This window comes from Litchfieldia salsa (genome assembly GCF_900104555.1).
In the GTDB taxonomy this organism is placed as follows: domain Bacteria; phylum Bacillota; class Bacilli; order Bacillales; family Bacillaceae_L; genus Litchfieldia; species Litchfieldia salsa.
In genome coordinates, this window is record NZ_FNJU01000020.1 from 1 (window position 1) to 56088 (window position 56088).

The window sequence follows — 56088 nt, forward strand, 5'->3', positions numbered from 1 at the left end:
ATCACCCTCTCAGGTCGGCTACGCATCGTTGCCTTGGTGAGCCATTACCTCACCAACTAGCTAATGCGCCGCGGGCTCATCTGTAAGTGATAGCCGAAACCATCTTTTAATAGAGAACCATGCGGTTCTCTATATTATCCGGTATTAGCTCCGGTTTCCCGAAGTTATCCCAGTCTTACAGGCAGATTGCCCACGTGTTACTCACCCGTCCGCCGCTAATATGAGGGAGCAAGCTCCCTCAAATCCGCTCGACTTGCATGTATTAGGCACGCCGCCAGCGTTCATCCTGAGCCAGGATCAAACTCTCCAAAAAGAGTATTGATTGCTCAATAGTTTGTTACTAATTTTAAAACGTTGACGTTTGTTTATTGTGTTCAGTTTTCAAAGAGCTTGTCTTTCTTTTTGTGCCGCTTTATCTAAGCAGCTTTATTATATTATCATTTGTCGTTTTCGAAGTCAACACTTTTTTAAATTAGCATTTGTAAAAGTTATTTGCCTCAGAAGCGACGTTTATTAATATATCACCATAGCATTTTAATTGCAACACTTTTTTTCTATCTTACAAAGATTATATAACTAAGTAGAACACAAAGTAGATCTCAAAGGATAAAAAAACAAGGACGCCCTAAAGACGCCCTTAATAAACCTTATCTATTTCTCATTTGTGGAAAAAGTAATACATCTCTGATTGATGGAGAATTTGTTAGTAGCATAACAAGTCGGTCAATACCAATACCCAATCCACCAGTCGGAGGCATACCATATTCTAATGCTTCAATGAAATCATCATCCATCATGTGAGCTTCATCATTACCTTGCTCTCTTTCTTGAATTTGAGCTTCAAAGCGCTGACGTTGATCAATAGGATCATTCAATTCTGTAAATGCATTTGCATGCTCACGAGCTACTATGAATAATTCGAACCGATCTGTAAATCTCTCATCTTCGGGATTTTTCTTAGCCAAAGGTGAGATTTCTACAGGGTGTCCAAATATGAAAGTCGGTTGAATTAATTTCTCTTCAACTTTTTGCTCAAAGAATTCATTCACAATATGACCGTACTGCATATTGTTGTTAATTTCAACACCGTGGTCTTTCGCGAGTTGCCTTGCTTCCTCAACACTCATTTCTTTCCAAAAGTCTACACCTGTATGCTCTTTAATTGCATCAACCATATGAAGTCTTGTCCATTCTGGTTTTAAATCGATTTCATAATCACCGTATTGTACAGTAGTAGTTCCAAGGACATCTTGGGCAATATGTGCAACTAAATTCTCAGTCAAACTCATAATATCTTTGTAATCAGCATATGCTTCGTACAATTCGATCATAGTGAATTCCGGGTTATGCCTTGTTGACACCCCTTCATTTCTAAATACTCGTCCGATCTCGTACACCTTTTCTAAACCACCAACAATAAGACGCTTTAAGTGTAGTTCAATAGCAATTCTCATATAAAGAGGGATATCTAATGCATTATGATGTGTGACAAATGGTCTCGCTGAAGCTCCACCAGGAATAGAGTGCATCATTGGTGTTTCTACTTCTAAGTAACCATGGTCATCTAAATATCTGCGCATAGAACGAATGATTTTACTTCGCAATATGAACGTATCCTTACTCTCAGGATTCATGATTAAATCAAGATATCTTTGACGGTAACGTTGTTCAACATCCTTTAAACCGTGAAATTTCTCAGGAAGAGGTCTAAGTGATTTAGATAATAGTTCGAACGATTCTACTTTTATCGAAAGTTCTCCAACCTTTGTCTTAAATACGTTTCCTGTCACTCCAACAATATCACCTAGATCAGCTGTGTTAAAGACATCGTATTGTTCTTCTCCTACAGCATCTTGACGAATATAAAGTTGAATTTGTCCTGTAAGGTCTTGGATGTGGGTAAAGCCTGCTTTACCTTTTCCTCGCTTTGTTTTAATACGGCCCGCAATCGTAACTGTAATTTCTTTCTGATCAAGATCTTCCTTTTCAATCCCATCATACAGATCAATCAACTCTTTTGACGTGTGAGTTCGGTCAAATCGCTTTCCAAATGGATCTAATCCTTTATCACGCAAGCTATTTAACTTTTCTCTTCTAACTATAAACTGATCGTTCAATTCTTCCTGACTCATAAGATCACTCCACTATTTATTTATTAATATAGTATATCCAAGCATTAACCCGAAACAAACAAATATATGTATTGTATGTATGTTTTATAAAATACTCCCTTAATTATATAAGCAGAAAAACTGCCAGTAAGCAACTGGCAGTAGCAATAAACAATAATTTCAGGTAATTTGTAACCGTTCAGATTTGCATATTGCTAAACTACCTGTGTATTGCTTTGTTGCTTATGTTCAACCTCATCTACAAAATTATATAATAAAGTAACTAAGTCTTCCCGAGTTACACATTCATTAACAGAATTTCGAACGATAGCATTGCCTCTTATCCCTTTTAGATACCAAGCAGCATGCTTTCTCATTTCTCTAACCGCTACATTTTCATTCTTTAGATCGATTAAGCGATCTAAATGTAAAATACATACATCCATTTTTTCTCGAACCCCTGGTTCGGGAATCATTTCTCCAGTTTCAAGGTACTTAACAGTTTGGTAAATCATCCATGGGTTACCTAATGCTGCTCTACCTATCATTACACCATCTACCCCAGTTTCCTCGAGCATGCGTTTCGCATCCTGTGGAGTCTGAACATCGCCATTACCAATAACCGGAATTGAGACGGATTGCTTCACTTCTTTAATGATGTCCCAATTAGCATGACCTTCATACATTTGTACACGAGTACGACCATGAAGCGCTACAGCTTTCCCCCCTGCACGTTCAACTGCTTGGGCATTCTGAATCGCAAAAATATGTTCTTCATCCCACCCCATACGCATCTTAACTGTCACAGGTTTATCCACCGCATCCACTACCGCCGAAACCATTTCATAGATTTTGTTCGGATCTAATAGCCATTTTGCACCTGCATCACATTTCGTAATTTTAGGAACTGGACATCCCATATTTATATCAATGATATCAGCTGTGGTGTTTTTATCTACGAATTTAGCCGCTTCTACAAGCGTTTCTTTTTCACCACCGAAAATTTGTAGGCTTAGTGGTTTCTCTTGTTCATCTATATATAACATTCCCATTGTCTTAGCATTGTTATAGAGGATTGCTTTATCGCTTACCATTTCTGCACAAACCAATCCAGCACCAAACTCTTTCACAGTCAGGCGAAATGCAGCATTACAGACTCCTGCCATTGGAGCTAAAACCACCTGGTTTTTCATTTGAATATCTCCAATTTTCAACATAGTAACCCTCCTTAAGGATTAATCCGTGTTCTTAGGTGCTAATTCACTAACTGTTACACTTAGTAATTCTGCAACCCCATTAATAAACTCTTCACTTGGTACACGGTTACCACGCTCTATCTCACCTAACACAGACACGGAAACACCAAGATTCTTCGCAAAGTTCTCTTGTGTGTAGCCCTTCAATTTTCGAAAAGCTCGTATGCGCCTTCCCCACTTTTCCGCTTCCATAGTTGTACCTCTTCTCTGTCTTGTAATCCCTGTATGAATAAAGATATTGGCATCTTTGTATACGGATGTTCTATTCGATCATCAATCTCCGTCAACGGAACTAGAACAAAAGCTCGTTCATTCATCCGCGGATGAGGAATTATTAACTTCTCTGTTTCAATATTTTCGTTATTATATAGTAAAATGTCAAGGTCTATCGTTCGAGGACCCCACTTAATATCCCTTTTTCTTCCAAGTTCCTTCTCAATTTGTTGAGTAACTTCCAGTAAATCAATAGGTTCCAGTAAGGTATTTGCTTTAATTACCATATTTAAAAATAAATCTTGCTCAAGATAACCTACAGGTGCTGTTTGATAAATCGAGGAAGTTTCAATTACTGATATTCGTTCATCCCGGTCCAAGAGTTTGACTGCTTCATGCAAATGGAATAAACGATCCCCCATATTGGAACCTAAACCAATATATGCTATATTCAACTCATCTACTCCTTTGTACCTCTACGGCAACTGATTGATAATGACCTTGTATAGGAGGATTTGGTTTAATTACTTTTACAGTGATCACGTTAATTGAATGAAATTCATTAAGGATCGCTTTCGTAATCTTTTCTGCGACGGCTTCTATCAGTTTATATGGTTCTCCCTCAACAATTTCCTTACAAATATGATAAAGCTCCGCATAATTAATCGTATATTGTAGGTCGTCCGTTTCTCCCGCTTGCTTTAAGTCTGCTTCTACAACTAAATCAATAATAAACCGTTGACCTAAACGTGTTTCTTCAGGGAGTACACCATGATAGCCGTAAAAATCCATTTGATTTACATAAATTTTATCGATGGTTCTCTCCTCCTTTACCAGTTAGTTCATCCATCATACTTACTAATCGTTTAGTTAAGACTACATTATGAACCCGAACAAATGAACAGCCTTTTTCTATAGCTAGACAAGTGGTTGCACCTGTCCCTTCGTCTCTTTGTTCAGGAGGAAGATCCAATATTTGCCCGATAAATGACTTTCTTGAGGCTCCTAGTAAAACAGGGTATCCCAAACGATGAAATTGTTCAAGGTTTTGAATTACCTTTATATTATGGTCATAGTCTTTCGCAAAGCCTACACCAGGATCAATAATAATCTTCTCATCCTTCACTCCAGCATCTTTGACTATATCGATACTTTCTTGCAAATCAACGAGCATATCTTCAATAAGATTTTTATATTCTTTATTAGGACGGTTATGCATTAGAATGATTGGCACCTCAAACTTAGCTGCAATATAAGCCATTTCAGGGTCCGCTTTTGCTCCCCACACATCATTGATTATATGAGCTCCTGCTTCGAGTGCTCCTTTTGCTACCTCTGCTTTATATGTATCAATAGAGATAGGAACGTCGACCACTGATGATATCGCCTTAATGACTGGGATGACTCGCTCTAACTCTTCTTCAACAGAAATCTTCTGGTAACCAGGCCTTGTTGACTCTCCACCAATGTCAATGATATCCGCGCCTTGTTTTACCATTTCCCTTGCATGCTCAACTGCATATTCTAACTGATTATACTTACCTCCATCAGAAAATGAATCTGGTGTAATGTTTAAAATACCCATGATATATGTCTTATCGGCAAGTGGAAATTGATATGAACCAGATGAAATCTTTGAAGATTTTATTGGAAACCTATTCTTCAATTGTATCTTTCCTCTCTATTAAATCACTTTTACTCCACAGTTGGTATCGATGCTTCTTATATATTCTTTGAAGTTTTGATGTAAGAGCATCAGTATGTCCAGCAAAGTTCTTATTGTTTACTGCTGATATATGAACAATTTCTTGAATTGAATTTGTAATAAAGATTTCATCACTGTCCATCAGTTCACTAGGAGAATAGTAACCCTCATTTAACTTATAACCTAAAATATAAATTAACTCCTTTAGATACGATCTAGTTATTCCATTTAATATCCCTGTTTCTAATGAGGGAGTATAAAATGATTGATTCTTTACCCAAAAAAGATTTGAAGTAATCCCTTCTGAAAGGTAACCTTCCTTGGTTAGTAATAACCCTTCTTTCCTTGGATCATTTCCAAGTTCACGTTTGGCATAGATATTATTTAAGTAGTGATGAGATTTCAATCGAAATGGACCCTCTGGAGTATTACGGAGTGTATTTAGAATAACTGCTTCTTTCTCCACTATTAATTTAGGCAGTGGCTTGGCAAAAATTATAACGGTCGGATCCCCATATTCACCAATCTGTAACCCAATCTCGCCTTTGCCTGCAGACACATTAAACCTAATATAAGCATCACTTAAGCCGTTCGCTTCAAGGGTACGATGTACCATTTGCAAGAGATCCTCTTTTGAATACTCAAATCGTATATTAAGCTCCTGCAAAGCTATCCTTAAACGCATAAGATGGTCATCGAATAAAAAGGGATGACCATCATATACTCTAAAAGTTTCAAAAACACCAAGACCATAGATATATCCATGATCAAATGGTGTGATTCTTGCTTCCTCTTCTTTTATAATTTCGCCATTTAAATAGATGAACATGAAGTATGCTCAGTCCTTTTATACTTATTTATAAAATTCTGCAGCATTTCTTTCCCGAAAGAAGTCATTATGGATTCCGGATGGAACTGAACACCTTCAATTGGGAGGGTTTTATGACGAATTGCCATAATTTCCTGTTCATCTGTCCAAGCTGTTATTTCTAGACAATCAGGTAGAGTCTCCTTCTTAACAATAAGAGAATGATATCTTGTTGCTGTTAAAGGGTTCTCTAGCCCTTCAAAGATTGTTTCGTTATTATGATGTATTTGCGATGTCTTTCCATGCATTAAGCGCTCAGCACGAACAACATCACCTCCAAAAACTTGACCAATTGATTGATGCCCTAAACAAACTCCAAAGATTGGAATCTTACCGGCGAAATACTCAATTGCTTCAAGGCTAATACCCGCTTCATTTGGACTGCACGGTCCAGGAGAAATCATTAAAAACTCAGGATTAAGCTCTTCTATCTCTTTTATTGATATTTCATCATTTCGTTTAACCACTAATTCTTGACCTAACTCACCTAAATACTGAACTAAATTAAATGTAAAAGAATCATAGTTATCAATCATTAATATCATTCTATCTCACCTCATACTAAAATTTTTCTCTTGCTACTCAGCTTCACTTAATTCCTTTGCTTTCCACAACGCCTTTGCCTTTTTCAAGGATTCCTTGTATTCGTGCTTCGGATTAGAATCAATTACGATACCTGCACCTGCTTGTACATGTGCTATCCCATCCTTAGCAACAAGCGTACGAATTGCAATATTCATTTCCATTTCTCCTGAAAAACTAATCCATCCAATAGAACCAGTATATACCCCTCTCCGCACAGGCTCAAGCTCTTCTATAATTTCCATCGTTCTAACTTTTGGAGCACCGGTTATGGTCCCGCCTGGAAAGGCTGCTCGAAGAACATCGTAAGCATCCTTATCTGAAGCAAGTTCACCTCGTACATTAGAAACGATATGCATGACATGTGAATATTTCTCAATCACCATAAACTCATTAACTTCAACTGTACCAAACCTACAGACTCTTCCAAGATCATTTCTTTCTAAGTCTACAAGCATGACATGTTCTGCTCGTTCTTTTTCATTTTCTATTAGTTCATTTGCTAATTGACTATCTTCTTCTTCATTCATCCCTCTAGAGCGAGTACCTGCAATTGGTCTTGTGCTTACCTCAAGTCCCTTTTTCTTAACTAGTAGCTCAGGCGATCCACTAACTAACTGGAATTCTGGGAAATGGACATATGACATGTAAGGAGAAGGATTTATTTTTCGCAAATTCTCATAAATCTTCATTGGGTGTGACTCAAGTGTCTGTGACTGACGAACAGACAAGTTAACTTGAAAGATATCACCATTAGCAATATAGTCCTTAATCTTACACACAGCATCGTGGAAATCTTGTTCCTGAAAGGAAATAAGATTATTTGTATCTCCTTGATAATGAAAAGACAGTTCCTTGAAATCATTTAGGGGACTTGTCCATTGATGCTCCAACTGCTCTAATCTTAATTCCCCTTCGTCAATTGAATCTTCATAATGTGTAATTAGCCATAAAACCTCTTCTTCATGGTCAAATAAAACCAAGTCATTAAATACCATGAAGTAAAGGTCAGGGGTATCTAAATCATCTGCAGATTGTTCAGGTAAGCCTTCTATATACCTGGCATAATCATAACTAATAAATCCAATAGCTCCTCCTTGGAAGTCAGGGTATGAAGGATTCTGATTCGTTTCATAGTTCATCATCCATTTTTTCATACTGTCCAATGGGTCACCCTTGACAATTTCCTGTCGGTTCTCATCTACCATCGTAATAACTAATTCGTGATTTTTCCCTTTGAGTATTGCAAAGGGTTTTAAACCCATAATACTATATTTTCCACCGCGGCCACTTTCAAGTAACACATGGAAATCCTCATTATTGGATAATTGTTTATATTGATTAAACCAATTTATATGCTGATAACATATTTTCTTCGCTAGTGTTGTTCTCCGTTGCACAACCTCACACTCCTCATTACTCTCATACAGCTATTGTACATGATTCTTTCCATGTCATCACCATTTTGGGACAGAAGTATGCTTACAAAAAAAAGACTGTCCGAATCATGTATCCTAAGTGCTAAATACTCATTAGAAATCTAACAATAGTATTAAAATCAGCACCTAAACACTTCTTCAGACAGTCTCTTGGATTATATTTTTTTATTCTTGTTCAAATTGGTACAGCGGAGTGCTTAAGTAACGCTCTCCGTTACTTGGTAGAACTGCTAACACTTTCTTTCCTTTTCCAAGCTCTTTTGCTACTTTTAGTGCAGCAAAAATGGCAGCTCCTGACGAAATCCCACCAAGAATTCCTTCCTCACGTGCGGCACGGCGAGCATAATCAAATGCTTCATCATTCTTAACCGTCACCACTTCATCATATACCTTTGTATCAAGGATATCTGGAACAAAACCAGCTCCAATCCCTTGAATCTTATGAGGACCTGGCTTACCACCAGATAAAATTGGAGAATCAGCTGGCTCTACAGCAACAATCTTTACATTTGGGAAATGCTCTTTTAACACTTGCCCAACACCTGTAATAGTTCCACCAGTTCCAATTCCTGAAATGAATGCATCCACCCCATCGCTCATCTGGCTAACAATTTCTTTACCAGTTGTATTACGATGAATCTCTGGATTTGCTTCATTTTTAAATTGTTGAGGCATAAAATAACCATGCTCTTTTGAAAGTTCTTCTGCCTTACGAATAGCTCCACCCATTCCCTCTGGGCCTGGTGTAAGAACAAGTTCAGCACCATATGCACGTAATAAATTACGTCTTTCCAAACTCATTGTTTCAGGCATAACAAGAATCGCTTTGATTCCCTTAGCTGCTGCGACCATCGCTAATCCAATACCCGTGTTACCACTTGTAGGCTCAACAATTGTATCACCTACTTTTAATTCACCGCTTTTTTCAGCCGCTTCGATCATAGCAAGAGCAATACGATCTTTTACACTACTACCTGGATTCATAAATTCCAATTTCAAGTAAACATCTGCACTATTTTCATCAACAAGTCTATTTAATTTAACTATCGGGGTTTCTCCTACTAGCTCATGAATTGAATTTGCTACACGTACCATTTCAGAACCACCTCTTAATCCCTAGTATTTTTATTGGTTTTGTATACAATTTACCAATTGTTATCGAAATTGTCAATCATTTCGATTCACTTTTTTAAATTAATTTATTCGTTTTCATAAAACCAAGAAACCTCTGCTTCTTCCCAAAATGATTTGATAGAAAGAGCTCCCTGTACTTGGTCAATCGCAATCTGTCTTCTTATTTGATTTTTCACTTCATCAAAGCTATACGTTACACCTGGTATTACTTCATGTAAGTGGATTACAGCATAACCTTCTTCTAATTCAATAGGCTCACTCCATTGATTTAAATCCATTTGCTTAGCCTTCTCAATATACCCCTCTGGTACAAACCCACTTTCCTCTGAAACAAATCCAAGTTCGCCACCCTGACTTGCAGAAAATTCATCGATCGATTTTTCCATTGCTAGCGCCGAAAAATTTGACCCATTATCAAGTTCTTTAACTACTTGGTTTGCTTCCTCCACATTTTTAACAACAATATGTGAAAGATGATATGTCGTTGGTATATCATAAAGATCTTTGTTTTGATCATAAAATTGCTGTAACTCTTCCTCAGATATAACCGCATCTTTTGTAACTAATTCCTCTAACAATAAACTCATTTCAATTTGCTCTCTCCATTGATCATCATTAATTTTCTCGTGGTCAAGTGGATTATACATTGTTTTAATCATGGTTACTTCACGTTCAATTACATCTTCAGATATATCAATTTTATATTTACTCGCCATTTCCTTTATTACTTTCTCATCAATCATGTCTTCTAATGTCTCTTTCCCATAACGCTTTTCTAACTCAACTAACCATTCTTGTCTTGTTATGACAGTATTACCAATCTTTCCTACAGTTTCTTCAGTTGAGCTATTTATATCAACGCTTGTTGAAACCTTTTTGAAACCACCTTGATTGTTAGAGAAGAAATAAGCAACGGTCAAACAATTTAACAAGACTAAGAAACCTATTATTCCCCAAAGTATTTTAGTATTCATGTAACCCTCTCCCCAATATTTAAAGACTTTTTGTAGCAATTCTCTTTTTTTACTCCGCTACAATAAGGGCCCTATTATTTAGTCTGTTCTTTTAAATCAACAAGCTGTTCCTTCGTAAAATGATAACTTTCATTACAGAAATGACATTGAGCATCAGCTTTACCATCTTCATCGATCATATCTTGAATTTCCTGAACACCTAAGCTTATAATCGCATTTTCAATTCTCTCTCTTGAACACGGACAATTAAAGGACACATCCATCTTATCAATAATTTTGATATTGTCTTTTCCCAAAATTTCATACAGGATCTCTTCTGGTGTAAGACCTTTTTCAATTAAGCTTGATATTGCTGGAATTGTCTTAAGTTTTTCTTCAATTTCAACAATTGTCTCTTCGCTCGTCCCAGGAAGTAACTGAATTAAAAAACCACCCGCGGCAAGTATAGTATCATCAGGGTTTACCAATACTCCAACACCTACTGAAGAAGGTACTTGCTCTGAGGAAACTAGGTAGTATGTAAAGTCATCGCCTAGTTCACCCGATACGATTGGAACCTGTCCAGAGAATTGTTCCCTCATACCTAGATCCTTTACTACAGTTAATGTCCCCTCAGTACCGACAGCTCTTCTAACGTCTAGTTTTCCGTACTCATTTAATTCAAAATTCGTCTGAGGATTTGTAACATAACCTCTTACCTCTCCTTTGGCGTTACTATCGACCAGGATGACACCAATAGGTCCGCCACCTTCAACTTTGATTGTGATTTTATCTTCTCCTTTTAACGTAGCCCCCAACATGACTCCTGCTGTCATTGATCTCCCTAACGCTGCAGATGCAGTTGGCCATGTTCCATGTCTCCTCTGTGCTTCTGCTACTGTTTCTGTTGTACGAAGAGCATACGCTCGGACTTGTCCATCAAAAGCAAGTGCCTTAATCAAATAATCAGTCATAAAAAAACTCCTTTTTCTCGTTGTTGTACATCCTTAGAATGTTTTTTAAATTAGCCTCTTTGCCTTGGTTCCGCATTTCTTTCATAAATAAGCTGTAAGCCTTTAAGTGTTAGAAAAGGATCTATAACATCTATGATAGTAGATTCTTTCGAGATTAGAGATGCTAAGCCCCCAGTTGCAATCACTTTAGGCTCTATCTTAGCTTGTGATTTAAATCGAGTAACAATTCCTTCAACTTGGCCTACATATCCGTATACGATCCCGGCCTGCATCGCACTAACCGTATTCTTCCCAATAACATCATCTGGTCTCGCAATCTCAATACGAGGCAGTTTTGAGGCACGTGAATACAGAGCCTCTGTTGAAATACCAATCCCAGGAGCAATGGCCCCACCCATATAATGACCTTGCTCATTGATATAGCAATATGTAGTTGCTGTTCCAAAATCTACAATAATAAGCGGACTTCCATAAAGGTGAATCCCTGCTACAGCATTAACGATTCGGTCTGCTCCAACTTCTTTTGGATTATCATACTTTATATTTAGTCCTGTTTTAATCCCAGGTCCTACAATCATCGGTTTAATCTTAAAGTACTTCTCACACATTCTTTCTAGAGAGAACATGATTGGTGGAACAACAGAAGATATAATAATTCCTCGAATATCATAGAAAGAAAGGTCAACGTGATCTAATAGAGACTTTACAATCATACCGTATTCATCTTCAGTTTTATTTCGACTTGTTTCTATTCTCCAATGATACTTAAGCTCCTCTTGATCATATACACCAAGAACTGTGTTCGTATTTCCAACATCTAAAACAAAGATCATCGTATTCACCACTTAGATTCTATTTTTTTGAATTAATCATACCATAATTGGTCCAGAAAGGTTAACCACTAGGTCTTTGAAAATAACTTATACTAGTAGATATAAAAAAAGCGGTTTGACCGCTTGGGTCAAACCGCTCATCACTTAAATTATTTATTTTTGTCTTCAGGAGTTTCCTCTTTCTTCGTGTTGATGTTTACTTTTACATCATCAGAAGAATTTGAAGGTTTGACTGCAGTTTCAGTGCTTGAGCTAACAGGACGCTCTGGTAAAGTACCCTTGTCAACAAGGTTCTTAATCTGATCTGCATCCAATGTTTCAACTTCAAGCAATGTTTTAGCGATTAATTCTAATTTCTCTCGATTCTCTGTAAGAATTTGACGTGCTCGTTCATAGCTTTCTTTTATAAAGCGTTGAATTTCCATGTCAATTTCATGAGCAATCGCATCACTGTAGTTTTGTTCGTTATGAAGGTCTCTTCCAAGGAATACTTGACCACCTTGCGCTTGACCAAATTGTAATGGCCCAAGCTTCTCACTCATTCCATATTCTGTTACCATCTTGCGTGCAATACCTGTGGCACGTTGGAAGTCATTATGCGCACCAGTACTTACTTCACCAAAAACAATCTCCTCTGCAACACGACCACCCAGCAACCCAGTAATCTTATCGAGTAATTCTGGTTTTGTCATGAAGTAGCGATCTTCTCTTGGTAACATAACCGCATAACCACCAGCTTGCCCACGTGGGACAATTGTTACCTTGTGAACCATATCTGCTTCATCTAGAACAACACCAATGATTACGTGACCGGCCTCATGATAAGCAACAATATTTCGTTCTTTCTTTGAAATAACCCTTGTCTTTTTTGCAGGACCTGCAATTACGCGGTCTGTAGCTTCATCAATGTCTTCCATTTCGATTTTCTTCTTATTAGATCGAGCTGCAACTAAGGCTGCTTCATTTAATAGATTTTCAAGATCTGCACCTGAGAAGCCTGGTGTTCTCATTGCAATTGCTCTCAAATTAACCGTTTCATCTAAAGGTTTATTATGTGCATGTACCTGTAATACAGCTTCCCTTCCATTTACATCTGGACGATCGACTGTAATTTGACGATCAAATCGACCTGGACGTAATAATGCAGGATCAAGAATGTCTGGGCGGTTTGTTGCGGCAACGATGATAATACCTTCGTTCGCTCCAAATCCATCCATTTCTACAAGTAATTGATTCAGGGTTTGCTCACGTTCATCATGACCTCCACCTAAACCAGCTCCACGTTGGCGCCCTACTGCATCAATTTCATCTATAAAGATAATACATGGTGCATTCTTTTTTGCATTTTCAAAAAGATCACGTACACGTGATGCACCGACACCGACAAACATTTCAACAAAATCAGATCCACTGATTGAGAAGAATGGTACTCCAGCTTCACCAGCAACTGCACGTGCAAGTAATGTTTTACCTGTACCAGGAGGCCCCACTAAAAGAACACCTTTTGGAATACGTGCACCTAACTCTGCAAACTTTCGAGGATCTTTAAGGAATTCAACAACTTCAACAAGCTCTTGCTTTTCCTCATCAGCACCAGCAACATCTTTAAATCTAACCTTTTTCTTTTCTTCACTGTATAACTTTGCCTTACTCTTACCAAAGTTCATGACTCGGCCTCCGCCGCCACCTTGAGCTTGGTTTAAAAGGAAGAAAAAGAGTATAAAGATAATAACGAAAGGAATGATTGAGGTGAAAAATGTAACCCAGCCACTTGTTTCTTTCGCTTGAAGAATGCTAACATCTGCTCCACCTGTCGCAGCGGCTTCATCGATTCGATCCATAACATTGTCACTATTTACGACAAACGTCTGGAAGAATTCCTCTTTTTCAGCACCCTTTAGTTGACCTCTCACGACATAAACACCACGTTCGGGCTGTACCGTGAAATGATCCACCTCTCCATTTTCAAGGCTTGAAATAAACCCATTATACGTCAATTCCTTGGTTGGTGTATTATTTCCTTGGAAAAAGCTCACCACACCAATAATAACTAAAAAGATTAGTAAATAAAATATTGTATTACGGAAAATCCGATTCATCCCTTACCTCCTCCCACGATGAACAAACTATATTAAATAGTATCATAGTAAATTAAGTCAAATCAAACAATATACAAAGGTTTTCTTCGAGTTATCAGAAACTTATCAAGTTTCGACAATTATTGACTGTATACTTCCGGTTTTAGAACTCCTATGTATGGAAGATTTCGATATTTTTCAGCGTAATCAAGACCATAACCAACAACGAATTCATCCGGTACAATGAACCCTACATAATCTGCTTCGATCGGTGCTTTTCTACCAGTTGGCTTATCTAATAATGTGACAATCTTGATTGATTTAGCTTTACGATATTTAAAAAGCTCCACTATGTAACTTAATGTAAGTCCACTATCAATGATATCTTCTATTACTAAGATATCTCTACCCTCAACAGAAGTATCTAGATCCTTTAGGATTTTAACTTCTCCCGAGGATACCATACTATTTCCATAGCTTGACACGTCCATAAAGTCCATTTCTAAATAAGTATCCATTCTTTTTAGCAAATCACCCATAAATGGCATTGCACCTTTTAGGATACCAATTGCTAATGGAAAACGGTCTTGATATTCTTCAGATAATGCTTTACCTAGTTCTACTACCTTTTCTTGGATTTCTTGTTCAGAATAAAGAATTTTTTCAATATCTTGCTTCATAATTATGATTGCCCCCTAGATTTCGTTGCTTTGTACTGTAACAGGATGTACTTGTCTTTTAAAAGGTTACTTGCTTCATATGATGATTTTTTTAATAAAGGAATCCATAATATTGTACCTTGTGAATCAGTGACGATTGGCCATAATTCTCTTTGGCCTCGATCTACTTTTTTATCAATAAAGATATCTTTTACCTTTTTCGTTCCCTTCATGCCTTTTTGTGTCATTTTATCTCCAGTTTTTCTTGACCGAACATACAAAGGAGGCACTACTGAATCTGGGTCAATAACAAAAATATGTTCTCCCTTAAATTCTTCTGGGTAGTATCCCCGAGTTTCGCTAACCAATTCGTACCCATTATTACATTCAATTACCGAATCTTGCTCGATAATGAATGAATATGGCTCGGTCTTTTTTTCAAGAAAACTAAAATGACAATCATCATAAGAACGGATAATTCGTAATCCTAATGGAAAATGTAGGATTCCTGACGGATGTTCGTTAGCCAAGAAAGATAACAAATTATCAATATGTATTGAATTGAGGTCTGGAGAGGTATCCTTATAAAGATATTTTAATATTAGTTGAATCCCTCTTCTTTGTAAAGGTTTAGGCATTTTACTATAATTGCTAACACTGATAGAGACTTCATCTTTGTCTTGCTTTCTTATTACTGTATTCAATTTATCTTGAGTTAATTCCTCTAACAATGCCTCATCTTCGATAAGTTGCTCACTGTATTGTTGAAAACGCAGATGAACCTGTTGATTCTCCTTTTTAAAGAAGGGAAGTACATGATTCCTAAAGCGATTCCTAGTATATTTATCTTCCTCATTACTAGGATCATACCGTGGAACTAAATCATGATTGGTACAATAAGACTCAATATCGGATTTATTCAAACACAAAAACGGACGGATAAGATATCCTGTCGCAAATACTCTCTTAGCCCTCATTCCTGCACGACTATAAGATGAACCTCCTCTAACCATTCTCATTAAAATGGTCTCAATCTGGTCATCTCCATGATGCCCTAGAGCTAAGTAATCCCCTTCATACTTCTCCATCATCTCTTTAAAGAACTCATAACGGCAATCACGTGCAGCAACCTGTGAACTAACTCTCATATCCTCTTGATATTTCTTCACATTTATTTGGGTAGATTCAAAGGAGATATCCCTTTTTCGACAAAATTCTTTCACACTCATAAGGTCTTGTTCAGATTCCTTTCCTCTAAACATATGATCAACATGAACAGCTAGGAGTTTGTTATTCGGATAGTTTGTCCATAAAAAGTGAAGCAACGCTAATGAGTCAGGTCCACCTGACACGCCTATAAGTACAGTTGAATTTTCCCTTAATAAGGAGTTCTTGGTTATAAAATCTTTCACCTGAGATATATTCATATAATCAAATCCTTCATCTAAAGGCCCTTAAGCTAATTGGGTATTATCTTATCGTACCATCCCAATTCAATAATCTGCAAAGCTTTTCATCCTTAATTACAATAACTGACCATATATATATAGAATATACCCTAAAAAGACCATGGTTATGATTAAAAAGGTTTCAACAAGACCTTTGTTTTTTGACGGAGGATGCTGTTTTTTCACCGATACTCGAGCTTGTCTATTTACTGGTTGCTTACTCTTTGCTTTATTATTCTTACTTTTCGAGTGTATATCTGTTCGACTAATGGACTGTACTAACTCTTTCCTCATTTCACTTGCTTGTTGATACTTGCCATCTATCGCTCCAAACAAAACTCTTTCAAACTTCTTTAATTGCTCGTTAGAGATAATCAACTGTTTCAATTGATCTTTTCCTTCTTGATTGCTTATTCGAGAAAACCTTTTTGGATAGACTGAATTGATAATGATCATCGCCACCGCAAATAAATCATAGGAGGGTTCTGCTTTACGTGTTCCAACACCCCAATACCCACGGTCGTAAAACTCAGTAAACTCTTTAATAGATCTTCCCTGAATCGTTGTGCCCCCCACATCAATACAACGTATTCTAGGAGGATGACCCGTTACAATTAGATTATCTGGTTTAAGGTCACCGAATACCCATCCTTTTTGATGAAGGACTTCTAAATCTGTTAATAGCTGCAAACATAAGATACCTGTCCATTCTTTCCCACGCTTTTCAATAAAAGTTAAAAAGGTGTCACCCTTTATATATTCCATCGCATAAAAGGGAACTGTTTGACGCAGATCTTGCCTATACCAATCATCTACATCTAGCAAAGAAGGCCCTAGGGCAGACCCCTGGACCTTTGAAAAATGCTTTAATACATTTACTTCAGAAGTAATTGACATACTATTTTCACTGATTTTTAATGCTATGAGACCCTCATTTGTTTCAGCTAAGTAGACTACGCCATTTGCCCCATATCCTAGTGGCTTTAAGATTTTATATGACTTTTTATGCCACTTTCCTGTAATGATTGTACTCGGTCTAACATTACATACCTGATTCTTCGTAGTATTGTTCATCACGAGAAATCAAACTCCTTAACGAACGTTTTTTCTTGAAGTATGTTAGTGCTTCTCGAATTGCAGGACCTGTTGGTGTGATACCTCCAGTCGTCAATTTCGGGAAAATACTAGACAATGATTCAAGGTTAGGTGTCCAATCTAGCACTTTTTCGACATCTTTCCTTTTCCCAGGAAATATAAAAACTGAGAATTGATTATCACCCATTCGCGCATTGAGACTTAAAGATAAATCTAGTAAAGCTTCTTTAACGGTCGGTAATTTATGTTTCATACTTGCACTTGTATCAACTAACACTAGAACCTCTAATTCGACAGTTTCTCCTAACTCATCAACAACCTCCATTACCTCACCACGTTTTTCAGGTGGTAAATCCTCCATTGATGTCTTGCCGCCTAATATTTGTTGGAGTTCTTTATTTACGACACCTTGTAATGTCTGTGTCATTGCCTTCCTTGTTACCATTTGGACAGTGTGTGATAACTGAGTTGAGTATACAACCTGACTTACTCCACCACTTGCTAATGCAATACCTTCAATCTCTTGCAAACCTTTTTCATCTATTGTATCTTCTTCTAATACTCCGATTACATTTACAGTCACACCTTGTTCTTTTGCCAAGGCTGCCATTGCTAGTGGATCCTCACCTTGGTTTGAACATCCATCAGTTAGTAATAAAATTTGTTTTAATGAACCTTTTTGCACCCTTCTTCCCCTCCTAAGTAACTTGTAGTACCATCATTGACGGGAAAAGGGAAGTTTAAACCTTAAAATCTATCCTTTTTCTAGTAAAATATCATTGAACTTTTCTATGTGAGTGTTGAACCGGAATGGCTGCCCATTTTGGTATATTTCTTTTAATCTTCGTAACCACAACTGTCATATCGTCCTCAATATGCCCTGAACGGGTGCGAATGACCTCCTCCATAATAAGGTCTGCAATTTCCTGAGGGTCTTCGGTTTCAATCTCTTTGATTTTTCTTTTCATCCATATATCATAGTTTTCTACATGCTTTGGACCTTCAAAAATCCCATCACTCATCATAATCAGAATATCCCCAGCCTTCAATTGCTCACTAACCACATCCACTTCAAAGTCTTCAATGATTCCCATTGGAAGGTTACTTGCTTGGACTCTATTAATCCGCTCTCCCCTTTTAATATAACTTGGAGTTGAACCAATTTTTAAGAATTTAGCACTAGCGTCCTGTAAATCAATCACAGCCAAATCTAGTGTGGAAAAAATTTCATCTGTTGTTCGTAAAGAAAGGATGGAATTAACTGATTTAATCGCCACCTTTTCTTCAATGCCTGTTTGGAGAATCTTTTGCAATAACTTCAATGTCTCGTTACTTTCATGATGTGCTCGCTCTCCATTTCCCATTCCATCACTAATGGCAACAGCATATTTCCCAACACCTAATTCAATGGTAGAATAGCTATCACCAGAAACAAGACCTCCCCCTTTTGCTGCATGTGCAATACCGGTATCAATCACAAACGCTTTCGTTGAGCCGAAGGATACATGACAATACCCATTTGGATAGGAAGCACAATCCTCCTGTTTAACAACAACTGTTTCATTTAATATATTCGATAACATTGGAGCTACTAACTTCTCACATTCTCCACTTCCATTGCAATAAGGGATACTCATCTCAATATCTATATTTCCTTGTTCTAAGCTATATATTTCTACATGCCCAATTTCAATCCCAAATGAATGAAGAGCTTCTAAAATCTGTTCTTCCTGCATGTGGTGGTTCTCTCGTTCTCTTTGTATTTCCTTTGCAAAATTATTCATTACCTGTGATACACCTAATAACTGATCAGCAACTAATTTTCTACTTTCTTGTACCTGCCTTTTCAACTTTTGATTTGCTTGAAAATGGGTTAATTCCTGATCAATAGCCTCAATGACTTTCTTTGATTTTACACAATGCTTGTCCCATTCTCTCGTTAGTGTGTAGTTATATTGAATAGAATCTGTATCTAATTCATGCATAATATCTTTCATATAATCATAGGTTGTACTAAAGTTCTTTGCCCAGCATACTTCCTTCTTAAAGCAAGTCTGACATGTCTTCTCTGTCACATTACTTAAAAAATAATCAATTTCTCTATCCTTATCATCAGTTTCAACAGGTGTACCATATTGCGAAAAACTATTGGAAAGAGCCTGAAATACTGTTGAAAACTGCTCTACCCGATTTGCAGTTACATCCCTAATCTTACGTAAATACTGTTGTTGCTCTGATGAGTATTCAGCAGTCCCAGGAATCATTTTTGCTAGTTTAGATGTTAAGAAGCCTGGAGTGATTAAAAATAAAGAAATGGCTAATAATGATTCATACATTGTTGATAAAATTTCAGTATTCCCTTCACCATAAAGACCCAGCAATAGGGAACTAATTAACAAACCGATTGAAACGCCTATTTTCTTACCTTCTTTTAACAATCCGCCTAGTAATCCTGAAAATGCAAGGAGACTCATTTGGTATAAACTCGTAACATTTGCAAGGCTCAAAATAAGCCCTGTTACAACACCAACCGTTGAACCCATGGTTGCACCTGCTACAAAGGCAAACAATAACACTAAATATCTAGACATTATATTTTCTAGCGATAAGTCATAAATAGTCCAACCAATTGTACCTGTTAATACAGACGCAACTAAAATAATCATGCAAATCACTTCTTCTGTTTTTAGCGAGTGTCTAGGTTTCTTTAAAGTTAATAATGGAACACTTTGCAAGAAAATTAATGTTAAAATAAAGCCCAATCCTGATTCTACTCCAGCCATCATGCCGTCATAAACTGTAATTTCTCCTGCTGTTACAAATGTAACCGCTAATTTAGCAATCAATGATGCTATTAACACCATTAATGGTAAAACCTTAATAGCCTCTACCTTTAACTTTTTGATGACTTGCTGTGATAAGACAAATATGACAATTCCTATAAACGTATAAATCGTACTATTTACGGATGTTGTCATGGCTCCAGCCAATAATGATAAAAAGGCAAATCCAACTTTATCCTTTTTCATAAGAAATACAGTTGCAAAAAATGGGAGAGCAAAAGGTGTAATTTCCGCAAGAATAATTGCTCGTCCAAGTAAAAAGCCGACCAGGATTAATAACAACCCTTTATGCATTAATAGATGCTCTATTTTAACCTGTAGTCTCCGAATCATTTGGGACAAGTTACTTTGAGTTTTTCCTATATCTACTTCTGATATTGGATCCATCAGATTCCGTTCCACTCTTTCCATCGTAAACACTCCCCGTTTTAGATAGTTGATTGTAATTATACAAACCTTTAAGTCAGGATTTTGTCAAAACAACAGGACAACTATTAAAAATCATTCGACTGTATTACAAGAAATACTACAAATTCATAGAGACTTAGGTGATTTTCTATGATATATATAGCAAAACTATTCAAAAAAAGTAGAATCATGATAGATGGATGACAAATTATATGTAGAAAGGATTTCCACTCCAGGAGCGATCTTTCAAAAATTTAGATAATAGCTAAAAAAAAAGAGACATTTCCTAACTTACAGGAAATGTCTCTTTGCTTTTGTTTAAGATGACCCGTACGGGATTCGAACCCGTGTTACCGCCGTGAAAGGGCGGTGTCTTAACCGCTTGACCAACGGGCCAATTTATTAGATTTAAATATGCGAAATGGTAGCGGCGGAGGGAGTCGAACCCACGACCTCACGGGTATGAACCGTACGCTCTAGCCAGCTGAGCTACACCGCCAAGGAAATGTCGATCAATATGATTTCTCAAATCACAAAATCTATCATACATTTTGATTGTACATCCGTCAATATAAACTACTAAACACAGAATAATTAAATTATTAGCATCGTAAACAACTAGATTTTCGTTAAAAAAAGAGCATTTAAAAAAGCACCCCATCCTGGATAGGGTGCTTTAAATCTATAAAAAAGAATGAATATTTGCAGCAAGTTTAACCTCTTTTGGCTCCTCGGCCACCTCTTTTTGATTCCGTATGACGCTTGAGGGAAGATAATCGTTCTTCACTATCTTTTAAAAACCGATTCATCTTTTGTTCGAAGTTTTCCTTGGGACGTTGGTCATGATTACTCTTGTTATGACCTCGAGGATTATTTGTCCGTGGTGGACGTGGTGTTTCTTTTGCCTTCTTAATTGATAAGCCAATCTTACCGTCTTTTTCCACGTTCATTACCTTTACTTCAACTTGATCTCCGACTTTTAAATGCTCATTAATATCTTTAACATAATTATCTGCAACCTCACTAATATGAACAAGTCCCGTTGAGCCTCCAGGCAATTCCACAAACGCACCGAAATTAGTAATACCTGTTACTTTCCCTTGTAACTTGCTGCCTACTTCGATTGACATAAAAAAAATGCTCCTCCTTAAGATATAAAAAATCACTTACTTACATTATACAAAAATGGAAAAACGAGTGTCAATTTGACGTGGAGTCGTCCGCAATCTTGAATATGATCTCTCCTTCTTTTGAAAGAAAATAGTCTTTTCTCGCAATTTTTGCAATGTACTCATCATCATCAAGCTTAATGATTTCCTCTTCTAACATTACTTGTTGTTCCTTAAGACTAGCAACCTCTTTCTCTAGTTCAAGTTTCACAAGTCGATTTTCTTCAATTTTACTATTTTGCGATATTAGTGTTGAAACAAACCCATAAGTAATTAACAATCCAAGGACGGTGAAAGCGATGAGTCGACGAAATAATCCACGGCGTTTTCTAGCAATTGCTTCTTCCTGTTTGTTATGTGCATTGATGTAATTTGATTGTAGTTGTGCGAGATTTCCTTTTTGTGATGCACTCATCGAGCTTATGCCCCCTTAAGACTTTCTGATCTTTTTCCATAGTTTATGAATGATATGTTTCATATTCTGTAACTTTTGATTAATTCCTGCAAATTTATAGAAATATTTTTCTAAAACTCTTCTTATTTTAATCGGAATAAGCTTCCAGAGCAATAGACCAATCCATTTAAATGGTGCAAATATAATTTTTAGAATAATGATCATTGCTTTAAGTAAAAAATTTGCTAGGATTACTATGAAATTGAAAATACCTAATAGCAGGACAATAATAGACTGAACCATTCCCCTAATTGGCCTTATGATTACAAGACGAAATGCCTTTTCAAGAAAACGATATGTTCCTACCATAAATTGTATAAACACTTCTAGACCCCTATTATACCACCCTTTAAGAATACTTTGGTATGCTGCATATCCACATACTAGGGCAATAAATACATAAAAACGTAGCTCTCCTTCATTCACTAAAAGCAATGTATAAAAAATGATCAGTCCTTGAAAAAGCCAAAATAATAGATCATTGATGAAAATTACCCAATGTGCACGCTTTGGTCGCTTTAAAAAGCGACCATACGTGTCAAGTGCAGCTCCTAACCAGCTACCCATACCAACCATTGCCAACATCGTATAGAACTGGGTAGTTAAACTCATTTAAACAGCTTGCTAAAGAATCCTTTAGCCTTCTCCGCATGCTGTTCGTCTAGGTAGCTGATATCATATACTTTCCCTTTTATAGAGACGATTCCTTTTTCCACATCTAAGTTTTTCATTTGTAAATTTTGACCTCGGATCGCCAAGAAACCCATCACTGTTTCTAACAAAAATTCTTCATTATCAAAGCTTTCTACTTGCTTAACACCCGTGATATCTAGAACTCTTCTACCCCTCATTACCACATCATGTTCTTGTACAGTCCCTTTGTTAGAAGATCCAGCTTCGTAGTACTGATTCATATTCATCCCCCACATATCTTTTATGAGTGGTCATTAGAGTGCCCCATTCAATAGTCTTTGTAAGACATCTCATCACTCATTTTAGTATATATTTATGTGGATACAGGATTATTTAGAACAAGCCTTTATTCTCCAACCTTCTCTTCTCTAAGAATTGTAAACATGTTTTGAGCATCTTCTTTCTTAGTGGATTCTTGAAGTTCATTAATCTTTGCAACGACAATCTTTTGCCCAAATTTAATTGATAATTCATCTCCAACCTTCACATTTGTACTTGCTTTTGCAGCAATCCCATTAATGGAAATTCTCCCTTGATCTGCAACCTCTTTTGCTAATGTGCGACGTTTAATTAGCCGAGAAATCTTTAAAAATTTGTCTAATCTCATTATGATCACTTCTCTTTCCATAAGTTAAAGGCCCTTTTGTTTAGCCTCATTCCATATCCCATCAAGCTCATCAAGTGTCATATTCTCCATTTCTTTTTCCATGGATTGAACTTTCTGCTCGATATATAAAAATCTTCGATAAAACTTATCATTTGTCATGATGATTGCTTCTTCTGGGTCAATTTCATAGAACCTTGCTACATTTACAAGCGCAAATAAAATATCTCCAAATTCAGAAATCATTCGTTTCTTCTGATCCTCATGTTTTCCCTGAATAGCTTCTTTAAATTCTTCTATCTCTTCTTTTACCTTCGCCCACATTGGATCAATTTCCTGCCAGTCAAAACCAACTTTTCCTGCTATTTTTTGATATTTAAATGCTTTCATTAGTCCTGTAAAGCTTTTTGGTACATGATCAAGGATTGATTCAGCCTTCTGTTCACCCTTCTCACCTTTTTTAATTTCTTCCCAATTCTTCACAACAGCATCTGCATCTTCTGCAATCACATCACTAAAAACATGAGGATGTCTGCGTATCATCTTTTCTGTCACAGTTTTAATGACATCGTTGATGGAGAAATATCCCTCATCCTCTCCGATTTGTGCGTGAAGTACAACCTGTAACAGAACATCTCCTAATTCTTCCACCATATGTGCATCATCTTCATTATCAATTGCTTCTAATAATTCATAAGCTTCTTCCAGAAGGTATTTTTTAAGAGATTCATGGGTTTGTTTTTGATCCCATGGACACCCACCTGGACCTCTTAACGATGCAATAACCTTTTTAAAGGTTCTAAAATCATGGGATAAAACATTCGTATCTTTAACAGGAGGAACATAAATACTTGTTAGATTACTTAGTTCGATCCCTCGATCTAATTCATACAAAGGTACCTTATTGATGACCTCATCCTTACTTCCAACAGCTGTGACGATAAAGACCTCATAATCATCAGGTAATTGTTCCATTAATGTTAGTTTGACATGCGAGGCAACCATCCCATCATACACCTGACATATAATGATATGCTGTGTCAGCTGCAATTCGTCATATTCAAAGGTGAGTCCATCAAGAAATTGAAATCCTTCAATTGGATCAACCTGTAATGAAGTAAATAATGGGTCTATAAAGCTTTGTCCACCCTCTACTTCTACTAAGAAGTGAGAGTCCTTCTCCTTGCTAATTAGGAGTTGCACTGTTTTCTCAGCCACAAACGGGTGTCCTGGAACCGCAAAGATGATGTCCTTTGTTCTGGCTTCTTCAATTAATCTAGCCACAATCTCTTCATATACATCCAGAAATTGATCATTGCCCTCATAGATATGGTCATAGGATTTATACACTAGGCCCTCTTGCTCTAATTCATAAATAACGGGATGTTCTTTCGTTCGTAAAAAAAGATGTTCTGCATTCATAAGTCTCTTATAGATGCCAAATGGCAGTTGGTTTAGGTCACCTGCCCCAAGGCCAACAATTGTTATTCGATGTTTCATATGTACCTCCTACTTTCTAAATGAAATAAGCTTTTCTCCCATCGGAATAATTGAGAGCTCTTCATCAGTAAATACTTTTCCTTTATAAATTGCTATGATATATACGATACCACCAAGGATTACGCCAGAAATTGAACTAAATGTTGCTAGTAAACGTGATTCGTACGGTTCAAAGAACATGAAAGACAATATGAAGTAATAGCCCTTTATCGTTAAAAACATAATAAAAGCTGAGACAATTATTTTAAAAAGGGGCTGATATGTAATGAATTGCACTGAAACTTTCCATCTTAATACCATCCAATGTAGGAGAGCGATAACAAGAAACGCAAGTACAGTTGCTAATGCAGCCCCCATTGATTGATATGTTGGAATAAGAATTGTATTTAACCACCATTTTACACATAACCCACCTAAAACAATCACTGCAGATATTCCAGGATATCCTAAGCCTTGTAATATAGGTGAGATCGTTAAAGCTAGAGATGTGAAGATGATGGAAAAGGATAATAAAAATAATACCCCTGTGCCAGAACGATCCTGAAATAGCATGATATTGGTTGGTTCAATAATACAAGCTAAACCAACAGCTGCCCCTATTCCCACCATTAGGCTTAATCGAATCGAGAGGTTTACTTTTTTATTAATAAAATTTTCATCCCTTCTTTTCTTCGCACTTGAGATTAATGGAACAAGAGCGAGAGACAAAGAAGTCGCTACAACAGTACCGAGTTGAATTAAAGGCTGACCACGATCATATATTCCTTTCATTTGCTTTGCTGCCGTTTCAGCTAAACCACTAGATAACAACAAAGAGTATAATGAAAAAGAGTCAATCAATTGAATTAAAATGAGAATAAGTCCACTTATACATATTGTAAATCCTTGTCCAAGTAATAACCTAACAACTTCAAAACTAGATATTGTCGATGTAATTTGTTCTGTTTCTTTGCGTTTTTTCGTACGTAAAACAAAATATACTAAAATAAAGATTGCGGCAAATCCACCTGTTATCGAACCGAAAATTGCTCCTGCGCCTGCAATATAGACACTGTATCCTTCACTTAATAACAAGTAAGAAAGAAACAGAATGGTACAAACCCTAATCATCTGCTCTGTTACCTGTGAAAGCGCAGTGGGAGTCATCGTGCTTTTCCCTTGGAAATAACCACGTAATACTGAAAGAATTGGAAGAAGCAAAAACGAAAATGAAACGACCTTTATTAAAACGACTAAATCAGGATCTCCCATAAAGAGAGCAATTTTAGTAGCACCTAAATATAGGATTAGAAAAAGAAATAGTCCGATTATTGTCAGTATGTAAAATGAAGTTATTAGTATTTTATTAATTCCAGCATAGTCCTGTTGTTCATCTTTCTCTGCAATGATTTTGGAGATCACCACAGGAAATCCATATGTAGAAAGCACAATAGCAATGCCGTTAATTGGATAAACCTGTTGATAGATATAGAAACCGATATCTCCTGCAATATTCTGATAGGGTATCCGATAAAATGCGCTGAGTATTTTTATAAACAGTCCCGCTATGGTTAAAATAAATGCACCTTCCCATAACTTCTGTCTTATAGTTCGATTATTATTATCTTCCATACCCATCTCCTTCACCCACTAATATCCCAAGTATTATACCATAACCATCCTTTCATTTAGTGTCTTATTCCACACAAAAAGGTAGCATGACTGCTACCTTTTTAAAATTAACCCTTATTATTGTTCCATTTGGCGAGCTAAAAAGCCTGCTGCTGTTTCGACTGCTTTCTGCTCTACTTCTCCAAGTGTTTTATCCTTAGATAAAATCACTACTGCACCGATTGGATCACCATTTGCTACAATTGGTGCAATCGTATAAGAAGAAATCGTTTCTTCATTTCCATCAACGATAGCTACTTCTCTTTCACCAACTTCAAGTAATGAACTACGGTCTTCCATTGATTTCTCAATGACTTCGCTAATATTTTTACTTAAATAGTCTTTTTTAGATCCACCAGCCACTGCTATAAAGTGATCTCGATCACATATTAGGATTGTTTGACCCAGACTATCATATAATGCTTCCGCATATTCTTTTGCAAAATCACTTAATTCACTGATTGGTGAGTATTTCTTCAGAATTACTTCACCATCTCTGTCTACAAATATTTCTAGTGGGTCTCCTTCTCTAATACGCAAGGTTCTACGGATTTCCTTCGGGATGACTACTCGACCTAAATCATCAATTCGACGAACAATTCCAGTTGCTTTCATTCTTAAGTTGCCTCACTTTCATCTGATGATTAAAATTTTACGGTGATTGTATTTATGTCTTGCTTTTGAATAAATCACCATTTGCTGTGATGTGTTTAGTATCCTTCACACGCAAAGTTCTATTCATGATGAAAGCTTTTTTTTCTCTTTTAGTGAAAAAACCCCAATTTAAGAATAGCCAAAAGAAGAAATAATCATACCAAAAAAATTTTTCTTTTTTATATTCGTATAGATTATTTGCTGTTAAAGCCGCAGGCTGAATACACTCCGCGTCCGGCGGGTGACCAGTGAGCCTCCTCGTCGCTAGGCTCCTGCGGGGTCTCACTTTGGCCACTGATCCCGCTGGAGTCTCCGTGTATTCAGCCTGCTTGTGTTACTACGGTTTCAATGTTTTACGTCTAAAATAACAAACTTTGAGAAAACTGCCTTTTTACAAGTTGATTTTCATCAAAAGACATTAGGTCATTTTTACGTTTTCCTTTTTTACTTCAGCAAGCCCTTGTATCATTTTTTGTGAAACTTCGAGCCATTTGTCAGTACTAACACCCTTAAGATGAAGGACAATTTTAAGGCGACTTCCTTCCATTCCTAGACTAATCATGCGACCAAACTCATTACTTAAAAGGAATAACTTCTGCCCATCAATAGTTTGGCTCCCTGCCTCAGAAATAAGAATCGTTATTTCTTGTTTATTCTGCTTAATGGATTCAACCTTCTCTATAGCCGCATATACCTTCATTTCAGCAATCTTAAACAGCAGTTCCACTTCTCTTGGATAGTCTCCAAATCGGTCGATCATCTCTTCTTTTAATTCTTCAATATCTTCAGTAGAGCTAATTGTTCTAAATCGCTTATACATCTCTATTTTCTGATGACCATCTGAAAGGTAAGCATCTGGGATATATGCATCGAGTTCTAAATCAATTTCAACGTTTATTTGTTTCTCAACCGTTCCATTTCCTCGTTTTTCTTCAATCGCCTCTTTTAACATTTGAGAATAGAGGTCAAATCCAACTGAGTCAATAAAACCGTGCTGTTGAGCACCTAGAATATTTCCTGCACCTCTTATTGATAAATCACGCATAGCAATCTTAAAACCAGAACCTAGTTCAGTAAATTCTTTAATAGCCTGAAGTCTTCTTTCTGCAACCTCAGTTAGTACCTTATCCTTCCGATGAGTAAAGTAAGCATAAGCAATTCGATTTGATCGACCAACTCTTCCTCTTAACTGATAAAGTTGCGATAAACCCATCCGGTCTGCATCATGGACAATTAAAGTATTTACATTCGGTATATCTACACCTGTTTCAATAATAGTAGTGGTCACTAACACATCATACTGGCCATCTAGGAAATTTAAAATCACAGATTCTAGTTCATTTTCTGTCATCTTCCCATGTGCATAAGCTACCCTTGCATCTGGAACGAGCATTGAAATTTCTTCAGCTTTTCTTTCAATATCCTCGACACGATTATAAAGGAAATACACTTGGCCATCTCTTGCAAGCTCCCGCTCAATCGCTTCGCGCACTAGTGCACCATTATATTCAACTACATAGGTTTGAACAGGATATCGATTCTCTGGTGGTGTTTCAATAACAGATAAATCACGAACACCTAGCATGGACATATGTAAAGTACGTGGAATAGGTGTTGCTGTTAAAGTTAATACATCAATATTTGCTTTTAACTGTTTTATTTTTTCCTTATGTGTGACACCAAACCGTTGTTCTTCATCAATTATAAGCAAACCTAAATCTCTAAATGTAATATCCTTAGAAAGAATTCGGTGTGTACCTATTACAATATCAACTGAAGAGGTGCCCAATCCTTTGATCACTTCATTTTGTTGCTTTCTCGAACGGAATCGACTTAAAAGCCCGATCTTTATTGGGAAATCCTGAAAACGTTCACGAATGGTTTCATAATGTTGTTGTGCAAGAATCGTTGTTGGAACTAAGAAAGCTACTTGCTTACCATCCATGATTGCTTTAAATGCTGCCCTAATCGCAACTTCTGTTTTCCCATACCCAACGTCCCCACATAATAGACGATCCATTGGACGCTCATTCTCCATATCCTGCTTGATTTCATGGATAGATCTTATCTGATCTTCTGTTTCTTGATATGCAAATGCTGTTTCAAACTCACGTTGCATATCTCCATCAGGAGAATATGAGAATCCTTTGCTCGCCTCTCTCTCGGCATACAGTTTGATTAAATCATCTGCAATATCTTGTACCGAGGATTCAACCTTTTTCTTAACCCTTTTCCAATCACTTCCACCGAGTTTGTAAATTTTCGGTTCTTTTCCTTCAGATCCAACATACTTCTGAACCTGGTCAATCTGCTCTACTGGAACATAGAGTTTATCGGTACCTTGATATCTAATATTTAAATAATCCTTATGAACACCGTTAATCTCTAGTGTTTCAATACCTAAGTATTTTCCGATCCCGTGGTTTACATGGACGACATGATCACCTATTTGGAGCTCAGAGTAACTTTTAATTCTTTCTGCATTAGAAAGTTTTTGCTTTCTTTTACTCTTCTTTAAGCGCTTCTTAAAGAGTTCCTCTTCTGTAATGACCGCTAACTTTTGAAGAGGTAATTCGAAACCATCATTTAAATCACCTAGAACGATATGGACTTTCCCATGAGTTAGTTCAGTATCGGTTCCAACCGTTACACCTTCTATTTCATAATCTTCCAATACCGCTTGTAATTTTTTGACTCGATCCTCATTTGATCCTAAAAGTACAACGGCATGATTCCCTTTTTTCCATCGTTCAATTTCTGTCTTTAAAACATTCATTTGTCCATGAAAATTTTGCATTTGTTTACATGACAAATTTAGGATATTCTGCGGATTCGTGTGTGGGACATGTCGTAAAAACAAAGAAAAATAGATATATGGTTGTTTCGACTTTTGTATAAACGTAGTCATATCATGTGAAAAATTCATTCCTTGAATGACTTCACCCTCTTCAAGAAGGTTTGTATACCACTCAGCTTCCTCTTTATCTAAGTGATCAGACATTTCAAATATCCTACTAATCTCATCAAGGATAACTGCACCATTTTCAGGAATATAGTCTAGCAAACTAGCAGGCTTCTTATAAAAGAGGGAAATATACTTAAACATCTGTTGAAAGTGCTGCCCACTTTTAAGTAATTCCAGTTCGTGGTTTATATTCTCTACCAGTTGTTCTTTAAGGCTTTCATTCTTTAGCTTTTTTAAGCTCTTTGAAAGTCCCGCTTCTAACTGTTCAATTCCCTCTTCAATTTGATGCTTATCTAATAAAATCTCTGTAGCAGGTCCAATCATGATTGAACTTAATTTTTTCTTAGAACGTTGGTCCTCAAGGGAAAAAGTTCTAATTGAATCGATTTCTGTATCAAATAGTTCAATTCTTAAGGGATCTTCTTCAGTTAAGGGATAAATATCAACAATGCCCCCACGCAGGCTAAATTCGCCTGGGGTTGCAACCATTGATGTTCGTTCATATCCCATCTTAATTAATTGATCTAGAAGCTTTTCTAGATCAACATCAGCTCCAACCTTGAGTTCAAGCTGACTTTGAATCCATTGAGTTTTACTAGGAAGATATCTTTTCATTCCTGCAACAGGGGCAATCACAATCCCTCTTTTGGATGCACTCCAATAATTTAAAGCTTCCATTCTTTGTCCTTTTAATTCCGGACTCGAAATTCCAATCTCAGAGGCAATGAGTTCGTTGACTGGATATAAGAACACCTCATCTTCGTTGACTAATGTAGTCAAATCTTCATAGAGTTTTTGGGCTTGAAAGAGATTATGAGTGACTACCAATAACGGTCTTTTTGTCTCTTTATATAATGCAGCAATTAAAACTGTACGTGCTGATCCTGATAATCCAGCAACTAACTGCTCTTTTAATCCACCGTCAATTCCACTTAAAATAGATTTTATTTCTTCGTTTTCTATAAAATATTTTTGTATTCCAGCTAACAAGCTTAAACCCCTCCTCCCTATTAACACTATAGGGTATCAAAAATCGCATTAAAGGCTCTTATTAAATACTATTAAGAAAAGCCTCGTTACAACAAAAACAGAAAAATGCTTTGGTGGTTGCCAAAGCGAATTACTACTGAATGAAACGTTCATATTGATGTAAATCTGGATTGCGGTCCAATGACTCTTGACAATCCTCACAAATGGTTGTTACATGTATGTCACCTGTTGATTCATAAGTAATCATATCTTGTCTTTCTTCATCCGTTAATTGATGAAATCCAAGGCTATCACTATACAATGACATACGATCTATACTTCCAACCTTTACCCCACAATGTCGACAAAAGTAATGAAGTGCCATATTAACTTCCTCCTTAACTGTACAATCAATAACAGAACTATTTTTTTCCTATTATGAACAGTTAAGTGGATCTTTATTCATCGTACCACTATTTTATAAGTAGAGTCTAATTAATATTTCACTCTTTATAAATTAATGACAAGTTTAGCTATTATATTCATTCATTACTTGTAAAAAAGGTGTGTTTAGCCATTTTTCACAAGCACTAGCAGACTTCATGACTGAGTCTCTTACATCCTGGGCTTCTTCAGGTAAAAAGCGTCCTAATACATAATCCGGTACTTTCATTCCGTTTTTAGGTCGATCGATCCCTATACGGATGCGATTAAATTCCTGTGTGCCTAAATGAGCAATAGTCGACTTTATCCCATTATGCCCACCAGCACTTCCCTTAGTCCGTATTCTAATCTTTCCTATCGGTAAATCTAGATCATCATATATAACTAACAACTCTTCAATTGCAATATCATAGTAATCCATGATTGCTCTAATTGATTCACCAGACAAATTCATATATGTAAGTGGTTTTAAAAGCAGGACCTTTGTTCCAGCGATATTTCCTATCCCATAGATCCCTTTATGTTTTGCTTGATCTAATGAAATTTCTAAGCTATTAGAAAGTTCATCAATGACTTTAAATCCAATATTATGTCTAGTTTCTTCATACTGCTTCCCTGGGTTTCCTAGACCAACTATGCATTTCATTATAAGCCCCCCTTTTCCATTATATATAAAAGGACTGACCCATTAGGAAAGTGTCTTGTACACATTGACCGTCTCTTGAGCGAAATTTGATTCCGACAAGGATCATGTGGTACAAGACACTTAAAGGTCAGTCTACATTTTATTCACCAGCTGGTGGTTTTTCTTCGCGTCCTTCTACCGATTCAGGTATTCCTTCTTCTTGCTCTTCACCAGTACTAATCTCTTCTTCTTGTCTTGGAGCCAGTATAGATGCGACAACCTGCTCCTTATCTTGAAGGATTTCATATGAGCCTGAATGAGGGATATCACCTACAAGAAGCGTCTCTCCAACTGCTAAACCACTAATATCAATGTCGATTGATTGAGGAATGTCAGATGGAAGGGCCTCGATTAAGAGTTGATGAAGGGGTTGCTGTAGGACACCTCCATCTTTTACTCCTATTGCCTCTCCAATTAAATGAATGTTAACATCGACTTCAACTTTCTCAGACATATTAACAATTTGGAAATCTGCATGTAGGACATCACCTTTAATGGAGTCCCTTTGAATTTCATGAACCATTACAGGATGCTGTTCAGTATTAACATTAAGATTAATAATTCCGTTTCTACCAGTTTCCCTAATTGTTTTGAGAAAATCTATACTATTGATGTAAATTGGTTCACTTGTATCAACGCCATTTAAAATAGCTGGTATATTTCCCTCTTGTCTAATCTTTCTTATATTTGATTGTTTTTCACCTGTTCGTGGTTTAGCTTCTAAAGTAGTTGCCATATTGCCTCACCTTCCTGAAGTTAATTTATCTTGATATATATAAATTAACCTAAACAGGCATGGTCTAAACAAAATGTTTAGAAAAGCTTAATCAAAAAGAGTACTTACTGATTGGTCTTCATATACTCTGATGATCGCTTCACTTATTAATTTTGCAACTGATAATTCCACAATCTTATCAATTTTCTTTTCTTCTGGTAATTCAATTGTGTTTGTAACAACGAGTTCCTTAATTTGAGAATTTTGAATTCGTTCAATTGCTGGACCAGATAATACAGGATGTGTACAACACGCAAATACTTCTGTTGCACCATTTTCAATCAAAGCATTTGCAGCTAAAGTAATCGTTCCAGCTGTATCAATAATATCGTCAATAAGAATCGCTGTTTTACCTTCAATATGACCAACAATATTCATAACTTCTGCTACATTAGGGCGTGGTCTGCGCTTGTCAATGATCGCAATCGGAGCTTTTAGACGATCCGCCAGCTTACGAGCTCTTGTTACACCCCCATGATCAGGAGAGACGATAACAATATCCTTAAGTTCTTTACCCATGAAGTAGTCAGCTAAAATTGGAACACCCATTAGGTGGTCAATCAAGATATCAAAGAACCCTTGAATTTGAGGAGCATGTAAATCCAAAGTAATAACTCGAGTAGCTCCAGCCGTTTCTAAGAGATTAGCAATTAGCTTAGCCGTAATCGGTTCTCTAGCCCTCGCTTTACGGTCTTGACGTGCATAGCCATAGTAAGGCATTACAATTGTAATTGTCTTTGCTGCTGCACGTTTCAGAGCATCTATCATAATTAATAATTCCATAATGTGTTCATTAACAGGACCACTTGTCGACTGAATTACGAAAACATCACAACCACGAATACTCTCATCGATATTAATCTGAATTTCACCATCACTAAAACGGTCTACTGAACATTTACCTAGACCTATTCCAACTTCTTTTGCAATTTCCTCAGCCAAACTGCGGTTAGAGTTTAGGGAAAAGATTTTTAAACTAGAATTTAAATATTGTTTCGGCATGTTAATTAAAGCCTCCATTAGGAATTATTCTTTTTTATTTAACTTATCTACATACTCTTCTTTATTTACTTGGCGAGCTCTTGCAATTGATAAAGCTTTGCTCGGTACATCTTTATTTATGGTTGACCCTGCCGCAATATAAGCACCCTTACCAATTGTTACTGGAGCAATTAAATTGGAATTACATCCAACAAACACATGATCTTCAATTTTTGTAAGATACTTCTTTTTACCATCATAATTAACAGTAATTGTTCCACAGCCCATATTTACCTTTGCCCCTACTTCTGCATCACCAATATAGCTTAAATGTGAAGCCTTACTTCCCTTGCCAAATACAGCTTTCTTAATCTCAACAAAGTTTCCAATCTTTACTTCATCATGAATCATTGATTCTGGTCTAATATGTGCAAATGGACCAATCGTAACATCATTTCCGATATTGCTATTATGTGCAACTGATTGTCGGATAATCGTTCTTTCGCCAATCTTACAAGCACTAATTTCTGTATGTGGTCCAATCTCACAATTGGCTGAAATTTCTGTTTCATCAGAAATAATAGTTCCAGGAAGAATAACAGTATCCTGCCCTATCAATGCCCCCGCTGAAATATACGTATTAGTAGGATCAATGATCGTAACACCATTAAGCATATGATGTTTATTAATTCTTAATTGCATGGTTTTCTCAGCCTGACTTAAGGCATATCGATCATTAACACCTAATGTTTCTGAGAAATTTGGGGTTTGGTACGCGGAAACGATGTGACCTTGATTCTTTAATATTTCGATAACATCTGGTAAGTAATATTCACCTTGTACATTTTGATTAGATACATTCTTTAACGCATCAAAGAGTAACTGGTTATCAAAGCAATAGGTGCCAGTATTAATTTCACGAACAGTACGCTCTTGTTCACTTGCGTCTTTGTGCTCAACAATTTTCTCTACATTCCCTTTTTGATTGCGAATAATTCTCCCATATCCGGTTGGGTCCTCTGCAAAAGCAGTGAGAATTGTAGCCTTAGCACCTTCATTCTCATGATGCGTAAGTAACTCCTCCATCGTAGTTGAAGTAATTAGAGGGGTATCACCACAAATAACTAGTGTCACTCCTTCTTTCCCTTCTAAGATCGATGAGGCCTGCATGACTGCATGTGCTGTACCTAGTTGTTCCTCCTGTAGGGCATACTCACTAACTTCACCTAGCTGTGACTTTACTAAATCTGCTCCATGGCCAATAATCGTAACTAGCTTCTTAACATTCACTGCTTGCACTTGATCAACGACATGTTGTACCATAGGTTTTCCACATACTGGATGTAACACTTTATATAATGTTGATTTCATTCTTGTTCCTTGACCTGCTGCTAAAATCACTGCAAACCGATTTGTCATTTAGAGGCCTCCAATAACCTTTTTATCCATTACGAATATATCTTAAATACCGCGCTTTTTCAAGGAAACAAGTAAAACTCTATAAATTAAGTTTATTATTTTGTGCAGAGTTGAAAGGGAGGCATGTATATTATTAGTGGAATAATTGAAGGGGTTTTGAAAATTTTTGTATGGCCCCAATAAAAAAGAGCCTATACTTTTATGTAGGCTCCTCGATGTATATGACTAAATTATGATGCACCAGCTTCTTCAAACTCTACTTCTAATTCGCCTAAACGGTGATACTCTGCTAGTACAGCATCTTGAATTTTCCCTCGTGTACTAGAGTTAATCGGATGGGCAATATCTCTAAACTCTCCATCAGGAGTACGCTTACTTGGCATTGCAACAAACAAACCATTGTTTCCATCAATTACACGAATATCATGAACCACAAATTCATGATCCAATGTAATCGAAGCAATTGCTCTCATACGGCCTTCGGTATTAACACGGCGTAATCTTACGTCAGTTACTTCCATTCTGTTCACCACCTTTTCCATTGATAATAAACAAAGATAAAACTTAGTTATACTATTCAACGGAAATTCTTTATCTCCTGCAAAATCAGAAAAAATTTTTAATATTTTTCAAAATTTGGTGAACAAATGGAAATTTTGATAGTAACTATTATTTTACAAGTGCGATTAATTCGATTTCAATTAGAACATCTTTAGGTAAACGAGCAACTTCAACACAAGATCGAGCCGGCTTATGAGTTGAAAAGTATGCTCCATACACCTCATTGATAGCAGCAAAATCATCCATGTTTTTTATAAATACAGTCGCTTTTACTACTGTTTCAAATGATGCACCAGCAGCCTCTAACACTGCTGATAAATTTTTAAATACCTGTTCCGCTTGCTCTTTTACTCCACCTTCAATCAACTGACCTTCAGCTGTTAATGGGATTTGTCCTGAGCTATAAAACATGTTATTGACAACGATTCCTTGCGAATAAGGTCCAATAGCTTGTGGTGCAAAGTCTGTTTGAACAACTTTCATGATTATTCCTCCAATTCTTCATCAACCTGATTTTTGATTTCCTTTATATCTTTTAAAAAGTGGAAATAGTTACCTAAGTCTACCTGTATCTGCTTCTCTTTGACATCAACACATGTTAATTTAATTAGTGATATGTACTCGTCAACTAGACGTTCCTCAGTATTTTCCGATTCGACCAATACACCAATTCCCGCAACTTTTGCATTGAATTCCTCAAGTATACTAATCATTCCATTAATAGTGCCGCCCGCCTTCATAAAGTCATCAATAATGAGAACCTTCGAGCCCTCTTGTAGACTTCTTTTTGCAAGCACCATCGTTTGTATTCTTTTTGTTGATCCTGATACATAATTAATACTAACTGTAGAACCTTCAGTAACCTTACTGTCTCTTCTTACAATGACTACAGGAACATTTAAATAGTTAGCGACAGCATAGGCTAAAGGGATTCCCTTTGTAGCAACTGTCATAACAACATCAATTTCTCGGTCTCCATAAACAGAAGCATATAACTTTCCAATTTGATTAACTAGCTTTGGGTTCCCAAGTATGTCTGTTAGATAGAGATACCCACCTGGTAATAATCGCTCTGGCTTAGCTATCTGTTCACATAGATTTTCTATAAAAACCTTTGCCTCTTGGGACCCTATATGAGGAATATATCTAACTCCACCAGCTGCACCTGCAACAGTAAGTAAAGTACCTATTCCTTGCTGCTCAAATGCTTGTTTAATGATTGTTAAATCTTCACTAATAGAAGATTTCGCCGAATCATACCGATCTGCAAAATAGGATAGAGATACTAGATGCTGTGGATGTTCAAGTAAGTAATTCGTCATATCAACAAGCCTACCGCTACGACGGAATTTCATTTTTCTTCCACCTCCATAAAATCCGAATATTTAATAGTAAATATACCACCATTATACGGATTTAATCAAGAGTGTTCCGTTCTCCGATCAAACGTACTGCATATACTTGATCACAGAAGCCTCGAAGTCCATTATAAATCCTTTGCATCCTTGATTCATGTTGAACAAGACCAAATACGGTAGGACCACTACCGCTCATTAAAACTGCATCCGCACCAAACTTTTTCATCTGTTCTTTTATATGTGCTACTTCCGGATGCATTTTTAGGGTAACATCTTCTAATACATTACCGACTAATTTGCAAATCTCACTATAATCATGCTCTTTAATGGCATTTATCATTCCATCAACATCAGGATGATTAACATGCTCTAATGAAAGATTTTTATAAACATCCGCAGTTGAGACACCAATTGAAGGCTTCGCAAGAATAATCCAACAATGTGGAGGTGACTCGATATGTTTGATTTTCTCTCCACGACCCGTAGCAAGTGCTGTTCCACCGTAAACACAAAAAGAAACATCCGAACCAATTTCAGCTCCTATTTCAGCTAATTCATCAATACTTAATTGAAGATTCCATAGTTTGTTTAAACCTCTTAATGTAGCTGCTGCATCACTACTTCCTCCAGCTAAGCCCGCTGCCACTGGAATAGTCTTCATAATGGTGATAGCAACACCTCTATTGATATTAAATCTCTTCTTTAAAAGGTTTGCCGCTTGAAATGCGAGATTTCTGTTGTCATCAGGTACATAACGACTATGGGAAACAATTTTAATTGTATCCTCCGGTATCTCAACAAGTTCAATCCTGTCAGCTAGATCAATTGTTGTCATTATCATTTTAACCTCATGATAACCATCAGAACGCTTTCCGATTACATCAAGTGCTAAATTGATTTTTGCCGGAGCCTTTACTAATAATTTCATTAAATCCACCTACTTCATCATTCACTTCATTAAAATTGCTTGGCTAAAGTCTTTCAACATCGATTAATCCGTCTATTTCCCACTCAATTTCATGTTATTACCCACATTGTACCATAAAATAAAGGAGAAATATCTCTACATTTCGACACCCTTACTATTGTAACCTTTACGCCACTTTTAACTTTGTTAAAAAACAGTCGAAGCAATGCCTCGACTGTTTAGGTGATAAGATGAATATAGGAACGAATTAGGATTTATTCTTATCATTAGCTAAGTGCATTTGTGCAATTTCTACTGCTCTTTTAACCATATTCCCTGCTTCATTAGCCTTTATTGCTCCCCAACCTTCATCCTTAACAGTATCGTAAAAGCCTAAATCTTTTGCTAATTCTTCTTTAAAATGATTTGTCATCAATCCTCTTCTTCTACTCATAGTCAAAGCACTCCTTTTTAACCAGAGATCGTGTATCTAAACGGAGATACTTTACTAGTATTTGAAGAGTGATCCTTAATTTATGTATCCGCTTTATTTATAAATAAACAAAAAGCAGCAAACCAAGGTCTACTGCCCACTTATCGCTAAATTCCCAGTTGTCTCATCAAAAAATGTAAGTTGAACGGTTTCAGTTAATACGTCTGCATAGCTATAAGATACTCTCTCGAATGAATTCTCATCCTGATCAAGTTCTATCACAAATACTGAGGGATATGTTTCCGCAAGTACTCCTGAGCGCTCTATCGTTTTTCTACGACCACCATTAGCTTTTAATGTAAGTCGTTTGCCAAGATTAAAGTCTAAATTCTTTTTAATATCCAGCAACGTTTTACCCATTCACTCCACCTCACTATTTGTATTATACCACTACACACCAAATCAGTCAAATAAAATTAAAATTATACCAGTGAAACAATTTGATTGTCAATCATTATTTTACAACAAAATTTTCACCTTACACCACTTATTATGTACATGTCTTTAACAATTATGTAAGGGAATACAATTTTTTCAAGAATACCAAAAAAGCTAATCCTCATTACCTCTTTGGATTAGCTTTAATGGTTAAGTTTGATCATAGTTTGAACGATAAGGCATACCTGTTCGCAGTAACCCCTTTGTTTCAATCCCACCAAGCCCTTTCTCTCCAGTTAATGTATTTCTTAGGATATCCCATACATCTACTCGTTCAACGAAAGGTGTGAAGCTAATCTTTGCAACAATATATACAGGGTCAAGTGCATGGATATTTACTCTTGATGGGGAACTAGCAAAGTTTGCTCCCGCACGAATAAGTGATTCAAAGTGTGATTGGCAGGCGCCTGCAAAAATGACAAGCTGATCTAAATGTGGCACCTTTTTTCTTGCCTGTCTTACAGTCTGAGCGAAATGCATTGAATGGCGATATGCTTTTAATTCTGACATCTTCCCCTTTGATTTTGAATAAGCATCATGACCAGTAATAACCAAAATGTCAGGACGGAAGCGATCTATTAGCTCACCAACCTTTTCAGGCATTTCCTTTTCATTACTATGAACTCCATAAACAGGAACACCTAACTTTTCATATAGAGCCAAGCACTTTTTTAAATAGACAGGATCTCCATCAATATGAAGAACTCGCCCAGGCATTTGAAAGAAGTCTTGGGTATTTTTATATCCACCTGTTGCGTTATATTCATTTTTATTTCTGATTAATTGATAATCTTGTCGGAAGAGTCGAAATGAATGTTCTAGAATTTCATTTTCTACCCGCTGTCTCTCTTCATGTTCGTCTTCGTTAACTAAAAGTAAATCTTGATAAGGTGCATCTGCCATTAACCTTACATCTTCCCCATACAGAATTGCGACCTTTTGATTACCATGTTCCACTTTTAGATCTATCACACGGAATAGTAAATCCCCTTTGTAGGACTTACGACTAACAATGTCTCCTACTTTAACTTCCATTTGCTTCACTCCATAGTAGTGATCTGTAATTAGTAAGTAAAAACCTTACCATAACCTATGCGCCATTTGCTCAATGGGTGAAGACTCTATTCATTAGTATAGTTTGAAGGATAAAAAAAAGCTCCCTAAGGGAGTGTATTACCACTTCTCCCTGGGGAAGCTTTCTTATGTTCTTAAAGGTTAGCGAGTAATTCATCACTTAGTCGACCGAATTCTTGAATCGACAGTGTTTCGCCTCTTCGCCTTGGATCGATTTCTGCCTGGTGTAGACATTGTTCAATAATGGGTTTCTTTTCTTTACCATTCTCAAGGCTATTTATTAAATTATTTAGGATTGTTTTTCTTCGTTGTGAAAATGAGGCACGTACAATATTAAAGAAATAGTCCTCATCTTTAACGATAACCGCAGGTTCCTCTCTTCTAAGTAGACGAATTACTGCAGAGTCTACATTGGGTTGTGGAACAAATACAGTTCTTGGGACAATCATTACAACTTCGGCTTTTGTGTAATATTGAATGGCTATAGAGAGTGATCCATATTCCTTTGTTCCAGGTTTAGCAGATATCCTCTCTGCCACTTCCTTTTGAAGCATGACGACCATTCCCCTGATCGGAAGTTGTTCTTCTAATAACTTCATGATAATAGGAGTCGTTACATAGTAAGGCAGGTTTGCCACAACCATAATATCTGTTAAATCAGCCATTTTTTCTTTTAGCACTGTTGAAACATCTGCTTTCAGAATATCCTGATGGATTACCTCAACATGAGGATAAGGAGACAAAGTATCTTTTAAAATCGGTAGTAGACGTTGATCAATTTCGAAAGCAACAACCTTTTTAGCTCTTTTAGCAAGTTGTTCTGTTAACGCTCCAATTCCAGGACCAATTTCTACAGCTCCTGAATCTTCCTTTAATTCTGCATGGTCAACGATTCTATTTAGTATATTGGTATCAATTAAAAAGTTCTGCCCTAAACTTTTCTTAAAGGAAAACCCGTACTTCTCTAAGATTGCTTTTGTTCGTAGTGGTGTAGCTATTTCTTTATTCACTTCTGATAATCCCCCTGTATAACTTCTTTTAATGCTTCAGCAAAAGCAGCCTGAGATATTTTAAACATTTTTAATCGCTTGTGAAGTTGTTTTCCATTAGTATACCCAATTTTCAATAGGAGACCGAGTTTTTCTCTTCTTTCCTTTGCTTGTGATCCACCTATTAAGCCTGCATCTACAAGATCTTGAAAACTAATTTCTGTAACTAATTCCTCCATTTCTTGCTGAACAGACCTTAACGCCTCTCTGATGGCTTCAATTGATGCATGTTCAACACCAAGTCCCTTGCCTTTCTTTGCAATAGCTTCCGTTTTTGGTAAAAATGCATGTTTACAACCTGGAACTGCCTCAGATACGATATGGCGTATCCTTTCTCCAGGATAGTCTGGATCTGTGAATATAATGACCCCTCTGACTTCTTGGGCTAATCTAATCTTCTCAATTGTCTGCTGATTAACAGCCGAACCATTTGTTTCAATTGTATCTGCATTAACTGCTCTTTTTATAGCTACTGTATCATCTTTTCCTTCGACAACTATAATTTCTTTTATGATCATTTTTTCCTCCAAAAAGTGAAACCTTTTTATTATTTCATTCGTCTATAAATAGAGAAGAAAAATTTCCCTTTATTATAACGTAAAAAAACAGGAGATAAAATCTCCTGTAAAAATAAGCATTAATTTAAAACTTTAATTTTCACCTTTCTTGAACCCCAACGATATGCTTGGGATTTTTCCGGAAAGAAAACATCAATTTTATGACCTTTAATACTAGATCCTACATCACCAGCAACTGCATATCCATATCCTTCAACATATACCTTCGTTCCTAATGGAATAACACTTGGATCAACAGCAATTACCTTTGCATTAGGATTTGCCTTTAAGTTGATTCCTGTACTCGTAATTCCTGAACAACCACTACAGTTAGCTGTATATGCTGTTGAAGATACATAGAATTCCTTTGAAACTGAATCATTATTTCTGGAAACCTGCTGTTGAATAACTTTTGTACCGACAGCTACAATCCTATTCACACTCTCATTAACCGTTTCTGATTTGATTAATTCTCTCGAAACTTCCTTACCATTTTCAAGAACTACTTCATAATGCTTTGCAAGTTTTCCTTCTTTACCGGCATTAATGACTTTTTGCTTCCCTTTTTCAAGAGAATTATCCTTTTTGGTAACAACAGCATACGAGACTGGTTCTTCCACTACATCGGTGACTTTTTCTACTCGAATGACTTTAACTACACTATCCTTTGCAATCTCTTTACCCATTTCGGGTTCTACGCGATCCAATTGTCCGAGGGTTATGTTTTGATTTTTTAAAAAGTCAGCGACCGTAGTCGAAGTGGACCAAACCTGTTGTTCTTCTCCGCCAACATTCATAGTTAACTCGAATGCTTTTTCTATAGATACATTTAAGTCTTTTGAAATCTTAGCATCTAAACCAGGTGAAATTTGATCATGCTCATTTATATTAATCTCTTTAAACTCAAGTAATTCTTTGACCGTATCTAAAGTCGTCCATACCTCTTCCTTTTGGTCATCTACAGCAATGCTTACTGGAACAGCTGCTTCCCAAACAATGTTCATGTGGTCTTCAATTTTTGCATCAAGTTCATGTGAAAGATGATCTTCCTCACGCAATTTAATTTCAAAATTGGTTAATACATCCTCTACTGTTTGTGCGTGCGTCCTTATTACTTGCTCTTCGCCATCTAACGATAAAGTTACGGTTTCTTTTGATACCTCATACGTGCCATAGGCAGTGCCTGCGACAGTCAAGGCTAGTAAACTACTAACTGAGACTATGATTCTCTTCTTTTTCATTGACTCGGATAACAGCTTTTTCATGTTTTGTATCACGATGAAAAACGCCTCCTTCTCCTCGGAGAGATTATATAAACATTCTTGCCTACTGTCAACCCCTCCCTCTAACTTGGACCGTAAACATAATTATGCAAACCTTCGAAGGAAAAAGGAAGGAGAACTTGTCGACAAAGATATATATGTATTAATTATGGTTTGTAGAACTTTTACTAATACACGCAAATAGGACAAGTTTCCCCAAGATTTAACAAAAAAAAAGATCACTTTATGCCGAAAATTCTTTTTGCATTGTCGGATGTTTTTTGGGCAATTTCCTCAAATTCCACTTCTTTTAGCTCTGCAATCTGTTCAGCGACGTATTTAACATACGATGGCTCGTTTCGCTTGCCCCTAAAAGGATGTGGAGTTAAGTATGGACAATCCGTTTCAATTAACAGTCGATCAAGTGGAATTTGTACAGCTACTTCCTTAGGCTGCTTAGCATTTTTAAACGTGACAGGACCACCAAATGAAATATAAAAATTCATATCCATACATTGTTTCGCTATTTCATAGCTCCCTGTGAAACAATGCATAATTCCACCAACCTCTTCTGCATGTTCTTCTTTCAGTATTTCAACAATATCAGCAGTTGCATCTCGGTTATGTATGATAATCGGTAATTTAACTCTTTTTGCTAAGGCAATTTGCTTCCTAAAGACTTCTTTTTGTATTTCCTTTGGAGACTTATCCCAGTAATAATCAAGCCCCATTTCACCAATCCCAACCACTTTGGGGTGTTTTGAAAGGGTTTCAATCCAAATTAGATCTTCTTCTTTCATATCGATTGCATCAACCGGGTGCCAACCAATTGTTGCGTAAATAAAATCATATTGATCAACAAGTTCCATTGCTCTTGTAATCGTTTCACGGTCAAACCCCACTACTACAATGGTTGAAACGCCTTCTGCCAAAGCTCTTTCAATAACTTCATCTAAATCTTCTTTATATTGCAATGCATTTAAATGTGCGTGTGTATCAATTAACATACTTTTCCTCCTTTGCATCTATTACTTTCGCGGGAAATAAAGAAAGGACAGAGATGATCCGTCCTATTCTTATATATTATTTTATTTATTTTACTTTTGATCCATTTGGTAGGTTTTGATCCACAGTAGCTAATGATAACATTCCTTCTTCACTACCTGCCAGAATCATCCCTTGTGAAAGTTCTCCACGTAATTTTACAGGTTTTAAATTGGTTACACAGATAACCTTTTTCCCAATAAGATCCTCTGGCGAATAAAATTTAGCGATTCCAGATACTACTTGTCGTTTTTCATATCCTAAATCTAGCTGTATCTTTAAAAGCTTATCGGTCTTTTTCACTGGTTCTGCATGGAGAACCTCTGCTACGCGTAGATCAACTTTCATAAATTCATCAATTGAAATTTCCTCTACAGTAGGTACTTCAACTGGCTTCTTCTCATCCTTTGGAGCAGAACCTTGCATTTGATCTTTAATAAATTCAATTTCAACGTCCATTTCCAAACGAGGGAAGATCGGATTTCCTTTAGATACAGTGATTCCTTCACTCTGTAAGCCAAACTCTGATAAGCTATCCCATGACTGATAATACTCGTCTACCAATCCTAATTGAGTAAATATTTGAGATGGAGTCGTTGTTAAAAATGGCTGTAACATCACTGCTGCAAACCTTAATGACTCTGCTAAATGCGACATAACTGAAGAAAGTGCATCCTTGTTACTTTCATCCTTCGCAAGAATCCATGGTTGTGTTTCATCAATGTACTTATTTGTACGACTTATTAACTGCCAAACAGCAGATAATGCAACAGAGAACTCTAACTTATCTAATGACTCTTCATATTTATTTAGGCTCTCTTTTATTAATTTAACTAATGGTTGATCAAAGTCTGTGACCTCACCCTTATAGGCTGGGATTTTACCATCAAAATACTTATCAATCATAGCGATTGTTCGATTTAATAAGTTTCCAAGGTCATTTGCGAGATCAAAGTTAATACGTTCAACGAAACTTTCTGGTGTAAAGACTCCATCAGACCCGAATGGTACTTCTCTCAGTAAATAATAACGAAGAGCGTCAAGTCCATAGCGATCAATTAATGTTACGGGGTCAACTACATTTCCTTTTGACTTGGACATCTTCCCGTCCTTCATTAAAAGCCAGCCATGCGCAAATACTTTTTTAGGTAGAGGCAGATCTAATGCCATCAACATAATTGGCCAATAGATCGTATGAAAACGAACAATTTCTTTTCCTACTAAATGAACATCGGCAGGCCAATATTTTAAATAAGAAGAATCATCCTCTGTTCCATAGCCTAATGCTGTAATATAGTTTGATAGTGCATCAATCCATACATAAATGACATGCTTTGGATCCCCTGGGACTTTTACCCCCCAGTTAAAGGTTGTTCTGGATACCGCTAGATCTTCTAACCCCGGTTTAATGAAGTTATTAATCATTTCATTCTTCCTTGATTCAGGCTGGATAAAATCAGGGTTTTCTTCATAGTATTGCAAAAGTCGGTCTACATACTTGCCCATTCTAAAAAAGTAAGATTCTTCCTTCACCAATTCAACCGGATGGCCACTGTCAGGACTTTTTCCGCCAATGATCTTCCCATCTTCCATAATTGGATCAACTAATTGAAGTTCAGTATAAAATGTCTCGTCTGGCACAGAATACCAACCTTCATATTGATCAAGATAAATATCACCCTGATCCAATAATTGTTGAAAAATCTTCTCTACAACATCTTTATGACGGTTTTCCGTTGTCCGAATAAAATCATCATATGAAATGTCCATTTTAGACCATAAATCTTGAATTCCTGCTACAATCTCATCCACATAAGATTGTGGAGAAATTCCTTGTTCTTCTGCTTTTCGTTGTATCTTTTGACCGTGCTCATCTGTGCCAGTTAAATACATGACATCATATCCACGCAATCTTTTGTAACGAGCTAAGGCATCACCAGCAACTGTTGTATATGCATGTCCAATATGTAATTTACCGCTAGGATAATAAATAGGTGTTGTAATATAAAAAGTTTTCTTTGTCATTAAATAAGCCTCCTCTTTCATTCTTCATTCTATAGAAGAAATACCCCGTTACTCTTTCTAATCTATAAAATATGTTATCGTTCATTTTTTTTATGTATCTTAACTATCATAAATTAAATTCTTCACAAATTCATCTATTCCTCTTCTATCAACAAAATATACATAAAAAAATCCATATATGCAATCAAACACCACTTGAGATTGTTGAGTTCATTAAATTTATTAATATTTCTAAATAGTTATTTTTTAACATAATTAACTTTTTATTGTATTAAAAGCTATTTTTGTAAAATGAATAAAGGCTGAATGTCGAATACATAACCCTATTTGTCGAATTATAATTAATTTTGACAACCTAATAGTTTTAAATAACAATATTTTAAAATACCTTTAAGTCCGGATAAACTGCGAATTATTGTTGATATAACAACACATCAGTAAATTTCAATATACAGTTTTTTATAGTAATGCAAACATTTGTAATAAGTTATTGACGTTTATTGGAAACCTTGGTATTATAAAGTCATAAGGTTTTTGTCGAATAATGACGAAATAAGATAAATGATTGAAATAAATATATTATAGGGTTGAGAGGGGATTTTTCATAATGAAATCTACTGGGATCGTTCGTAAAGTTGATGAATTAGGGCGTGTAGTAATTCCAATCGAATTACGTCGTACATTAGGAATTGCAGAAAAAGATGCACTTGAAATTTATGTTGATGACGAAAAAATCGTATTAAAGAAATATAAGCCAAATATGACTTGTCATATTACTGGTGAAGTTTCTGATCATAATATTACACTTGCAGGTGGGAAGATTATATTAAGCCGTGAGGGTGCAGAACAAATCCTTAATGAGCTTCAAAATAACCTAGAGCAAGTTAAATAATCATTTCACTGTCAAAAATCAGATATTTTACTCAAGAGTTATTGAGTTAATATGCTGATTTTTTTTATTTCAGCCTATGTAGACTATAATCCTTTGTACCAAACAATCCCTTAATCCCCAATGAAAAGCATCAGTAAGACTCCTTAGAGGGCACGCTCTACCTTGCCCCCTCCAAAGAAGCTTATGTTCATAACGCCTATTATTAACCGTTACATACTATTTAATGATGAAAAATATTATAAACTTCCCTTTTTGGAAGTTGTCGTTGCTTTGCAACTTCTTTGATTGCATCCTTTGCTGAAAGTGTTTCCTTTTCTATGTAATGATTAATATGATCTTCAATGGAAAGCTCTGCCCACCAATCTACGACCTCTTCTTGTAAGTCTTCATAGTTAGCACCTTCAAGGATTAGGCAGAATTCACCGCGTATTTGATCATCCTTGGACCATTCAATCACACTATCTAAATCACCACGAATAAACTCTTCAAACTTTTTAGTTAATTCTCTTGAAATACAAACTTTACGGTTTCCTAGTATCTCCTTCATCACCAGAAGGGTTTCCTTTAAACGGTGAGGTGCCTCATAAAAAATAATGGTGGCCTCAATTCTCTTCAAACGTTCGAGTTGAACTTTTTTTTCTTTCTTTTGTCGATTAAGAAATCCAAAAAAGTAAAAGGGTTGTGTACTTAGTCCAGAAGCAATCATTGCCGTTAGTGCAGCATTGGCCCCTGGTAATGGGACAACATATAACCCTTGCGAGACCGCCTCGACAACAAGCTCATAACCAGGATCTGATATTGTTGGAAGCCCTGCATCACTAATGAGTGCTATATTCTTTCCCTCTTTTAATAAGCCAACAATTTTTTCACCACTTACTTCTTTATTATGATCATGATAGCTAATAATTGGCGTTGTAATTTCAAAATAGTTACATAGTTTTTTCGAATGTCTCGTATCTTCTGCGGCAATGATATCCACTTCTTTTAATGTCTTAATTGCTCTAAAAGTCATATCTTCCAAATTACCAATAGGCGTTGGTACTAAATAAAGGGTCCCAAAATCAGAATTACTTTGAAAGCTCTTTTGCTGCCACATCATAACATTTCCTCCTCTCGTTTCATCTCTTTGCTCCGTATAGAATTTCTTTCAATTCTTCTGTATATTCATTGTTTTGATTATATACAACGAGTGGCGGAAGTATTTTTAAATCAGGACCACCATCTTTAATCCCCTCAATAAGGAGTGTATTGGCTTCCTTGCCTTCTTTAGGATAAACGAAACGTAATCTTTTAGGCTCTAAACGGTATTTTCTCATTAAAGTTACAATGTCTAATAAACGCCCTGGTCTATGTACAATTGAAACCTTGCCACCTTGTTTAACAAGCTGGCTACTCACTCGAATAACATCTTCTAATGTACAATAAATCTCATGTCTAGCAATCGCTAAGTGTTCATTCTTATTCATTTCATCTTTGCCTGGGGTTTGAAAATAAGGAGGATTGCATGTAACGACATCAAATTTCCCATGTCCTAGCTTTGCTGGCATATCATTAAGGTCACCATGTATTAAATGGATACGGTCATCTAGTTGGTTATATTGAATGCTTCGATTTGCCATATCGAAAATACGCTCTTGTATTTCAACACCAGTGATATCTGATTTAGATCTTAAGCTTAATAATAATGGAATGACACCATTACCTGTACATAAGTCAATAATCTTACCTTTTTGAATTGGAACATATGCAAATTTTGCGAGTAATACTGTATCTAAGGAAAAAGCAAATACAGATGGACTTTGAATGATTTTAAGATCCTCTGCTAATAAATAATCCAATCGCTCTCCTTGTTGTAGTTCAACCATAAACGAAATTCCTTTCTATGTAACGATCCTTTACTATTTAAAAACTTACTTATATTCTAACCTTGAATCTATACTTTACCATACAAAAAAAAGTCCTCCAAAAGGAAGACCATTACTTCTTATTCAAGAATGATAAACAAAACAAACAATCGCCGTCTGTTCGAACACTACCATAGTGAACATTACAAATATGGAAACCTTCTTGATAAAGTCTTGCTAAATTATCATAGCCCTCACCAATATCCATTTGTTGCTTAGCATCACTATTACCTTTGTTAGCTTTTTGCTTTTTCTTTGTTCCGGTAGGTTGTTCTATTCTCCGACGTAAGTGATCGTTTTCAACCCTTAAATTATGGTTCTCTTCAAGTAATTCACCTAGATGCTGTTTTAAATCTCCTAATTGTCTGTATAAATGACCAATTTGTTCTTCCATACTACTAACAGATTCAAATATGTCCTTTTTGTCCACGATATCCACCTCGTTAATCTGTGGCTTGTATCGAAACAGCTCCTTCTCTGAGTAGTTCATCCCATGTGTATTCAATTACACGTTCAAGGTCAACTAACTCAACTTGAAGTACTCTCTCTAGAATATTTAATCCCACTACTTTTCCAAGACCACTTGGGGTTTGAAGCATTTCACCTAAATCAGGTAATTGTTCTTTCGCAGTTTCGTATTCATCATTTTCATACTTCAGACAGCACATTAAACGACCACAAAGACCAGATATTTTTGTAGGATTTAACGAAAGGTTTTGATCTTTCGCCATTTTGATAGAAACAGGCTCGAAATCTCCTAAGAATGTCGAACAACAGAGCATTCTTCCACATGGTCCAATACCACCAAGCATCTTCGCTTCATCTCTAACACCAATTTGTCTTAATTCTATACGCGTGCGGAAAATAGCAGCCAAGTCTTTAACTAATTCTCTAAAATCAACTCTTCCGTCTGCTGTAAAATAAAAAATTACTTTATTTCGATCAAATGTATATTCAACATCCACTAGCTTCATATCTAGATCGTGTTCATTCACTTTTTGAAAACAAACGTCATACGCCTCTTTTGCTGCTTGTTTATTTTCACTGACTAATAATTTATCTTTTTGTTCAGCGATTCTTACTACCTTCTTGAGTGGTAGTACAATATCATTTTCTTCAACTTGCTTTTTATTTATAACGACTTTACCAAACTCTATTCCCCTGACAGTTTCAACTATTACAAATTCTCCATCAGGAATGGTTAAGCCATTGGGATCAAAATAATAGATCTTACCTGCTTTTTTAAAGCGGACACCAACTACATCATACAAGCTTTACCCCTCCTGTAACTTCAATACCAGTTGTTCCATTAATAAATGTGGATTCATGTTGGTGTTTAAGCGTTGCTTTGCTTCTAGAATGACTGCTACCTGTTCACTAACACGGCTAGAAGAGGTTTGAAGTGCGCGTTGTTTTAATTCATCAATTTGATCAATATATACAACATTTTCTTCGTCACCTATTTGAATCTGTATTAAATCTCTATATAAAAGTAATAATAAGCTTAAACCTAGGTCAAGTTGTGTTTTTTCTTTAAAATGGCTTAACCACTTATCTTGAATAAGAAAAAGGGCATCAACTGGACGAGAATACAATACTTCACTTAATTGTAACACTATCGCCCTAGACTGTCCAAACCATTCATCTTGACTTAATTGATAAGCATCATTTAAATCATTCGTTACTTGAGAAACAAGTGATGCTAACGGCTGTGATACACCTTTATCCTGTATTAGAAGATTCCTTAAAATCCTTGCAGATAGTGGTTTGAATGATAAGGATTGACACCTTGAAAGAATGGTATCCAACATTCGATGTACCTGCTCAGTTAACAAAAGGGCAACAGTTTGACTATTTGGCTCTTCCAGAAATTTTAGTAAGCTATTAGCTGCATTGGGTGTCATCCTATCAGCATGTTCAATAATATATAATTTCTTATTTGATTCGACACCTGTTTTTGAGAACTCTTCTTGTAATTCTTGTATTTGCCATTTTTTAATGGATAATCCGTCTGGTTCAATTACATGGAGATCCGGATGATTTCCTGAGTCTATGCGGCGACAATTATTACAAGAATTACAGGGAACAAACTCATCTTCTGGCTCTACACAAAAGTAGGCCTTGGCGAAAAATAAGCTTGTATCCTTTTTACCTGTTCCTTTATCACCTTCAAGAATATAGGCATGGGCTACACGTTTTTTTCTAAAACTATTTTCAATCATTTTCAACACAATGGGTTGTTGGCTGTATAACTCTTCACGTGTTTTCCGCATTTTATCACACTTTCATCCTACTTATACATATCAATCAGTAATCCCTTAATTTCTCCAATTTTATTTAGTATGTCGATTGAATCTTTTTCTTGATCAACTAAATCCTTGGTTAATTCTAATAGTTCCTTATCCACATTCTTTACTAAATGTAGTGTCCGGGAGTTACCGTTTAAATTCCAATCATTTGATTGCTTTAAATCTAATCCAAATTCCACTGCTTCATGAATAAAATCTTTTACTAGCTTTTTATAAGAAGCAAGGTCTTTGAACGTTCGTGACTTTGATAGACGCTGTCCAACGCCTTCAATCTCAGACATTAATTTATTTAACTGCTCTATATGAAGCTTCTGTTCATTTTTTGCAAATTGTACTCCAAATGAAGAGTTGCTTTGTGATTTAACTAAGGTACTGCTTCTTTCATTATTGACAGACATTCTTAAATCTTGATTTATTTTCATATATCATATGTCCTTTTTATCTTACTAGAATTGGTGGAACTGTTCAATCGGCAAGACGAATACCGTTGCACCGCCCACTTCAACTTCAACGGGATATGGAACATAGGAATCAGCATTTCCTCCCATTGGAGAGACTGGTGCGACTAACTGGTCACGGTGCTTGCAATTATCGTTAATAATTTGTAAGGCCTTATCTACCCGGATGTCTTCAACACCAATCATGAATGTTGTATTTCCTGAACGTAGAAAGCCCCCAGTACTGGCTAATTTCGTTGCTCTAAAATTATGTTCTACTAACGCTTGTGATAATCGGTTGCTATCTTTATCCTGAACAACTGCCATTATAAGTTTCATCCTATGTGCCTCCTTATATAGTATCATTATTCACTATAAAATTCATTTTACGTTTTCTGGAAAAAACCAGATTCAATGTTGTATTAATTACTATTATAGCAAGAAAAGAGATGGCTTAAAGTAAAACAAGAAAAAAATCATCTGTTTCGAAACTCGAAATAAAGATATATAAGCAAAAAACCTCATCAAGATATATGAGGTCAAATGTTTAATCATAGAACTAAAAGTTTTTTTCAATATAATTAATAATTTCCTGATGGATCTCTTTCACTGATTTATTTCCTTTTACAATGAGTAATTTATCTTCATAGTCAGAAAAGATATCATGATAATTTTTCTTTACAGCCGTTAATTTTTCTTTGTTTTCATAAACATCCTGAACGGTTCGTTGCCCAAGGCGTTCGATAGATAATTCTACAGGATTATCTATGTAAATGACCAAGTCTGGGTTTGGGAATTTAGCATTTAACCCTCTGACAAAAGTAAAGTCATCTTCATTTGAACAATGGTATGCTAATGAAGAAAAATAATATCTTGTACATATAACATGCTTGTCTTCTGCTAACAGCTTATATACCCCATCTATATCATTATAGAGATGATCATGACGATCTGCAGCAAACAGATATGCTAATTGTTGATCAAAGTGTGCCTCATTTTCACTAAATACAACTCTCTTCTTTAACCCTTCACGAATAAGATGTCCAACTGGACCACTTGAAGGTTCTGCTGTTAATACTGCATTAGTACCTTTTTTTAGAAAATAGTTTCTTAATAAATTTGATTGGGTAGATGTACCTGACCCATCTATTCCCTCAAACACAATAAATAAATTTTTCATTTAAAAAGCCCCCGTATATGTATTACCTTCAAAAATAGAAATGGCAAGATGTTCAAGATTGTTCCCTTGAAAACGAGTACCTGCCTTCATATAGTTTGTTATGATAGTGATATGCTTGTTTGTAATATATTCTCCAGTCATTAATACTGGGATTCCAGGTGGATAAGGAATAATCATCTCTGCTGAAATTTGGCCTACTGCTTCATTCAAGGAGACAACTTTTTTATTGTAACCTTTTATTTGTTTATAGCAAAGCGCTAATTCAGTTATTTTATCTGTTTCAATAAAGGTGGCAGTTTGGTTAGATATTATAATCGGAAATGGGGCTAAAAAACCACGAATCTTCCTAATCAATTCATCTGTATTTAAATGTTCTTTTGATAATGGCAAAACCATTAAAACATTATTGGGGTCCGCCATTTCAGTATAAATTCCATTATTCTCAAAAAGAGCTTGAAGTTCAAAACCATTCATACCAATTTTTGACTGAATAGTCACCTTTAAAGGATCTGTTTCAATCTCTTTATTAGTCGTACCCACTACTTTTAACTGTGGAATTTCATTTAATAAATAGGTAAATCTTTTAATCTCTGCAAGTAATTCACATATCTGTTTTTTCTTCATTGTTGCTAAGTAGAATCTTGCCAAATCTAAAGATGCCATAATTGGATATGAGGGACTACTTGACTGCAACATTTGTAAATAATGTCCGATTTCCTGGTCTTTCACTAGATTGCTATTAACATGTATAAAAGATCCCATTGTCATTGCTGGAAGAGTTTTGTGTGCTGAATTTACTACCACGTCTGCTCCAGCCTCCAAAGCAGACATAGGAAATCCCTCTAGACTGAAATGTGCACCATGTGCTTCGTCAACTAAAACAGGTATACCTCGATTATGAGCGTACTCTACAATCCCTCTAAGATCAACAGACATTCCATAGTAATTAGGATTTGAAAGAATAATTGCTTTCACCGAAGGATATGAACTAATGGCTTCTTTCACAGTGTTCAACGAAATCCCTAATGATACTTTAACTTCATCATCATACTCCGGAGTTAAGAATACAGGTTTTGCACCACTCAACTGTAATCCATGCAAGATTGATTTATGTGAATTTCTTTGCACTAATACTGTAGCATCTTCTTCACAAACAGCCAGAATCATCGCTAGGTTTCCAACCGTAGACCCATTCACTAAAAAGAAGCTCCTTCTAGCTCCATAGTGGTTAGCCGTTAGTTCTTCTGCCTCTTTAATTACACCTGTTGCATCATGAAGGTCATCTAAGCCTGTTAGTTCCGTAACATCTAATCTTAATATGTTTTCAAAGCCATGTGCTCTTGTTGGAAATACACGACCATTCTTATGTCCTGGGACATGTAAAGATACTGGATTCTTCTCATAGTGATCAACTAATTTTGAATATAGCGGTGTTAATTGTTGGTTCATATTCTGCTTCCCTTATCTTTCATTAATTTTAGTCTTATGAGTATAACGATATGGTATTATTCTATCATAAGTCGTTTTCCCTATAAAAATAGGACCCTATTAAGGATCCTGTTCTATCTATGAAAATATCTCTGGTGTAGTTGCACTTTTTAACTTTGTAAGATAATAAAGGTATTTAGGGTCGTTTGTTTCTGTTTGAATCATGTCTTTCTCACAATCAATACATATAAACTTTGTATACAGATGAATTCCTCTATGTTTCTCTTCTTCGCATATAACACACGTTTCCCCAATATTTCGTTCTGTAATGAGTGAACTCAATTGCCTCCACCTCCATTATCATCTTGCCCATAAGTATAAAATGTATACACAATTTACAATTAAATCTACAATTTTTTCTGTATCACTTTTACACTATGATGATGTACTTCTAAATGAGCCTGTCATTGTGATTTTTTTTATATTTTTTTATGGGGGCAGCTTTAAATGCGACTTCATTGAATTAATTTTATAATGAATGGTGGTGTGGAAAGCTTTTTGTTAGCGGATGAAGGACTTTATTTTGTATTTTAGTTTTAAAATGTCTTTCATAAGGCTGATGAAAGACTTTATTTTGGATTTTGACTTAAAAATATCCTTCATAGGGCTGATGAAAGACTTTATTTTTGCTATGAACTTTAAAATGTCCTTCATAACGCTGATGAAGGACTTTATTTGTGATTCTAACTTAAAAATGTCCTTCATAGGGCTGATGAAAGACTTTATTTTGAATTTTTAACTTAAAAAAGTCCTTCATAACGCTGATGAGAGACTTTATTTTTAATTTCAATTTGAAGTGTAAGTCTCCGAGCCTGACCATACCAATTTACAAAATTTATCTAATTGATCATTTATATTTATTCTTACTGAACCTTCGGTTTTAATTTAAACAAAAAAGATTAGTTCCTAAAGAACTAATCTTTTTTGTTGCCTAGCAATGTCCTACTCTTGCAGGGGGAGTCCCCCAACTACCATCGGCGCTGAAGAGCTTAACTTCCGTGTTCGGTATGGGAACGGGTGTGACCTCTTCGCCAAAATCACTAGATATGTAAAGGTTCGCACCTTCAAAACTAGATAACGTCAACAAGTGCATTCATTTGAATCTAGCTCCAGAAGCCACATCCTACGGCTGCTTCACAACTTCTGTCAAGTGCAAGCACTTTCCGACAGTTGCTCCACCATCCTATGGATGTAAACGGGCTTCTTGCGCTTTATAAATTTGGTTAAGTCCTCGATCGATTAGTATCAGTCAGCTACACACGTCACCGCGCTTCCACCTCTGACCTATCAACCTCGTCATCTTCGAGGGATCTTACTAGCTTGCGCTATGGGAAATCTCATCTTGAGGGGGGCTTCATGCTTAGATGCTTTCAGCACTTATCCCGTCCACACATAGCTACCCAGCGATGCCCTTGGCAGAACAACTGGTACACCAGCGGTGTGTCCATCCCGGTCCTCTCGTACTAAGGACAGCTCCTCTCAAATTTCCTACGCCCACGACGGATAGGGACCGAACTGTCTCACGACGTTCTGAACCCAGCTCGCGTAC

56 protein-coding genes, 2 tRNA genes and 3 rRNA genes are annotated in these 56088 nt (G+C 36.3%); 1 reads left to right on the forward strand and 60 read right to left on the reverse strand.

The features are described from left to right. From BLQ56_RS21670 to metG, 48 genes are all read right to left on the reverse strand, one after another. Positions 1 to 313, reverse strand: a 16S ribosomal RNA gene (locus BLQ56_RS21670); the annotation flags it as partial. Positions 314 to 647: 334 nt separating this feature from the next. Beyond that, positions 648 to 2132 (reverse strand): lysine--tRNA ligase, encoded by a 1485-nt coding sequence (gene lysS / locus BLQ56_RS21675; protein WP_090859491.1) that lies wholly within the window; start codon positions 2130 to 2132, stop codon positions 648 to 650. 194 nt (positions 2133 to 2326) lie between these two features. Then, positions 2327 to 3328, reverse strand: a complete 1002-nt coding sequence (gene dusB, locus BLQ56_RS21680) for a tRNA dihydrouridine synthase DusB (RefSeq protein ID WP_090859493.1) — start codon at positions 3326 to 3328, stop codon at positions 2327 to 2329. A gap of 18 nt (positions 3329 to 3346) precedes the next feature. Continuing rightward, positions 3347 to 3559 (reverse strand): helix-turn-helix domain-containing protein, encoded by a 213-nt coding sequence (locus tag BLQ56_RS21685; RefSeq protein ID WP_090859495.1) that lies wholly within the window; start codon positions 3557 to 3559, stop codon positions 3347 to 3349. Beyond that, a complete protein-coding gene (folK, locus tag BLQ56_RS21690; RefSeq protein ID WP_090859497.1) occupies positions 3511 to 4035 on the reverse strand; it encodes a 2-amino-4-hydroxy-6-hydroxymethyldihydropteridine diphosphokinase in 525 nt (174 codons plus the stop codon). Before folK ends, BLQ56_RS21685 begins: the two co-directional genes overlap by 49 nt. Position 4036: 1 nt before the next feature. Next, the gene (gene folB, locus BLQ56_RS21695) at positions 4037 to 4396 is read right to left on the reverse strand and encodes a dihydroneopterin aldolase (RefSeq protein ID WP_090859499.1); all 360 of its coding nucleotides are present in this window, start codon (positions 4394 to 4396) and stop codon (positions 4037 to 4039) included. Continuing rightward, positions 4389 to 5246 (reverse strand): dihydropteroate synthase, encoded by an 858-nt coding sequence (gene folP / locus BLQ56_RS21700; protein WP_386756507.1) that lies wholly within the window; start codon positions 5244 to 5246, stop codon positions 4389 to 4391. Before folP ends, folB begins: the two co-directional genes overlap by 8 nt. Beyond that, the gene (gene pabC, locus BLQ56_RS21705; RefSeq protein ID WP_090859500.1) at positions 5236 to 6114 is read right to left on the reverse strand and encodes an aminodeoxychorismate lyase; all 879 of its coding nucleotides are present in this window, start codon (positions 6112 to 6114) and stop codon (positions 5236 to 5238) included. The genes folP and pabC overlap by 11 nt, the downstream gene beginning before the upstream one ends. Then, positions 6099 to 6698 carry an aminodeoxychorismate/anthranilate synthase component II gene (gene pabA, locus BLQ56_RS21710; RefSeq protein ID WP_090859502.1) on the reverse strand — a complete coding sequence of 200 codons (600 nt, stop codon included), beginning with the start codon at positions 6696 to 6698 and terminating at the stop codon, positions 6099 to 6101. The genes pabC and pabA overlap by 16 nt, the downstream gene beginning before the upstream one ends. Positions 6699 to 6731: 33 nt before the next feature. After that, positions 6732 to 8135: an aminodeoxychorismate synthase, component I gene (gene pabB, locus BLQ56_RS21715; RefSeq protein WP_090859505.1), complete on the reverse strand. Its 1404-nt coding sequence runs from the start codon at positions 8133 to 8135 to the stop codon at positions 6732 to 6734. Positions 8136 to 8339: 204 nt separating this feature from the next. Then, the gene (cysK, locus tag BLQ56_RS21720) at positions 8340 to 9269 is read right to left on the reverse strand and encodes a cysteine synthase A (RefSeq protein ID WP_090859507.1); all 930 of its coding nucleotides are present in this window, start codon (positions 9267 to 9269) and stop codon (positions 8340 to 8342) included. Between the two features lie 104 nt (positions 9270 to 9373). After that, positions 9374 to 10282, reverse strand: coding sequence for a peptidyl-prolyl cis-trans isomerase (locus BLQ56_RS21725; protein ID WP_090859509.1), 909 nt, complete (start codon positions 10280 to 10282; stop codon positions 9374 to 9376). Between the two features lie 74 nt (positions 10283 to 10356). Next, positions 10357 to 11235, reverse strand: coding sequence for an Hsp33 family molecular chaperone HslO (gene hslO / locus BLQ56_RS21730; RefSeq protein WP_090859511.1), 879 nt, complete (start codon positions 11233 to 11235; stop codon positions 10357 to 10359). Positions 11236 to 11285: 50 nt separating this feature from the next. Then, positions 11286 to 12068, reverse strand: a complete 783-nt coding sequence (locus BLQ56_RS21735; protein ID WP_090859513.1) for a type III pantothenate kinase — start codon at positions 12066 to 12068, stop codon at positions 11286 to 11288. Positions 12069 to 12217: 149 nt separating this feature from the next. Beyond that, positions 12218 to 14167: an ATP-dependent zinc metalloprotease FtsH gene (gene ftsH / locus BLQ56_RS21740; protein ID WP_090859514.1), complete on the reverse strand. Its 1950-nt coding sequence runs from the start codon at positions 14165 to 14167 to the stop codon at positions 12218 to 12220. Positions 14168 to 14286: 119 nt separating this feature from the next. Continuing rightward, positions 14287 to 14826, reverse strand: a complete 540-nt coding sequence (hpt, locus tag BLQ56_RS21745) for a hypoxanthine phosphoribosyltransferase (RefSeq protein WP_090859516.1) — start codon at positions 14824 to 14826, stop codon at positions 14287 to 14289. Positions 14827 to 14828: 2 nt separating this feature from the next. Then, positions 14829 to 16232, reverse strand: coding sequence for a tRNA lysidine(34) synthetase TilS (gene tilS, locus BLQ56_RS21750; RefSeq protein WP_090859518.1), 1404 nt, complete (start codon positions 16230 to 16232; stop codon positions 14829 to 14831). A 96-nt stretch (positions 16233 to 16328) separates the two neighbouring features. Beyond that, positions 16329 to 17330 carry a protein kinase domain-containing protein gene (locus BLQ56_RS21755; protein WP_090859520.1) on the reverse strand — a complete coding sequence of 334 codons (1002 nt, stop codon included), beginning with the start codon at positions 17328 to 17330 and terminating at the stop codon, positions 16329 to 16331. After that, positions 17296 to 18033, reverse strand: coding sequence for a VWA domain-containing protein (locus BLQ56_RS21760; protein ID WP_090859522.1), 738 nt, complete (start codon positions 18031 to 18033; stop codon positions 17296 to 17298). The genes BLQ56_RS21755 and BLQ56_RS21760 overlap by 35 nt, the downstream gene beginning before the upstream one ends. A gap of 91 nt (positions 18034 to 18124) precedes the next feature. Further along, positions 18125 to 20602 (reverse strand): stage II sporulation protein E, encoded by a 2478-nt coding sequence (gene spoIIE, locus BLQ56_RS21765; RefSeq protein WP_090859524.1) that lies wholly within the window; start codon positions 20600 to 20602, stop codon positions 18125 to 18127. Positions 20603 to 20923: 321 nt separating this feature from the next. After that, positions 20924 to 20995, reverse strand: a tRNA-Glu gene (locus BLQ56_RS21770). 26 nt (positions 20996 to 21021) lie between these two features. Continuing rightward, positions 21022 to 21098: transfer RNA gene (locus BLQ56_RS21775), tRNA-Met, on the reverse strand. A gap of 214 nt (positions 21099 to 21312) precedes the next feature. After that, on the reverse strand, positions 21313 to 21729 hold the full coding sequence (locus BLQ56_RS21780; protein ID WP_090859526.1) for a S1 domain-containing RNA-binding protein: 417 nt from the start codon (positions 21727 to 21729) through the stop codon (positions 21313 to 21315). A gap of 70 nt (positions 21730 to 21799) precedes the next feature. Then, positions 21800 to 22183, reverse strand: a complete 384-nt coding sequence (locus tag BLQ56_RS21785) for an FtsB family cell division protein (protein WP_090859528.1) — start codon at positions 22181 to 22183, stop codon at positions 21800 to 21802. Positions 22184 to 22198: 15 nt separating this feature from the next. After that, the gene (gene yabQ / locus BLQ56_RS21790; RefSeq protein ID WP_090859530.1) at positions 22199 to 22834 is read right to left on the reverse strand and encodes a spore cortex biosynthesis protein YabQ; all 636 of its coding nucleotides are present in this window, start codon (positions 22832 to 22834) and stop codon (positions 22199 to 22201) included. Next, positions 22831 to 23136, reverse strand: coding sequence for a sporulation protein YabP (gene yabP, locus BLQ56_RS21795; protein ID WP_090859532.1), 306 nt, complete (start codon positions 23134 to 23136; stop codon positions 22831 to 22833). The genes yabQ and yabP overlap by 4 nt, the downstream gene beginning before the upstream one ends. A gap of 125 nt (positions 23137 to 23261) precedes the next feature. Further along, positions 23262 to 23522 (reverse strand): RNA-binding S4 domain-containing protein, encoded by a 261-nt coding sequence (locus BLQ56_RS21800; protein WP_090859597.1) that lies wholly within the window; start codon positions 23520 to 23522, stop codon positions 23262 to 23264. A 24-nt stretch (positions 23523 to 23546) separates the two neighbouring features. Beyond that, positions 23547 to 25019 carry a bifunctional methyltransferase/pyrophosphohydrolase YabN gene (gene yabN, locus BLQ56_RS21805; RefSeq protein WP_090859534.1) on the reverse strand — a complete coding sequence of 491 codons (1473 nt, stop codon included), beginning with the start codon at positions 25017 to 25019 and terminating at the stop codon, positions 23547 to 23549. A gap of 9 nt (positions 25020 to 25028) precedes the next feature. Next, a complete protein-coding gene (locus BLQ56_RS21810) occupies positions 25029 to 26630 on the reverse strand; it encodes a putative polysaccharide biosynthesis protein (RefSeq protein WP_090859536.1) in 1602 nt (533 codons plus the stop codon). A gap of 117 nt (positions 26631 to 26747) precedes the next feature. Then, positions 26748 to 27284: a stage V sporulation protein T gene (gene spoVT, locus BLQ56_RS21815; protein WP_090859538.1), complete on the reverse strand. Its 537-nt coding sequence runs from the start codon at positions 27282 to 27284 to the stop codon at positions 26748 to 26750. Between the two features lie 457 nt (positions 27285 to 27741). Next, positions 27742 to 31278: a transcription-repair coupling factor gene (mfd, locus tag BLQ56_RS21825; RefSeq protein WP_090859542.1), complete on the reverse strand. Its 3537-nt coding sequence runs from the start codon at positions 31276 to 31278 to the stop codon at positions 27742 to 27744. A gap of 133 nt (positions 31279 to 31411) precedes the next feature. Next, a complete protein-coding gene (locus BLQ56_RS21830; RefSeq protein ID WP_090859544.1) occupies positions 31412 to 31642 on the reverse strand; it encodes an anti-sigma-F factor Fin in 231 nt (76 codons plus the stop codon). 144 nt (positions 31643 to 31786) lie between these two features. Beyond that, the gene (gene pth, locus BLQ56_RS21835; RefSeq protein ID WP_090859546.1) at positions 31787 to 32347 is read right to left on the reverse strand and encodes an aminoacyl-tRNA hydrolase; all 561 of its coding nucleotides are present in this window, start codon (positions 32345 to 32347) and stop codon (positions 31787 to 31789) included. A gap of 139 nt (positions 32348 to 32486) precedes the next feature. Next, positions 32487 to 33122: a 50S ribosomal protein L25/general stress protein Ctc gene (locus tag BLQ56_RS21840; RefSeq protein ID WP_090859548.1), complete on the reverse strand. Its 636-nt coding sequence runs from the start codon at positions 33120 to 33122 to the stop codon at positions 32487 to 32489. Between the two features lie 87 nt (positions 33123 to 33209). Continuing rightward, entirely contained in the window at positions 33210 to 34163 is a 954-nt protein-coding gene (locus BLQ56_RS21845; protein WP_090859550.1) for a ribose-phosphate diphosphokinase, read from the reverse strand. Positions 34164 to 34187: 24 nt separating this feature from the next. Beyond that, positions 34188 to 35561, reverse strand: coding sequence for a bifunctional UDP-N-acetylglucosamine diphosphorylase/glucosamine-1-phosphate N-acetyltransferase GlmU (gene glmU, locus BLQ56_RS21850; RefSeq protein WP_090859551.1), 1374 nt, complete (start codon positions 35559 to 35561; stop codon positions 34188 to 34190). Between the two features lie 230 nt (positions 35562 to 35791). Continuing rightward, on the reverse strand, positions 35792 to 36082 hold the full coding sequence (gene spoVG, locus BLQ56_RS21855) for a septation regulator SpoVG (protein ID WP_026562422.1): 291 nt from the start codon (positions 36080 to 36082) through the stop codon (positions 35792 to 35794). Between the two features lie 148 nt (positions 36083 to 36230). Beyond that, positions 36231 to 36605, reverse strand: coding sequence for a RidA family protein (locus BLQ56_RS21860; protein WP_090859553.1), 375 nt, complete (start codon positions 36603 to 36605; stop codon positions 36231 to 36233). 2 nt (positions 36606 to 36607) lie between these two features. Next, positions 36608 to 37477 (reverse strand): pur operon repressor, encoded by an 870-nt coding sequence (gene purR / locus BLQ56_RS21865; RefSeq protein WP_090859555.1) that lies wholly within the window; start codon positions 37475 to 37477, stop codon positions 36608 to 36610. A gap of 61 nt (positions 37478 to 37538) precedes the next feature. Further along, positions 37539 to 38408, reverse strand: coding sequence for a 4-(cytidine 5'-diphospho)-2-C-methyl-D-erythritol kinase (ispE, locus tag BLQ56_RS21870; RefSeq protein WP_090859557.1), 870 nt, complete (start codon positions 38406 to 38408; stop codon positions 37539 to 37541). A gap of 247 nt (positions 38409 to 38655) precedes the next feature. After that, positions 38656 to 38841: a small, acid-soluble spore protein, alpha/beta type gene (locus BLQ56_RS21875; RefSeq protein ID WP_090859558.1), complete on the reverse strand. Its 186-nt coding sequence runs from the start codon at positions 38839 to 38841 to the stop codon at positions 38656 to 38658. Positions 38842 to 38970: 129 nt separating this feature from the next. After that, a complete protein-coding gene (gene veg / locus BLQ56_RS21880) occupies positions 38971 to 39240 on the reverse strand; it encodes a biofilm formation stimulator Veg (RefSeq protein ID WP_090859560.1) in 270 nt (89 codons plus the stop codon). A 228-nt stretch (positions 39241 to 39468) separates the two neighbouring features. Next, complete coding sequence (gene yabG, locus BLQ56_RS21885) at positions 39469 to 40353, reverse strand: sporulation peptidase YabG (RefSeq protein ID WP_090859562.1); 885 nt, start codon at positions 40351 to 40353, stop codon at positions 39469 to 39471. 173 nt (positions 40354 to 40526) lie between these two features. Then, positions 40527 to 41402 carry a 16S rRNA (adenine(1518)-N(6)/adenine(1519)-N(6))-dimethyltransferase RsmA gene (gene rsmA, locus BLQ56_RS21890; protein WP_090859564.1) on the reverse strand — a complete coding sequence of 292 codons (876 nt, stop codon included), beginning with the start codon at positions 41400 to 41402 and terminating at the stop codon, positions 40527 to 40529. Further along, positions 41399 to 41971 carry a ribonuclease M5 gene (gene rnmV, locus BLQ56_RS21895; RefSeq protein WP_139163139.1) on the reverse strand — a complete coding sequence of 191 codons (573 nt, stop codon included), beginning with the start codon at positions 41969 to 41971 and terminating at the stop codon, positions 41399 to 41401. The genes rsmA and rnmV overlap by 4 nt, the downstream gene beginning before the upstream one ends. A 107-nt stretch (positions 41972 to 42078) precedes the next feature. Continuing rightward, entirely contained in the window at positions 42079 to 43275 is a 1197-nt protein-coding gene (locus tag BLQ56_RS21900; RefSeq protein ID WP_238457343.1) for a G5 and 3D domain-containing protein, read from the reverse strand. A 224-nt stretch (positions 43276 to 43499) separates the two neighbouring features. Then, positions 43500 to 44267 carry a TatD family hydrolase gene (locus BLQ56_RS21905; protein WP_090859568.1) on the reverse strand — a complete coding sequence of 256 codons (768 nt, stop codon included), beginning with the start codon at positions 44265 to 44267 and terminating at the stop codon, positions 43500 to 43502. Between the two features lie 85 nt (positions 44268 to 44352). Continuing rightward, positions 44353 to 46329, reverse strand: a complete 1977-nt coding sequence (metG, locus tag BLQ56_RS21910; protein ID WP_139163140.1) for a methionine--tRNA ligase — start codon at positions 46327 to 46329, stop codon at positions 44353 to 44355. Positions 46330 to 46936: 607 nt separating this feature from the next. Here metG and BLQ56_RS21915 point away from each other — a divergent pair. After that, positions 46937 to 47221, forward strand: coding sequence for an AbrB/MazE/SpoVT family DNA-binding domain-containing protein (locus BLQ56_RS21915; RefSeq protein ID WP_090859572.1), 285 nt, complete (start codon positions 46937 to 46939; stop codon positions 47219 to 47221). Between the two features lie 220 nt (positions 47222 to 47441). On the opposite strand, the gene rsmI is transcribed toward BLQ56_RS21915, so the two are convergent. From rsmI to BLQ56_RS21980, 12 genes are all read right to left on the reverse strand, one after another. Beyond that, positions 47442 to 48317 carry a 16S rRNA (cytidine(1402)-2'-O)-methyltransferase gene (rsmI, locus tag BLQ56_RS21920; protein ID WP_090859601.1) on the reverse strand — a complete coding sequence of 292 codons (876 nt, stop codon included), beginning with the start codon at positions 48315 to 48317 and terminating at the stop codon, positions 47442 to 47444. A 22-nt stretch (positions 48318 to 48339) separates the two neighbouring features. Beyond that, positions 48340 to 49086, reverse strand: coding sequence for a tRNA1(Val) (adenine(37)-N6)-methyltransferase (locus BLQ56_RS21925; RefSeq protein ID WP_090859574.1), 747 nt, complete (start codon positions 49084 to 49086; stop codon positions 48340 to 48342). A 112-nt stretch (positions 49087 to 49198) separates the two neighbouring features. Then, positions 49199 to 49555 (reverse strand): DNA replication initiation control protein YabA, encoded by a 357-nt coding sequence (gene yabA / locus BLQ56_RS21930; protein WP_139163141.1) that lies wholly within the window; start codon positions 49553 to 49555, stop codon positions 49199 to 49201. Between the two features lie 13 nt (positions 49556 to 49568). Continuing rightward, the gene (gene ricT / locus BLQ56_RS21935; protein ID WP_090859578.1) at positions 49569 to 50396 is read right to left on the reverse strand and encodes a competence/sporulation regulator complex protein RicT; all 828 of its coding nucleotides are present in this window, start codon (positions 50394 to 50396) and stop codon (positions 49569 to 49571) included. Between the two features lie 3 nt (positions 50397 to 50399). After that, a complete protein-coding gene (gene holB / locus BLQ56_RS21940; RefSeq protein WP_090859580.1) occupies positions 50400 to 51398 on the reverse strand; it encodes a DNA polymerase III subunit delta' in 999 nt (332 codons plus the stop codon). A 17-nt stretch (positions 51399 to 51415) separates the two neighbouring features. After that, positions 51416 to 51856 (reverse strand): YaaR family protein, encoded by a 441-nt coding sequence (locus BLQ56_RS21945; RefSeq protein WP_090859583.1) that lies wholly within the window; start codon positions 51854 to 51856, stop codon positions 51416 to 51418. Between the two features lie 24 nt (positions 51857 to 51880). After that, a complete protein-coding gene (locus BLQ56_RS21950) occupies positions 51881 to 52210 on the reverse strand; it encodes a cyclic-di-AMP receptor (protein ID WP_090859585.1) in 330 nt (109 codons plus the stop codon). A 220-nt stretch (positions 52211 to 52430) separates the two neighbouring features. Further along, positions 52431 to 53051, reverse strand: coding sequence for a dTMP kinase (gene tmk, locus BLQ56_RS21955; RefSeq protein ID WP_090859587.1), 621 nt, complete (start codon positions 53049 to 53051; stop codon positions 52431 to 52433). Continuing rightward, on the reverse strand, positions 53052 to 54500 hold the full coding sequence (locus BLQ56_RS21960; RefSeq protein ID WP_090859589.1) for an aminotransferase class I/II-fold pyridoxal phosphate-dependent enzyme: 1449 nt from the start codon (positions 54498 to 54500) through the stop codon (positions 53052 to 53054). A gap of 117 nt (positions 54501 to 54617) precedes the next feature. After that, the gene (locus BLQ56_RS21965) at positions 54618 to 54821 is read right to left on the reverse strand and encodes a sigma factor G inhibitor Gin (RefSeq protein WP_090859591.1); all 204 of its coding nucleotides are present in this window, start codon (positions 54819 to 54821) and stop codon (positions 54618 to 54620) included. A gap of 647 nt (positions 54822 to 55468) precedes the next feature. After that, positions 55469 to 55584: ribosomal RNA gene (gene rrf / locus BLQ56_RS21975) — 5S ribosomal RNA — on the reverse strand. 174 nt (positions 55585 to 55758) lie between these two features. Beyond that, positions 55759 to 56088: ribosomal RNA gene (locus BLQ56_RS21980) — 23S ribosomal RNA — on the reverse strand; the annotation flags it as partial.

What these genes read in the sequence shown, in the direction of transcription:
- BLQ56_RS21845 (WP_090859550.1), bottom strand. Translation starts at nt 34,163, where the DNA reads ATGCCGAAACAATATTTAAATTCTAGTTTAAAAATCTTTTCCCTAAAC.
- pabC (WP_090859500.1), bottom strand. Translation starts at nt 6,114, where the DNA reads ATGTTCATCTATTTAAATGGCGAAATTATAAAAGAAGAGGAAGCAAGA.
- pth (WP_090859546.1), bottom strand. Translation starts at nt 32,347, where the DNA reads ATGAAATGCATAGTTGGTCTAGGAAACCCAGGGAAGCAGTATGAAGAA.
- BLQ56_RS21780 (WP_090859526.1), bottom strand. Translation starts at nt 21,729, where the DNA reads ATGTCAATCGAAGTAGGCAGCAAGTTACAAGGGAAAGTAACAGGTATT.
- yabN (WP_090859534.1), bottom strand. Translation starts at nt 25,019, where the DNA reads ATGAAACATCGAATAACAATTGTTGGCCTTGGGGCAGGTGACCTAAAC.
- BLQ56_RS21840 (WP_090859548.1), bottom strand. Translation starts at nt 33,122, where the DNA reads ATGGCAACTACTTTAGAAGCTAAACCACGAACAGGTGAAAAACAATCA.
- hpt (WP_090859516.1), bottom strand. Translation starts at nt 14,826, where the DNA reads ATGAAGCAAGATATTGAAAAAATTCTTTATTCTGAACAAGAAATCCAA.
- ispE (WP_090859557.1), bottom strand. Translation starts at nt 38,408, where the DNA reads ATGAAATTATTAGTAAAGGCTCCGGCAAAAATCAATTTAGCACTTGAT.
- yabP (WP_090859532.1), bottom strand. Translation starts at nt 23,136, where the DNA reads ATGAATCAGTACTACGAAGCTGGATCTTCTAACAAAGGGACTGTACAA.
- veg (WP_090859560.1), bottom strand. Translation starts at nt 39,240, where the DNA reads ATGGGTAAAACGTTGCTGGATATTAAAAAGAATTTAGACTTTAATCTT.
- spoVT (WP_090859538.1), bottom strand. Translation starts at nt 27,284, where the DNA reads ATGAAAGCAACTGGAATTGTTCGTCGAATTGATGATTTAGGTCGAGTA.
- yabQ (WP_090859530.1), bottom strand. Translation starts at nt 22,834, where the DNA reads ATGAGTTTAACTACCCAGTTCTATACGATGTTGGCAATGGTTGGTATG.
- BLQ56_RS21905 (WP_090859568.1), bottom strand. Translation starts at nt 44,267, where the DNA reads ATGTTAATTGATACACACGCACATTTAAATGCATTGCAATATAAAGAA.
- dusB (WP_090859493.1), bottom strand. Translation starts at nt 3,328, where the DNA reads ATGTTGAAAATTGGAGATATTCAAATGAAAAACCAGGTGGTTTTAGCT.
- purR (WP_090859555.1), bottom strand. Translation starts at nt 37,477, where the DNA reads ATGAAATTCCGTCGTAGCGGTAGGCTTGTTGATATGACGAATTACTTA.
- cysK (WP_090859507.1), bottom strand. Translation starts at nt 9,269, where the DNA reads ATGGTACGTGTAGCAAATTCAATTCATGAGCTAGTAGGAGAAACCCCG.
- BLQ56_RS21960 (WP_090859589.1), bottom strand. Translation starts at nt 54,500, where the DNA reads ATGAACCAACAATTAACACCGCTATATTCAAAATTAGTTGATCACTAT.
- rsmI (WP_090859601.1), bottom strand. Translation starts at nt 48,317, where the DNA reads ATGTGGCAGCAAAAGAGCTTTCAAAGTAATTCTGATTTTGGGACCCTT.
- spoIIE (WP_090859524.1), bottom strand. Translation starts at nt 20,602, where the DNA reads ATGGAAAGAGTGGAACGGAATCTGATGGATCCAATATCAGAAGTAGAT.
- BLQ56_RS21685 (WP_090859495.1), bottom strand. Translation starts at nt 3,559, where the DNA reads ATGGAAGCGGAAAAGTGGGGAAGGCGCATACGAGCTTTTCGAAAATTG.
- BLQ56_RS21925 (WP_090859574.1), bottom strand. Translation starts at nt 49,086, where the DNA reads ATGGTTGAACTACAACAAGGAGAGCGATTGGATTATTTATTAGCAGAG.
- tmk (WP_090859587.1), bottom strand. Translation starts at nt 53,051, where the DNA reads ATGAAAAATTTATTTATTGTGTTTGAGGGAATAGATGGGTCAGGTACA.
- metG (WP_139163140.1), bottom strand. Translation starts at nt 46,329, where the DNA reads ATGACAAAGAAAACTTTTTATATTACAACACCTATTTATTATCCTAGC.
- BLQ56_RS21945 (WP_090859583.1), bottom strand. Translation starts at nt 51,856, where the DNA reads ATGAAAATAAATCAAGATTTAAGAATGTCTGTCAATAATGAAAGAAGC.
- pabA (WP_090859502.1), bottom strand. Translation starts at nt 6,698, where the DNA reads ATGATATTAATGATTGATAACTATGATTCTTTTACATTTAATTTAGTT.
- holB (WP_090859580.1), bottom strand. Translation starts at nt 51,398, where the DNA reads ATGCGGAAAACACGTGAAGAGTTATACAGCCAACAACCCATTGTGTTG.
- BLQ56_RS21800 (WP_090859597.1), bottom strand. Translation starts at nt 23,522, where the DNA reads ATGAGATTAGACAAATTTTTAAAGATTTCTCGGCTAATTAAACGTCGC.
- lysS (WP_090859491.1), bottom strand. Translation starts at nt 2,132, where the DNA reads ATGAGTCAGGAAGAATTGAACGATCAGTTTATAGTTAGAAGAGAAAAG.
- BLQ56_RS21950 (WP_090859585.1), bottom strand. Translation starts at nt 52,210, where the DNA reads ATGAAACTTATAATGGCAGTTGTTCAGGATAAAGATAGCAACCGATTA.
- BLQ56_RS21830 (WP_090859544.1), bottom strand. Translation starts at nt 31,642, where the DNA reads ATGGCACTTCATTACTTTTGTCGACATTGTGGGGTAAAGGTTGGAAGT.
- glmU (WP_090859551.1), bottom strand. Translation starts at nt 35,561, where the DNA reads ATGACAAATCGGTTTGCAGTGATTTTAGCAGCAGGTCAAGGAACAAGA.
- ftsH (WP_090859514.1), bottom strand. Translation starts at nt 14,167, where the DNA reads ATGAATCGGATTTTCCGTAATACAATATTTTATTTACTAATCTTTTTA.
- BLQ56_RS21860 (WP_090859553.1), bottom strand. Translation starts at nt 36,605, where the DNA reads ATGAAAGTTGTTCAAACAGACTTTGCACCACAAGCTATTGGACCTTAT.
- yabG (WP_090859562.1), bottom strand. Translation starts at nt 40,353, where the DNA reads ATGGAAGTTAAAGTAGGAGACATTGTTAGTCGTAAGTCCTACAAAGGG.
- BLQ56_RS21735 (WP_090859513.1), bottom strand. Translation starts at nt 12,068, where the DNA reads ATGATCTTTGTTTTAGATGTTGGAAATACGAACACAGTTCTTGGTGTA.
- BLQ56_RS21725 (WP_090859509.1), bottom strand. Translation starts at nt 10,282, where the DNA reads ATGAATACTAAAATACTTTGGGGAATAATAGGTTTCTTAGTCTTGTTA.
- BLQ56_RS21785 (WP_090859528.1), bottom strand. Translation starts at nt 22,183, where the DNA reads ATGAGTGCATCACAAAAAGGAAATCTCGCACAACTACAATCAAATTAC.
- hslO (WP_090859511.1), bottom strand. Translation starts at nt 11,235, where the DNA reads ATGACTGATTATTTGATTAAGGCACTTGCTTTTGATGGACAAGTCCGA.
- BLQ56_RS21915 (WP_090859572.1), top strand. Translation starts at nt 46,937, where the DNA reads ATGAAATCTACTGGGATCGTTCGTAAAGTTGATGAATTAGGGCGTGTA.
- tilS (WP_090859518.1), bottom strand. Translation starts at nt 16,232, where the DNA reads ATGAATATATCTCAGGTGAAAGATTTTATAACCAAGAACTCCTTATTA.
- spoVG (WP_026562422.1), bottom strand. Translation starts at nt 36,082, where the DNA reads ATGGAAGTAACTGACGTAAGATTACGCCGTGTTAATACCGAAGGCCGT.
- BLQ56_RS21875 (WP_090859558.1), bottom strand. Translation starts at nt 38,841, where the DNA reads ATGAGTAGAAGAAGAGGATTGATGACAAATCATTTTAAAGAAGAATTA.
- BLQ56_RS21810 (WP_090859536.1), bottom strand. Translation starts at nt 26,630, where the DNA reads ATGGAAGATAATAATAATCGAACTATAAGACAGAAGTTATGGGAAGGT.